The sequence below is a fragment of the Mesorhizobium sp. M0136 genome (genome assembly GCF_040322515.1).
Classification (GTDB): Bacteria; Pseudomonadota; Alphaproteobacteria; order Rhizobiales; family Rhizobiaceae; genus Mesorhizobium.
In genome coordinates this window covers 111,296-168,096 of record NZ_JAMYTP010000001.1, presented here as the reverse complement: position 1 = coordinate 168,096, position 56,801 = coordinate 111,296, and the positions used below count along the sequence as shown (strand labels likewise).

The following is a 56,801-nucleotide window of genomic DNA, read 5'->3' as shown; positions in this document are numbered from 1 at the left end:
ATTGGCTTGCGCGGCAACCGTCGAGGCGACGATCGCGCGGGAAATCTCGTCGAGCCGCTCGTCGATCTGGCTGAATGTGTCGCTGCCGCGATTGTCCTGCTGGCGAGCGAAATGATCGACCGCTCCGGCAAGCGTGCGCACCTTTTCTTCGAGCGAGCGCAGCGACAGCGATTCCGGCAGATTGCTGACGGCATTGCTGATCTGTTCGAGCCGCTCCGTCAGCGCCGACAGGCCGGGCGCGTCGGAGCGCTTGCGCTGATCGGCGTCGACGCGGTCCTCGAAGGCGTTCCAGCGGCGGTCGAATTCGTCCCAGCGGCGGCCGACCGCCTGCACGCTCTCCTCGCGCGCTAGCGTATCGAGCGCGGCCTTGACCTGCTCAAGCTCGAGCCGCAGCATATTGACGCTTCTGTCGTCGCTTTTTTCGGCCAGTGTCTGGATGGCGCCGGAAAGCCGCTCGAACTCGACGGCGAGTTCGGCGCTGCCTTTGCCGCCGCCATTTGACTGGAAGGCTCGCTCAATATTCTTGCGCAGTACGTCGAACTCGCGTTGCAGGCCGGAGGTCATCTGCTGGCGCAGCTCTTCGCGCAGGCCGCGCAATTCCCCGGCGATCTTGCCGGCTAAGGCGACGCTGTCCTCCTGACCGCGCACCCGGTCGATATCGCGGGCGATCGCCTGGTAGTTCTGGTCGAAGGCCGCTGCTGGACCTTTCGGCTGCTGCGCCTCGCGTGGGTCTTCATACCGGCGCTGCTGGCCATAGGGTTGAGCGCTGGGATAGCGCGGTTCTGCCGCTGGTCGGCGCGGATCGGGGTGGTTTGTCGTCTCCTCGCGCGTCCGCTCCAGCCGCTGCTCCAGAGTTTCCAGGGAGCGGTTGAGCTCTTCAAGCGTCGTGTGCGGCCGGCGTTGCCTGCCGGCGTTGAGTGTATCGAGGTAGGACCGCTTGCTGTTCATCAATGCGCCCGTTTCAGAATTGCTGGCTTTCACCAGGTTCCCAAAGTCCTGCCGGGACGAAGGCGACTGCTTGGCTTGTTGCAGTGGAAGACGAGCTTCCCGGGTCTCATCCGCGCTCCGAAAACCGTGAAAAATTCAATACAGGATAGACACGGGTAACCGACATGCGCACATTTCGCCCCAACGTGGTAAACAACGCGTTAACCAAGCTTAAGAAGTTGCAACTTTGTCGGCTGGCTGCGGACGGCGCCGGGTGTCTTCTATTGGACGCACAAAAGACGCCGTGGACGTTTGATCAGCCGCATGATCGCTCCCGAAATCGGCAACGACTTTTTAGGTTATCCGCCGGCGCTGCGGCATAAAGTTCCAAGCCTAGAACGCTCTTGCGTGGTAGGGCGGCTATCGATATAGAATTGACGTAAACGTAAATGAGCGGATTACGCCGTTTGCGATTTGTTTGTTGAAACCACGAGTGGAAGCACGCCCCCGCTTTCACTCAGGCGACGCTAGGTCCGCGACCGCGACGCCATCAGACGGGGAAAGCCAGTGACCATGAAACTTATTTCGCCCGGCCAAGCCGCGGCCAACACCAACGATATGTCGAGCGAAGCCGGTGAAGAGCTTGTCCGCATCGGCGAAATGGCCAAGAAATACGGAGTGACGCTGCGTACGCTGCGTTTCTATGAGGACAAGGGTCTACTCAACCCGCAGCGCGACGGCTCGACCCGCCTCTATACGCGTCGCGACAGGGCCCGGCTGAAGCTGATCCTGCTTGGCCGCAAGGTCGGATTCTCGCTGCGTGACGTCAAGCAGATGATGGACCTCTACGATCCGAACGGCTCCAACACAAAGCAATTGCGGCTGGCGCTCGACAAGTCGGAGAAGCAGCTTGCCCGTCTGCAGAAGCAGCGGGCGCTGATCGACGATGCCATCAGCGAATTGAGTGCTTCGATGTTGACCGTCCGGCAAATGCTGATCGAGCGCTCGACGCCGCAGGCCAGCGCGGCGAGCTAAAACTAAGCTTTCGATTTCCGACGAGTAAGGGTCGCGCAACTTTCGCTGCGCGCTTCTTCGTCGTTTGCCGTCCTTCGCCGTTTGCCGTCTTGGCGCGCGGGAGAAAATTCGTCGCACCGCAGAATTGACGTTTACGCAAACGTCAACATTTGCTATCTCCGACCCCGTCATACTGGCCCGCCTGCTATCCTCATACACTGGTACACTGGGACTGATTTCGGGGCCAAGACCGCATGGTGGAGGAAAACGCATGCCGATCTACAAGGCGCCGATCCGCGACACGCTGTTCGTGCTGAACGAAGTGCTGGGGTATCAGCGCTATTCCAATCTTCCCGGATTTTCCGACGCCACGCCGGATGTGCTCGAGGCCATCCTTGCCGAAGGGGCGAAACTCGCTGAAAACGTGATGCAGCCGCTGAACCGTGTCGGCGACACGGAAGGTTGCGTGCGCCATGACGACGGTTCGGTAACGACGCCGAAAGGCTTCAAGGAGGCCTTCGACCAGTATCGCGAAGGCGGCTGGATGGGGCTCGCCGCACCTGTCGAGTTTGGCGGGCAAGGCTTGCCCTACGCGGTGCACACCGCGGTTGCCGAATACATGGTGTCGGCCAATATGTCGCTGATGATGTATGCCGGCCTGACGCAAGGCGCGATCGCTGCGATCATCACCCATGGCACCAAAGAGCAGAAGGCAACATGGTTGCCGAAGCTGGTCGAGGGCGCCTGGACCGGCACCATGAATCTGACCGAGCCGCACTGCGGAACCGATCTTGGCCTGCTGCGCACCAAGGCTGTCCCAAATGGCGACGGCACCTACAGGATCTCCGGCCAGAAGATCTTCATCTCGGCCGGCGAGCATGACATGTCGGACAATATCGTCCACCTGGTGCTGGCCCGTATCGAGGGCGCGCCGGATGGCGTGAAGGGCATCTCGCTGTTCATCGTGCCGAAGTTCAAGCTCGATGCCTCACGCAATCCGGGCGAGAAGAATACCGTCTCCTGTGGCTCGATCGAGGAGAAGATGGGTATCCATGGCAACTCGACCTGCGTCATGAATTACGACGACGCTGAAGGCACGCTGCTCGGCGAGGCCAATGGCGGGCTGAAAGCAATGTTCACCATGATGAATGAGGCGCGGCTTGGCGTCGGCCTGCAGGGGCTCTCGCTATCGGAGGTCGCCTATCAGAATGCGGTTTCCTACGCCAAGGACCGTCTGCAGGGGCGCTCGCTGTCAGGACCGAAGGCGCCGGACAGGAAGGCCGATCCGATCATCGTTCATCCGGACATCCGCCGCAGCCTGATGACCATGAAGGCGTTCAACGAGGCCGGCCGCGCGCTGGCGCTGTGGACGGCGATCAAGTCCGACATCGCTCACCGCTCCGGTGACGACAAAGATCGCCAGGTCGCAGACGACTATACCGGCCTGATGACGCCGGTGGTCAAGGGCGTGCTCACCGACAAGGGTTTCGATCATGCGGTAATGGCGCAGCAGGTGTTCGGCGGCCACGGCTATATAGAAGAACACGGCATGAGCCAGTTCGTCCGCGATGCCCGCATCGCCATGATCTATGAGGGTGCCAACGGCATCCAGGCGCTCGACCTTGTCGGCCGCAAGCTGGCCTTGAATGGCGGCCGCGCGGTCCAGGTCTTCTTTAGGGAAGTCGGAGAGTTCTGCGAGGAGAACCGCACCGATGAGAAGATGGCGCCCTTCACCAAGGCGCTTAAAAAGGGCCTCGACGATCTGCAGGCGGCGACGATGTGGCTGGTGCAGAACGGCATAGCCAAGCCCGACAATGCGGGTGCCGCCTCGACCGACTACATGCATCTCTTCGGCCTGGTGGCGCTGGGCTATATGTGGGCCCGGATGGCCAAGGTGGCCGCAGCGAAATTGGCTGATGGTCCCGACGGCGCTTCGTCTTTCTACGACAACAAGCTGGTGACGGCGCGCTTCTTCATAGAGCGGATCATGCCGGAGACGTCGGCGCATCTTGCCCGCATCTCCAGCGGTGCCGACACATTGATGGCACTGCCGGCGGAAGCGTTCTAGCTTCGGCGTTCCCCTGCCCCTCGAGGGAGGGTGGCCCGAAGGGCCGGGAGGGGTTCTGCGTGCAGTGCGCCGACCTCCATTCTGGTGCATGCCTCGGAGGAAAATGATCGCAATGCCGTGGCACATGGCGCAGGTTGTAAAAGATAAGGTCGAGCAAGTCATCGGCGACCTCACCCGGCCACTTCGCGGCCACCCTCGTCTCGAGGGGGAGGGGGACGTCGGCGCGAGGGAGAAACCATGACCCACCCCGCCGAAATCCTTGGCCTTCCCAAGCCCGCCTGGGCGACGGACGAGGTCGGCATGCTTTACGACATGGCGCACCGCTTCATGTCGGAAGAGATCGCGCCGCGTTACGACGAGTTCGAGAAGAACGAGATGGTCGACCGCGAAAGCTGGCAGAAGGCGGGTGCTGCCGGACTGCTGTGCGCCTCGATGCCGGAGGAATATGGCGGATCGGGCGGCACCTTCGCGCATGAGAGCGCCATCATCGAGGCGATCGGCCATGTCGGCGTCGACGGGTTCGGCATTGGCCTGCACAATTCGATCGTTGCCCCCTATATCCTCCACTACGGCTCGGAGGAGCAGAAGAAGAAATGGCTGCCGAGGCTGGCGACCGGCGAGCTGATCGGCGCCATCGCCATGACTGAGCCGGGTGCGGGCTCCGACCTGCAGGGCATCAAGATGCGTGCCGAAAAGGACGGCAACCGGTACAAGCTCAGCGGCTCGAAGACTTTTATCACCAACGGCCAGCTCGCCAATTTCATCATCGTCGTTACCAAGACCGATCCTGAGAAGGGCGCCAAGGGCATCTCGCTGATCGTCGTCGAGACTGACGAGGTGGAGGGTTTCGAGCGCGGCCGTAACCTCGACAAGATCGGCCTCAAGGCCAACGACACGTCGGAACTGTTCTTCAACGACGTGCGTGTGCCGACCTCGAACCTGCTCGGCAATGACGAAGGCCAGGGCTTCGTCCAGTTGATGCAACAATTGCCGCAGGAGCGGCTGCAGATCGGCACCACTGCTATTGCCATGGTCGAGCGGGCTCTGGCGCTTACCATCGACTACGTCAAGGAGCGCAAGGCGTTCGGCAAGGCCATCATCGAATTCCAGAACACCCAGTTCAAGCTTGCCGAATTGAAGACCGAGGCGACCATCGGCCGCGTCTTCTATAATGACTGCGTTGCCCGCCATATTAACGGTGGCCTCGACCCGGTGACGGCTTCGATGGCCAAATACTGGCTGTCAGACCTGCAAGGAAAAGTCGTCGACGAATGCCTTCAATTGCATGGCGGCTATGGCTACATGAATGAATATCCGATCGCCCGCATGTTCCGCGATGCCCGCGTCCAGCGCATCTACGGCGGCACCAACGAGATCATGAAATTGCTGATCGGGCGGAGCCTTTAGGAGGTCGCATGTCGAAGCATTTTGCTGGGCTTCGCTGGAAGTCGGGGGCACGGGAGGATTTCCTTTCCGGCCGCTATTCCCGGGTCCATGAACTTCATTTTGATGGTGGCGCGGTTATCTCCGCTTCCGCATCGCCGTCGATTGTGCCGGCACCTTTTAGCGATGCAACGATCGTCGATCCGGAAGAACTGTTCGTCGCTTCGCTTTCTTCTTGCCACATGCTCTGGTTCTTGGATCTGGCAAAACGCGCTAAGCTCAATGTCCGATCTTATCACGACGAAGCCGAAGGCCTGATGGCCAAGAATGCTGAGGGGCGCACAGCCATCACACATGTCACCCTTCGGCCGCTCGTCGAATGCGACGCAGATGCGGCTATGATCGAGAGTATTCATCACAAGGCGCACGACGCCTGTTTCATCGCCAATTCGGTGCGGACCGAAGTGGTGGTCGAGCCCCGATTTTAGATCACAGGAGATCACCAATGGCCGAAGCTTATGTCTATGATGCCGTGCGCACGCCGCGCGGCAGGGGCAAGAAAGATGGCTCGCTGCACGAGGTGCCGGCGGTGCGGCTTGGCGCCAAGGTGCTCGAGGCCATCCGCGACCGCAACGGGCTGGACACTAGCACCGTCGACGACATTATCTTCGGCTGCGTCGATCCGGTTGGCGAGGCGGGTGCGGTCATTCCACGTGCCGCCGCTTTCGAAGCCGGCTACGACACCAGGGCGCCCGGCATGCAGATATCGCGCTTCTGCGCCTCGGGCCTGGACGCGGTCAATTTCGGGGCCGCCAAGATCGCGCAAGGCGCCGACGAGATCGTCATTGCCGGTGGCGTCGAATCGATGTCGCGCGTCGGCATGGGCGCCTCCGGCGGCGCCTGGTTCATGGATCCCTCGGTCGGCCTGCCCGGCTGGTTCGTGCCGCAAGGCATATCGGCCGACCTGATCGCCACCAAATACGGCTTTTCGCGCGATGACGTCGATGCCTACGCGGTCGAAAGCCAGAAGCGTGCCGCCAAGGCGTGGGGCGAGGGCCGCTTCAAGAATTCGGTGATCTCGGTCAAGGACCAGAACGGCGTGACCATCCTCGACCATGACGAGCACATGCGGCCCTCGACCGACATGCAGTCGCTGGCCGCGCTCAATCCGTCCTTCGTCATGCCGGGCGAAATGGGCGGCTTCGACGCCGTCGCCGTGCAGAAGCATCCCGAGGTGGAAGAGGTCAACCACGTCCACCATGCCGGCAATTCGTCCGGCATTGTCGACGGCGCGGCGGCCGTGCTGCTCGGTTCGAAAAAGGCGGGAAAGACGCTCGGCCTCAAGCCGCGCGCGCGCATCCGTGCGTTCGCCAATATCGGCTCCGAACCGGTGCTGATGCTGACCGGCCCGGTCGACGTCACCGAGAAGCTGTTGAAGCGGGCGAAGATGAAGCTGCAGGACATCGACTTGTTCGAGCTCAACGAGGCTTTCGCTTCGGTGGTGCTGCGCTACATGCAGGCTTTCGACATTCCGCATGACCGGATCAACGTCAATGGTGGGGCCATCGCCATGGGCCATCCGCTCGGCGCCACCGGTGCGATGATCTTCGGTACGGTGCTGGACGAATTGGAACGCCGTGACCTCAACACCGCGCTGGTGACGCTTTGCATCGGAGCCGGCATGGGCACTGCAACGATCATCGAACGCGTTTGACGGAGAGAGTTGATGAGCTACACCAATTTCACCCTCGACATCGACGCCGACGGCATTGCGCTGGTCACCTGGAACATGCCGGACCGTTCGATGAACGTCTTCACCGAGGAGGTGATGCGCGAACTGAACGCCATCGTCGACAAAGTGGCAAGCGATGCAGTGATAAAGGGCGCGGTGATCACCTCCGGCAAGGATACGTTCTCGGGCGGCGCCGACATCACCATGCTGCAGAAGATGCTGGCGAGCTTCGCCGCCGACAAGGCGAAGGACCCGGAGAAGGCGACCAAGGCGCTGTTCGACAAGGCGGGCGCTATGAATGGCCTGTTCCGTAAACTGGAAACCTCGGGCAAGCCGTGGGTTTCGGCGATCAACGGCACCTGCATGGGCGGCGCGTTCGAATTGTCGCTCGCCTGCCACGGCCGTGTCGCGGCTGATTCCGACCAGGTGAGGATGGCGCTTCCGGAAGTGAAGATCGGCATTTTTCCAGGCGCCGGCGGCACCCAGCGCGTACCGCGGCTGATCGACCAGCAGCAGGCGCTGCAAATGCTGACGTCCGGCCAGACGCTGTCGCCGCAGAAGGCCAAGTCAATGGGCTTGATCCATGAGATTGCCGAGGCGGACAAGCTGGTCGAAACTGCCAAGGGGATGATCAAGAACGGCTTGAAACCGGTGGCGCCATGGGATGAAAAGGGCTTCAAGCTGCCCGGCGCTCCGATCTATTCGGTGGCAGGTGCCAATCTGTGGCCGCCGGCTATCGCCATTCTGCGCCGCGAGACCTATGGCAATTATCCCGCTGCCGCCGCCATCCTGAAATGCGTCTACGAGGGCCTGCTGGTGCCGTTCGATACCGCCTTGCGGATCGAGCAACGCTACTTCACCGAGGTCATGCAGACCAGGGAAGCGGCGGCGATGATCCGCTCATTGTTCGTCTCGCTGCAGGAACTGAACAAGGGCGCTCGCCGCCCAGCTGGTGTGCCGGAAACGACGTTCAAGAAGATCGGCGTGCTCGGCGCCGGCTTCATGGGCGCCGGGATTGCCTATGTAACGGCCAAGGCCGGCATTCCGGTGGTGCTGCTCGACCGCGACATGGAGTCCGCCACCAAGGGCAAGGCGCATTCCGAGACCCTGATCTCGGATCAGGTGAAGAAGGGCCGTGCCAAGCCGCAGGATAAGGATCGGTTGCTGTCGCTGATCACGCCAACAGCCGATTACGCGGATCTTGCCGGCTGCGATCTTGTGGTCGAGGCGGTGTTCGAGGACTCGGCCGTCAAGAAGGATGCCACCGAACAGGCCGAGGCTGTACTCAAGCCGTCGGCGATCTTCGCCTCGAATACGTCGACCATACCGATTACATCGCTGGCCAGGAATTCGGCGCGGCCGAAGAATTTCATCGGCATCCACTTCTTCTCGCCGGTCGACAAGATGATGCTGGTCGAGATCATCCTCGGCAAGAAAACCGGCGACAAGGCGCTGGCCACCGCGATCGACTTTGTCCGCGCCATCAAGAAGACGCCGATCGTCGTCAACGATACGCGCGGTTTTTACGTCAATCGCTGCGTACTGCGCTACATGTCGGAAGCCTACAAGATGCTGATCGAAGGTGTTCCGGCGCCGATGATCGAGAATGCGGCGAAAGCCGCTGGCATGCCGGTCGGTCCTCTGGCGTTGACCGACGAGACGGCGATCGACCTTGCCCAGAAGATCATGAAGCAGACCATGCGCGACCTCGGCGACAAGGCGGTCGATCCGAAGCAGATGGCGCTGATCAACACGATGGTCGACACGCATGGTCGCTTGGGCCGTAAGAACAGCAAGGGCTTCTATGACTATCCGGCAAAACCGGCAAAGAAGAAGCTGTGGCCAGGCCTCAGGGACCTCTACCCGCAGCTGTCGCCGGAGCAGGTCGACTATGAGGAACTGAAGCAACGGCTGCTGGTCACCATCGCGCTTGAGGCGGTACGGGTGATGGAAGAGGGCATCGTTACCGACCCACGCGAGGCCGATGTCGGCTCGATCCTGGCCTTCGGCTTCGCACCCTATACAGGCGGTGCACTGTCCTACATCGACGGCATCGGCGCGAAGAAATTCGTCAAACTCGCCAAGCGCCTGCAGAAGAAATACGGCGCCGAGTTCAAGGCGCCGAAGCTGCTGCTCGACATGGCCGAGAAGGGCGAGACCTTCTACGAGCGCTTCGATCCCTATACCAGGAACGAGGCCAAGGAGGCGGCCTGACGCCGTCTCCGGCGGTGGACAAGATGGCGGCCAAGGGTTAGAACAGCGAAGGTATTTTTTCCTGTTTCGAAGGAGAGCAAGGTGCTCTCGCACGACCGCGTTTGGGCCGCCATCGACGCTCTTGCCGAGCGTTATTCGCTTTCGGCCTCCGGACTGGCCAGGCGCGCTGGCCTCGACTCGACCGCCTTCAACAAATCGAAGCGGCTGTCCTCAGATGGGCGGCCGCGCTGGCCGTCGACCGAATCGCTGGCCAAGATCATCGAGGCGACCGGCGCCTCGCTGGATGAATTTGCAGGACTGGTCGAAGGCCGGGGTAATTCCGGCGCACTGCCCGTGCAGAAATCGTCGGTGCCGCTGCTTGGCTTCGCCCAGGCGGGCGCCGGTGGTTTCTTCGACGACGCCGGGTTTCCGGCTGGGCAGGGATGGGACCTGATCGAGCTGCCGGCACGGGCAACCGAAACCTCCTATGCGTTGAAGGTCCAGGGCGATTCCATGCTGCCGCTCTACCGCAATGGCGATGTCCTGATCGTCGAGCCGGGAGCTACCATACGAAAGGGCGATCGCGTCGTCGTCAAGACCAATGCCGGCGAGGTGATGGCCAAGGTGCTCGACCGCCAGACACCGAAGTCGATCGCGCTGGTCTCCCTCAATCCCGATCACCCGGACCGCGACATCCCCATGCGCGATGTCGAATGGGTGGCGCGGATTGTCTGGGCAAGCCAGTAGGCGCGGGGCCGGTGCGTCTGCCTCACCTTGCCTTGGCTGTTCTGGCGATCCCGGCGATGGCCACGGCAATTGTCGCCGGCGGCCGCGCCGTCCAGAGCGAAAGCGGCGGCCCCTGGGAACAAATCCAGGTCGGCGCTGAACCGCAGCCCGCCGCGCCGGCTACGTCGGCCATCCCGAAACCAGTGCCGGCCAAGCAGGCGGCGCATTCGAGGGCAATCGATCCAGAAATCGTGGTGCCGCCGCAGCTCGGTTCCAACGAGCTTGAACGGATAGAGCCGCGCGCCCCGTTGAGCGATCTGGCATTGGCCGGACCGCCCAAGCCGCCAAAAACGAAAATGCCCGACGACTGGAAAGGCACGAAACTATTCCAGCCCGTCGCGTCGGCCGCCGGGGTCATCGAAGCAAAGGGCTATTCGATTGCGGTTTCCGGTATCGACATCGTCAAGCAGGAGGAGACTTGCACCGACGGCGGCGAGTCCTGGGATTGCGGCATTCGGGCGCGAACGGCCTTCCGCGCCTTTCTCCGCAGTCGTGCGGTGGTCTGTGCCGTGCCGCCCGAAGGCGGTCGTGATCTGATCGCCGCCGAGTGCCGGATCGGCAATCAGGATATCGGCCAATGGCTGGTCGAAAATGGCTGGGCGCGCGCCGCCAAGGGCGGCCCTTACGTAGAAGCCGGCGAGAAGGCGCGTGCAGCAAAAAAAGGCGTCTTCGGGCCGCCGCCGAGCGTTTCAGGCCTGCCGCCGCTCCCGGCTGCTGCGTCGCGATCCGCGCCTGTAGCGCCTAGCTCGATCCTGGAGGAGCAGGACGGCGCCCTCATGCCGCCAACTGACCAGCCAGCGCCCGCTGAATGAGCTCACGCGTTTCGGCGATGCCGTAGAGCGCGGCGAAGGAGCCGAAGCGCGGCCCGCGTTCCTGACCTATCAGCACCTGATAGATCATCTGGAAGAAGGCGACGGAGACACCGGGTCCGCCCTCCGGGCTCTGCTTGGAATGATCCTGGTAGCGTTCAATCTTGCGCGCAACATTGAGGGCAGCGTTCTGGATCGCCTCGCTGTCGGCATTAGCCGGCAGCGCGGCGAGCGCTTCCGAAAGCTTGGTCAGCGCCTCGCGCTCGACCGCGTCGGCGGCACGATACACTTTCGCCGGCTTCACGAAATCGTCGAAATAGCGGATGGCATATTCGGCCAGCCGGTCGAGCTCGGGATGGGTCGTCGGCGTCACACCCGGCGCGTGGCGCGAAATGAAACCCCACAGCACGCTCCTGTTTTGGGCATTCGAGGCGCTGACCAGGTTGAGCAGCAGCGAGAACGGAACCGGCAGGTCGACTGCCGGGGGATTGCCGTCATGCATGTGCCAGACCGGATTGCCCAGCCGTTCCTTCCAGTCCTGCCTCTGATAGGCAGAGAGGAACGTATAATACTCGTCCACTGCCTTCGGGATAACGTCGAAATAAAGCTTCTTCGCGGTTCGCGGGCGCTGGAACATATAAAGGCTAAGACTCTCGGTCGGCGCGTAAGTCAGCCACTCGTCGATGGTTAGCCCATTGCCCTTCGACTTCGAGATCTTCTGACCGTGCTCATCGAGGAACAGCTCATAATTGAAGCCCTCCGGCGCCGGAGCATCGAGCGCGCGGCAAATCTGCCCGGCGAGCTTGACGGAATCGATCAGATCCTTGCCGGACATCTCGTAATCGACGCCGAGTGCTGCCCAGCGCATCGCCCAATCGGGCTTCCATTGCAGCTTGGCATGACCGCCGGTCACCGGCGTCTCGAAGCGCTCGTCGGTGTCTGGATCGCGCCACACGATGGTGCCGGCGTCGAGCTTGCGCTCGTCGATCGCGACTTGCATGACGATCCCGGTCTTGGGATGGATCGGCAGGAAGGGCGAATAACTCAGCGCCCGCTCCTCGCGCAGCGATGGCAGCATAATTGCCATCACCTTATCAAAGCGCTCGAGCATCTTGAGCAGCGTCGCGTCGAAGCGGCCGGAAGTATAATAGTCGGTCGAGGAAGCGAATTCGTAATCGAAGCCGAAACGGTCGAGGAAAGCGCGCAGCCGTGCGTTATTGGCGGCGCCGAACGACGGATACTCATTGGAGAAAGGGTCCGGTATCCTGGTCAGCGGCTTGCCGAGATAGGCGCGCAGCATGTCCTTGTTAGGCACGTTGTCCGGCACCTTGCGCAATCCGTCCATGTCGTCGGAGAAGCACAGCAGTCGCGTCTTGACCTTGTCTTCGGTCAGCACGCGGAAGGCGTGGCGCACCATAGATGTGCGCGCCACCTCGCCGAATGTGCCGATATGCGGCAGGCCGGACGGGCCGTAGCCGGTCTCAAACAGCACCGTTTCGGGGTAGCCGCCGATCGCGTAGCGAGCGACGATCTTTTTCGCTTCCTCGAATGGCCACGCCTTGCTTTCGGCGGCGGCGGTGAGGACTTCCGGACTGAGATCGATCGGCTGTTGTTCGGCCATGATGCTATTCCTGCAACTTGCCGGCATCCATGCCGGCAGCCGCATGCTCTAGACCATGATCCCGAAAAGTGGAACCTGGTTTCAGGGCAGGACCGCGATCAGGCAAGAAGATTGAGAGCTCCCGTCCCAATTAGTCGGGATGGATCAAATTCCAAAGCGTGACCGGAGCGCCAACGATCGCCGCTCTTTTTCCTTGCCGCGCCGGTCTCTCATTCCTAACTTCGGGACCCATCTCAAGGAGTTCTAAATGCCATTGTCGCCGCACGAAGCCATGATCTACCTGATGGTCATCACTTCGGCGTCGGACCGCGACATGACCGACATCGAACTGGCGCGGATCGGTGACGTCGTTCGATCCTGGCCGGTGTTTGAGGATTTCAATCAGGAGCGGCTGGTCGATGTCGCCCAGGCCTGCCAGGAAATGCTGCAGGAAAAGGACGGGCTGGAGGGCGTCCTGGCGCGTGTCGCCGAGGCGCTGCCCGAACGGCTGCGTGACACCGCCTATGCGGCCGCCTTCGAGGTTGCGGCCGTCGATCTCGAAATGCGCCTGGAGGAGGTGCGCGTGCTGCAGCTCGTCCGCCGGGAACTCGATCTCGATGCGCTGACGGTCGCCGCCATCGCGCGAGCCGCCAAGGCGCGCCTTCGCACGCTGACCTGAGCCGGCAGTCAGAAAAAGCTGACCGGAAAATAGCGAAGATAGAACTCGGCGAACGTACCTTTCACCGAAATTTCCTGCAGCGCGTAGTCGAATGCGGCGGCCAGTGCCGGATCGTCGGCCCTGGTGGCGATCGCCATGCCCGAGCCAAGGTATTCGGGCGCCAGATAGGGGCCGCCGGCAAAGCGGCAGCAGCCAGCCGCATCGGAGCCGCCGAGCCAGAAGGCGAAACGCATGCCGTCGCCGAAGGCGGCGTCGATCTTGCCGGCTTTCAGCTTGCCATAAAGCTCCTCCGGCCTTGCGAAGGGGACGATTTGGACGTCGCCGAAATAAGTGCGCAGCATCCGCTCATGCGCGGAATCGGCTATCACGCCGACACGTTTGCTGCGCAGCCTGTCGAACATTGGTTCGGTCAGCGCCTGTGTCTTCAGCATGATGAAGCGTGCCGGAAATTGCAGGTAGGGGCGTGAGAATGCGTATTTCGACCGCGACTCCGGCGTTGCGGCGATGCCGGCAATGATCGCTTCGCCTTCGCCTTTCCCGAGCGCACCTTCGAGCTCGGCCCAGGGCAGCGCCTGGATCTGGCATTTTTCGGCAATGCCGAGCTCGGCGCAGATGGCGCGCGCCAGGTCGACATGGAAGCCCGACAGCCGGCCTGCCCCATCGAGGAAATTGAACGGCGGGAAATCCGTGGTGGTCAGGAATCGCAGCCGCGGCAGCATCGAAAGGTCCGGCTTAGGCAGCCGCTCCTTGGCGTCCCAAAACACCGGCACCTGCGGCTCCGCGGCGAGCGCATCAGCCGCAAGCGATTGCGCTCCGATCAATATCGAAATCAATGAAATGGATATGCGCCGAAACGCCACGCGACGACTCCGTCCGGTCTTGCCCCGACTTTAGTACGAAATAACACAGTTTTTTGTACGAAAATAACACAGGCACAACGGTTTTTGGTTTCATCGTGACGATTTAGGGATATTGTTTAGTGAGTTTGCAAATGACTGTGTGATGCCAGCTGAAGAGGAGCGGTAGGGCGTACAAAGGGAGCAGCTTTGCAGTCCGGGGTTGATGGCATAGTGCGGGTTGATCACTGCCATTGGTCTCAAGAGCGGAAGGCAACATGGGGTAGATGTTGCGATGGGTCATTTCGATCGTACCCTGGAGTTGATAGATCAGTTGCAGCACGCCGGTACAGCGGCCGCCGTCTGCGAAAAGCTGCTGGGGGTAACAAGCGGGTTCGGGCTGACGGCGCTCATGGCCGGGACGGTTCCGCAACCCGGCACGCCGAGAAATCGGCAAAAGGACCATGTGTTGCTTTGCGACTGGCCGGCCGAATGGCTTGAGCGCTACGTTGCGCGCAACTATGTCGATCACGACCCAGTCGTCAGTCACATGAAGCAGCTTCAAGCGCCATTCCAGTGGCGGGAAGCGTCTCAGGGCATCCGTATCGGCAAGAGCGGCGGCGATGTCATGGGTGACGCCGGTGAATTCAAGCTGCGCGACGGATTGGCCTTCCCGCTGATCACGCTCGATGGCCAGATCGTCATGGTGTCGCTAGGCGGCGAGGCTGTCGAATTGTCGGGCGCCGAATTCGGGCTTGTGTCGCTGGTCTCGACTTATGCGATTGGCCGCGCCATGCAGCTCCACACTATGGCGGGCAAAACCATCGACCATGTCGAATTGACGCCGCGTGAGCGCGAATGCTTGCAATGGGCCGCCGTTGGGAAGTCCGAATGGGAGATTTCACAAATTCTCGGCATTTCTGAACACACGTCAGAGAAACACCTTCTTAACGCCAAAAGCAAACTCGGTGCCGTCAACCGGGTCCAGGCCGTCGCGGAAGCGATAAGGCGCGGCTATATTAACTAGGTCGGCCGCGCCGGCCTAGAAATTCTTGCCTACGCGATCGCGTAATTTTTTCGGGGAAGCACGGCCGTATCTTCCTATTGAAACTAGGAGACGGCAAATGCTTTTTTCCCTCACGACCCAGGAATTGATGGAACGGCCCGACCTCTGGGAGGCAGTTCATCGTTTGCGTTACAGAGTTTTCGTCGAAGAGATGGGATGGACCGATCTGCAGCGCCCCGACGGCCTCGAGATCGATCAATTCGACCACGACGAGGCAGTGCACCAGATCGTCATCCGCAATGGCGAGCTCGCCGGCTACCAGCGGATGTTGCCGACGACTCGGGCACATCTTCTAACCGATGTGCTGGCGGACCTTTATGAGGGAACCCCACCGTCGGGCCCGAATGTCTATGAACTGACCCGCTATGCGGTTGCACCGGGGTTCCGCGACGGCCGGCGCGGCGTGTCGACGGTCGGCACGGAGCTGATCGCCGGCTTCGTCGAGTGGGGTCTGAAGCGCAACGTCAACCAGGTTATCATCGAATTCGAGCCGATGTGGGTGCTTCGCGCGCTGCAGCTGCATTTCCTGGCAACGCCGCTCGGTTACCAGCGTACCTATGGCAACCAGCAGGTGGTTGCCACACTGCTCACCTTCAACGAGCACACGCTCGACGTGGTGCGTTCGCGCCGCAACCACTTTGCGCCGGTGCTGGCCAGAGGGTACCCGGACATGCTCGGACAGAGACGCGCCTCGTGAGATTGGAGAGAGGCCATGAACGTTCATTCAAAAGCAGAATTCCGCAATCACACGCTGATCGTCACGGTATCGTCGGGTGACGGCCGCCCGGTGCTGGACAGGCTGGCCTATGAAAGCCTGGCCAGGACATTCCATGAAGCCGCTGCCGACGACGACGTCCGCGTCGTGGTCCTGCGCGGTCTGGCCGGGTGCTTCTGCCTCGGCGCCGATTTCTCCGAATTTCTCGACGCCACCAAACATCGGCGACTGATCGACGCCGTTACCGATATGTTTCGCACGCTGGCGACATTCCCGAAACCGGTCCTTGCCTGTGTCGACGGCGACGCCGTCGGCGTCGGCTGCACCATCCTGTTCCACTGCGACATGGTGATCGCCTCGAGCAAGAGCACGTTTCGGGTGCCGTTCGTCGATTTCGGCCTGGTGCCGGACGCGGCGACCAGCATCCTGGCGCCGCAGAGGCTCGGCTATGCCGGGGCGTTCCGCTTCTTCTGCCTGGGCGACACGCTCGCCGCCGAAGATGCCAGGGCACTGGGCCTTGTCGGCGAGATCGTGACGGACGCCAGCGTCGAGGAAGCCACGTTGGCAAGAGCCAGGCAACTCGCCAAGAAGCCTGTCGCGGCGCTGCAGCAGACGCGCGACCTGCTTAGGGGCGACACCGGCGCGCTCTGCGACCGCATCGACCAGGAGATCTCGCTTTTCCAGCAGGCGCTGCAGGACGACACTACGCTGAAGCGACTGCAGCGGATTGCCCGGCTGGCGGCATGACAGCCGCGTATCGATGAGGTGAGCTTATTTTTCGAGGAAAGTCGGCCCTTCGCCGATGATCTTCTTGTCCACCTTACCGATGACGTCGAGATCGCGGCCGTCATAGGGAAGCGACAGGAGAATGCGCCGCATGACGGCCAGCCGCGCGCGCCGCTTGTCGTTCGCCCGCACAATGATCCAGGGCGCGAACTCCTTGTGCGTGCGTTCCACCATCAGGTCGCGCGCCTTGGTGTAGTCGTCCCATTTGGTGATGCCGGCGATGTCGATCGGCGAAAACTTCCAGCTCTTCAGCGGGCTCCAGCGACGGTCGTGGAACCGCTCGAGCTGTGTTTCCCGGCCGATGTTCAGCCAGAATTTGAAGAAATGGATGCCTTCGTTGCGGATCATCCGCTCGAAATGCGGAACCTCGTCCAGAAATTGCTCGTGCTGCTCGGGCGTGCAGAATCCCATCACCGGTTCAACACCGGCGCGGTTGTACCAGGAGCGGTCGAAGGTGACGAATTCGCCCGACGTCGGGAAGTGGTCGACGTAACGCTGGAAGTACCATTGTCCAAGCTCGGTGGGTGTTGGCTTGGTCAGCGCCACGTTGCGCGCCGTGCGAGGGTTCAGATACTGGCGCAAAACGAAGATCGTGCCGCCCTTGCCGGCAGCGTCGCGCCCCTCAAACAGCGACATTACCCGCTTGCCTGTCGACTGCAGCCACGCCTGCGCCTTGACCAGCTCGATCTGCAGCTTCTCTAACCTCTCGTCATACTCCTCGCCCTTCATTCTCTTGTCGTAAGGGTAGCCGCCGGCGGTGAGCTTGCGGTCCTCGATCCAGTCGGGAAGCGTCGGAGCCTCGATGTCGAACTCCCGCTCCTTGCCGTAGATCATGATCTTCAGCGGCCCCGATGAAGCTGCAGTGGGGCTTTCCTTGGCGTTTTTCATCGAGACGAACCTTTCCAGCCTCCGGACTCATGCTATTGGAAGCCTTACGGCATCGGCCCGAAAATCGGAATCGATTTTCGGAAAGAACGATGCAGCAGATAATGCGGTAGAGCGTCCTTTGTGCGCCCAATTGGACGCACGGCGCTCTAGCGTCGGTCCAGCAGGAAGTTATTGAGCGTTGGCCGCACACGGAGCGCAGGCGACGGAGCGCAAATGGCCGATATCGGCACAGAGCGGAAAGGCAGGGCGCAAGCCGTCGCCATGCGGCTGTGGAACAGCCGCTGGCTACTAGCGGCCGGCTTCGTTGCGGTTCTGATCGTTTATGGTTTTGCCGGCATGTCTGGCTATGTGGTGCTGCTGGCAGGCGCCGTGCTGGTTGCCGCGGCAATACTGCCGGCCGGCGTCGCCCGTCAATCGACCGAAAATGCCGCGGCCGTCGAGGCGAGCGGCTTGCAACAACTTTCCGGCGAATATCTCGCGGCAGCGGTTGCCGATCCGCTGATCATTTTCGATCGTTCCGCCGCCATCGTCCATGCCAACGCCGCCGCCTTTGCAGCCTTTGGCGGGATTGCCCCCGGCATGTCGCTGTCGCTGAAATTCCGCGCGCCGGAAATGCAGTCCTTGCTGGATAATATCTTGGCAGGCAACGTTGCCTCGGACAGCGTCGACTATGTTGAAAGGCTGCCGGTCGAACGAGCCTATCGGGTGAGCGCGTCTTCTGTCGGTCACGCCACGGATCTCTACGTGCTGGTGTTCAAGGACCAGAGCGAAGCGCGCCGGATCGACAGAATGCGCGCCGACTTCATTGCCAATGCCAGCCACGAGCTACGCACGCCTCTCGCCTCGATTGCCGGCTTCATCGAGACGCTGCGCGGGCCGGCCCGCAACGACCCTGCGGCACGCGAGCAGTTCCTGCAGATCATGCAGAACCAGACCAGCCGCATGGCGCGCCTCATCGACGACCTTCTGTCGCTGTCACGGCTGGAGATGAAGCCCTATCTCAAGCTGGGAACCGAGGTCGATCTGCGCCAGGCCATCGACAGCGTAATCGATTCGCTTGGGCCGCTCGCCAAGGAAAACGGCGTCGTCATCGAGCGTGATTTCGCGGAAGGACCGCTCGCCGTGCCCGGCGATCGGGACGAGCTTTTCCAGGTCTTCGAAAACCTGCTGGAAAACGCCTGCAAATATGGTCAGTCGGGCGGACGCGTCGTGGTGTCGATCACGCGCAGCGACAGCGATACCGAACCGGGGATCGACGTCACTATCAGGGATTTCGGCCCCGGCATTCCCGAAGAACACATCCCGCGCATCACCGAGCGCTTCTACCGCGTCGACGTCGAGAACAGCCGGACCCAGAAGGGCACCGGCCTTGGCCTGTCCATCGTCAAGCATATCCTGACCCGGCACAACGCCAGGCTCTCCATCTGGTCGGAAGTCGGCAAGGGTGCGGCGTTCACCGTCCATTTGCCGGCTCGCTGACGCAGTACTATCTCTAGCCCATGATGGGCCGTTTCTTTTTTCTGTCATCCGGCTAGCGTATCAGCGGGGATTCGAGGGAGCGACTCAACCACAAGATCCCGGGAAGGCATTTGGTCCATGCAGTCCGTGCACATCGTCAGCGCCTATGACGAGGAGCTGAAATATCTGTCGAAGCGCATCGCGGCGATGGGCGGGCATGCCGAGCGCATGGTCGAGCAGGCCGTCGCGGCACTGGTCAATGCGGATCCGGGACTTGCCCAGAAAGTCATTCGAGACGACCTGGTTCTGGATGAGGGGCAGCGCGAGATCGACGATAAGGCGATCATCATCATCGCCAAGCGCCAGCCGATGGCGACGGATCTGCGCGAGATCGTCGGTGCGATCCGCATCTCGGCGGACCTCGAACGGGTAGGCGACCTCGGCAAGAACGTCGCCAAGCGAGTGGTTGCTGTCGCTGATGGGCGGCAGCCGAGCAGCCTGTTCCGCGGCCTCGAGGCTTTGGCTAATCTGGCGCTGACACAGCTCAAGGAAGTACTCGACGTCTACGCATCGCGGTCGGTGGAAAAAATCGGTTTCGTGCGCGACCGCGACGACCAGATCGATGCCATGTACACCTCGCTGTTTCGCGAGTTGCTGACTTACATGATGGAAGACCCACGCAACATCACGCCGTGCACGCATCTCCTGTTTTGCGCCAAGAACATCGAGCGCATCGGCGACCACGCCACCAACATCGCCGAGACGATCTACTATATCGTCACCGGCGACCAGATGCCGGCCGATCGTCCGAAGGGCGACAAGACGGACAAGATTATTCTTCCCGCAACGCAACCAGCGAAATGAGCGTCTCTCGATACTAATGCGAATTTCGGATTCGCCACCTGACCGAAAGTTGCGCTAAGCTTTCGACGCGCCGACTTCTCAGTTCCGCGACGAAGGCCCCGCCTTCAGGAGGCTGCGATGGAATATGTCCGCGAGTTTACTCCTGGGCCGCCGATGTCGGGTATAATCGCTTGCGGCGTCTATACGGCTGGGCGGCGCATCGCCGACATTCCGATCGAGGAAGCCGGCGAATGGGCCGGGAAGCCGGGCCACGTGGTCTGGATCGGACTGCTGGAGCCCGACCGCAATTTGTTACTGCGCGTCCAGGCGCAATTCCATCTGCATGAACTGGCGATCGAGGACGCCGAGCATCCGCACCAACGGCCGAAGATCGAGCAATATGGCGATGCCCTGTTCATCGTTGCCCGCACGGCGCAGTTGATCGACAGCCGTGTCACCTTCGGCGAGACGCATCTGTTCGTCGGCGCCGGCTATATCGTCAGCGTCAGGCATGGCCCGTCGACCTCCTACGCCGCCGTTCGCCAGCACTGGGAAAGCTGTCCGCATTCCCTCGCCAAGGGCGAGGATTTCGTCCTCTACGCCATTCTCGATTTCATCGTCGACAACTACATGCCCGTGCTCGAGCAGATCGAAAACGAGGTCGAGGCGATCGAGGACAAGGTTCTGCTGAAACCGATGACCGGCTCCGATATCGAGCGGCTTTACATGCTGCGCCGCGATCTCCTGCGCCTGCGCAACGCTGCTCTGCCGCTGGTGGAGGTCTGCCGGCGGCTGACCAGCGCCGATCTGCCGCAAATCCACACAGCCATGCATCCGCTGTTTCGCGACGTCACCGACCACATCCGCACTGTCCAGGAAAAGATCGACAGCCTGCGTGAGGTTCTCGCTTTCGCCTTCGAGGCGAGCCTTCTGGTCGGTCAAAGCCAGGAGACGGCGATTTCCAAGAAGCTTGCCTCATGGGCCGCCATCTTGGCCGTGCCCACGGCACTCGCCGGCATTTACGGCATGAATTTCAGCGACATGCCGGAACTGAGGATGGAATATGGCTACCCGGCCGTCCTGGCGGCAATTGCCCTGATCTGCACGTTTCTTTACTGGCGGTTTCGCAAGAATGGGTGGCTGTAAGGGTAAGGGAATAGGCAGTAGCCAGTAGGGAATAGGCAACACGGAAGTGAGTTGTTGGCGAAACGACCCTTGTGAAGCGCTATCTTCCCCTACTGCCCACTGCCTATCTATGCCGCCGCCGCTCCGATGCTGGCTGAAACGCCACGCGGGCGTGGTACTTGCAGTAGGGGCCGGTTTCGGCGGCGTCGTTGCCGCAGAAATGGAAATCTTCCGAAAGCGGATCGCCATTCGGCCATTTGCAGGTGCGCTCGTTCAGCTCGACGAGTTGCAGATGCCGCGAGATCGGCACGACGACGTTCTCGACCGGGCGGATATAGTGGCGCGCCACCGGTTCGGCATCGAACTGCGCCTTGAGCGCGGTCGCACCGATCGACATCGACGTGGTGGCATGGCGCGTGGCGCTTGCTGCCCGGGACACCGATTTCTGGATCGTCGATCCCTGTACCGTCTTCTTCTGGCGTGCCGCTGAGGCGGTCGTGCGTCCGCGACCGGACAGTTTCAGCCGGTGCACTTTGCCGATGACGGCGTTGCGGCTGACCCCGCCAAGCTGTGCGGCGATCTGGCTGGCGCTGAGGCCCTCCGACCACAATTTTCTGAGAAGTTCGACTCGCTCGTCAGTCCAGTTCATGAGACCGCGCTCCTGCTGAAACGTGCGGCAATCGGAATCCATTCCCGACCCGGCTTCTGCCGGGCAGACACCACATATATCGGGTGATTAGGTCCGCCGCACGAAATCTAGTTATTTCTCTACTACAATTACCTTATGCGCTGACTCGGTGACAAGAGTCCCAAGGCCAACACGAATCGGTTTTTTCGGTTTTCCCCAACTTGCCCGGTCGCTTATGAGCCGGCGTTATGCTGGAGGGCTTGCCGCACGTCCTTGCGCGACCTTTTCGTTGACTTCACGGCCGAAAAACACGATAAGCCACAAGGGCCGCCGCTTTGGCGGCTTTTTGATTTTTCCGGTTCCGGAGACGCATATAATGAGCGGTTCGGCGCTTTTCGAGACCTTTGTTCGCGCACCCCTGGCTTTCGACCACGGTGAAGGCACCTGGCTGGTCACCGATAAGGGCGAGCGATATCTCGATTTCGCCGGCGGGATCGCCGTCAATTCATTGGGCTACAGCCATCCGCATTTGGTCGCGGCCCTCACCGAGCAGGCCGCCAAGCTCTGGCACGTCTCCAATCTGTACGAGATTCCGGGACAGAGCCGGCTCGGCGAGCGGCTGGCCGACGCCAGCTTCGCCGACAAGGTGTTCTTCACCAATTCCGGCGCAGAGGCGCTCGAATGCGCCATCAAGACGGCGCGGCGCTACCACTTCGTCAAAGGCCATCCCGAGCGATACCGCACAATCACCTTCGAAGGCGCCTTCCACGGCCGTACCCTGGCGACCATCGCCGCCGGGGGCCAGTACAAATACCTGGAAGGTTTCGGCCCCAAGGTCGACGGCTTCGATCAGGTCGGCTTCGACGATGTGGATGCAGCCGAAAAGGCGATCACGCCTGAAACCGCGGCGATCCTGATCGAGCCGGTGCAAGGCGAGGGCGGCATCAGGCAAGTGCCGACGCAATCGCTGAAGCGGCTCAGGCAGCTCTGCGATCAGCACGGACTGCTTCTGATTTTCGACGAGGTCCAATGCGGCGTCGGCCGCACCGGAAAGCTGTTCGCGCATGAATGGGCGGGCGTCACCCCCGACCTGATGGCGGTGGCCAAGGGCATCGGCGGCGGCTTCCCGATGGGTGCCTGCCTCGCCACCGACGAGGCGGCGGTCGGCATGACCGCCGGCGTGCACGGCACCACCTTCGGCGGCAATCCGCTGGCGATGGCGGTCGGCAACGCCGTGCTCGACGTGGTGCTGGAAGACGGCTTTCTCGAGGACGTCCGGCGCAAGGCGCTGCTGTTGAAGCAGGGGCTTGCCGGTGTCGCCGACGAATTTCCGGATGTTATCGAAAGCATCAGGGGCACCGGCCTGATGCTTGGGCTTAAATGCCCGATGCCCAACACCAAGGTCACGGTGGCACTGCGTGACCAGCATCTCTTGACGGTTCCGGCCGGCGACAACGTTATCCGCCTGCTGCCGCCTCTCACCGTCACCGACGCCGAGATCCACGAGGCGCTCGAGCGCATTCGTGCCGGCGCCAAGAGCCTGGCGGATGCCATCGTCGCTGCCGCTGCGAAGTAATCCTGGAACTCCTGATGTCCCTTCGCCATTTTACCGATCTTTCTGCCGTTTCCGAAGGCGATCTACGCTTCATGCTCGACGACGCAGCTGTGCGAAAGGCAAGGCTCAAGGCCGGAGAACGCAGCAAGCCGCTCGAAGGCAAGGTGCTGGCGATGATCTTCGACAAGCCGTCGACGCGCACGCGCGTATCGTTCGACGTCGGCATGCGGCAGTTGGGTGGCGAGACGATCATGCTGACCGGCACCGAGATGCAGCTTGGCCGCTCGGAGACCATTGCCGACACGGCCAAGGTGCTGTCGCGCTATGTCGATGCCATCATGATCCGCACCACCTCGCATGACCGGCTGCTGGAACTGACGGAAAACGCTACGGTCCCCGTCATCAACGGGCTGACCGACGAGACCCATCCCTGCCAGCTGATGGCCGACATCATGACCTTCGAAGAGCACCGCGGTCCGGTGGCCGGCAAGACGATCGCCTGGACCGGCGACGGCAACAACGTGCTGCATTCGCTCCTGGAGGCATCTGCGCGGTTCCATTTCAAGCTGAACGTCGCCGTGCCCGAGGGCAGCGAACCGGCTCAGAAGCATGTCGACTGGTCGAAAGCCAATGGCGGCAAGCTGAAATTCTCCCGCTCGCCCGAGGAGGCCGTTCACGAGGCCGACTGCATCGTCACCGACTGCTGGGTGTCGATGGGTCAGGAGCACCGTGCCCGCGGCCACAATGTCTTCCTGCCCTATCAGGTCAATGCGGCACTGATGGCGAAAGCCAAGCCGGACGCGCTGTTCATGCACTGTCTGCCGGCGCATCGCGGTGAGGAGGTTACCGACGAGGTCATCGACGGACCGCATTCTGTGGTGTTCGATGAGGCCGAGAACCGGCTCCATGCCCAGAAGGCGGTCTTGGCCTGGTGCCTGGGCGCTTGATACGAGCCGCGATGATCCGGGCCGGCCTGATCTGCGCCGCCTTGATCTGGGTCGCCTTGATCCGGGAGTGGGTGGTGCCTATCTCAGGCGCATCACGCAAATCGAGCGCGTCTCGTCGCATGCGCCCCGGAGGGCGGCATCGCCGCGCCCCGGAGCTTTGTCATGTTGGAAACTCATCAATTGGCTGAACATAAACCCAAGCTCGGCGAATTCGGCTACGCCGGCGACGATCATGTCGTGCCGTTCGAGGTCGGCCCGCTCGACGTGCGCGGCCGCACCGTCCAGCTCGGGCCGATGCTCGACGCTATTCTCAGCCGCCACGACTATCCCGAGCCGGTCGCCCGGCTCCTGGCCGAAGCCTGTGTGCTGACGGTACTGCTCGGAACTTCGCTGAAATTCGAGGGCAAGTTCATTCTGCAGACCCGCACCGACGGGCCGGTCGACATGCTGGTCGCCGATTTCTCCACGCCGCACGCGCTGCGCGCTTATGCCCGCTTCGATGCCGACCGGCTGCAGGCTTTGACTTCTGCCGGCGAGACGTCACCGCAGACGCTGCTCGGCAGCGGCGTCCTGGCGCTGACCATCGACCAGGGCGCTCACACGCAGCGCTACCAGGGCATCGTCCAGCTCGACGGCGTCACACTTGAAGATGCCGCACGCACCTATTTCCGCCAGTCGGAGCAGATTCCGACCGACCTCCGCCTTTCGGTTGCCAAGCTTCTGACGCCCAGCGTCGGCGGTGCCCGCGAGCAATGGCGGGCCGGTGGCCTGCTGGCACAATTCCTGCCGCAGTCGGCGGAGCGTATGCGCGTACCCGACCTTCCCGGTGGCGACGGCGATCCGCGTGAGGAAATCCATGACCCGACCGACAATTCCTGGCAGGAGCTGCTGGCGCTGCTTGGTACTATTGAACCGACCGAGCTGATCGATCCGACGATCGGCGCCGAACGGCTGCTTTACCGGCTTTTCCACGAGCACGGCGTCCGCGTGTTCGGCGGCGTGCCCGTCGCCGACCAGTGCTCATGCTCGAGGGAGAAGATCCGCGGCATTCTCGAAGGCTTTTCCGCCGAGGAGATCAGGGACAGCACCGAGGATGGCAGCATTCACGTCGCCTGCGAATTCTGCTCGAAGCAATATGACTTCGACCCGGCGGAGTTTGCAGCGACTGGATGACGGCCCTCAATTGACGATGCGCCGCGTGCCCGGCAAATCGAGCGAGAACGCGGGGATGGCGACGTCGAACGTCTCGCCCCGCTTGTTGCGCATTGTGTAGTGCCCGACCATGATGCCGGACGGGGTCGAGAGCGGGCATCCGGACGTATACTGATAGCTGTCGCCGGGGTTGAGTCCGGGTTGCTCGCCGACGACCCCGGTGCCGCGCACTTCCTCGACTTTGCCGGTACCGTCGGTAATGTGCCAGTAGCGTGACAGAAGCTGCACGAACTCATCCGACTGATTGTCGATGGTCACCTGGTAGCCCCAGACATAGCGGTTTTGCGGCGGATCGGAGTGATCCTCCAGATAGAACGGCCTGACCTGCACTTCGATGTTGCGGGTGACGGCGCTGTACATAAACTGCTCCAAAGCAATGTAGATGGAACTTTCGATGCTCAGCGCAGTTTGGTCAATGATGCGCAGCATCTTCTTGCCCGATCTCAAGCGCAGGTGCCGAAAAACAATGTCATTTGAGTGACACATGACAATGATGGTGTGCAGGCTTGTGCCGGGCGACTCAGCGTTCTGTCGAATTGTTGAAAACGGCCGTCATGCGGCCGGCATTTCTGGAGTGACCAGATCTCGATGGAACCGACGTTCGCAGCCGCCCTCCTTTCGATAGCCCTCCTTCTTTCAAATCTCGCCAGCATCCTGTTAGCTTCGCTGAAGCTGAAGCGACCAGCCAGTATTGCACCGCCCGCGGCCAACGCGCCGCCGGTATCGATCGTCATCCCGGCGCGCGGCGTCGAGCCGTTTGCTGAAGAGACGCTGGAGCGCGCCTTCTCCCTCGACTGGCCGCGCTATGAACTCATCTTCTGCGTCGCCCATGCCGACGACCCGGTGGTCAAGCCGATCGCCGCCGCAATGGCGCGCTTTCCAGCTATTCGCGCCCGCCTTCTAATCGGTGACGACCGCATCAGCGGCAATCCAAAACTCAACAATTGCGTGAAGGGTTGGGAGGCGGCGCATTATCGCTGGGTCATCCTTGCCGATTCCAACGTGCTTATGCCAAGCGATTACGTCCAGCACCTGATGGCGGCGTGGCGGCACGACACCGGCCTCGTCTGTTCGACGCCGATCGGCTCGCGGCCGGACGGCTTCTGGGGGGAGGTCGAATGCGCCTTTCTCAACACGCTGCAGGCACGCTGGCAGTACGCTGGAGAGGCGCTCGGCCTCGGCTTCGCCCAGGGCAAGAGCATGTTGTGGAACAAGCCGATGCTCGATGCCAATGGGGGCATCCGCGCGCTTGCCGCCGAGATCGCCGAGGACGCCGCCGCGACCAAGCTGGTCAACGGGCTCGGACTGCGAGTCAATCTTGTCGCCTCTCCCTTCGAACAGCCGCTCGGCCGGCGCACGCTTGGCGAGATCTGGTCGCGGCAGGCGCGCTGGACGCGGCTGCGCCGCGTCACCTTTGCACTGTTCTTTGCCCCCGAAATCCTGATCGGCGCGGCACCGCCGCTAGTGCTTGCACTGATCGCCGCGGCTGACGCCGGCGTCAGCCTGCCGGCAACCGCCATCGCCGTGCTGGTCGCGGCCTACCTGCCGGAATGCGCCTTGGCCTCGACCAAGGGATGGCACCTGTCGCCGCGCACGATCCCGGCGATGATGGCACGAGACCTGATGCTTCCCGTCATTTGGGCGCGCGGATGGCTGAGCGGCGCCATCGACTGGCGCGGCAACGTGATGACTATCCAGACGAAGACTGTCGCGGAGCTGGAAGAGACCCCGTCCGGCGCCTGATCGGCACGTCCCCGCTGCCTCTGTTCGGCCAGCCCTTATCCGGCAACTCTCAGTGCCTGCTCGATGTCTTCGAGCAGGTCGTCGGCGTCCTCAAGGCCGACTGACAGCCTGAGCGTTCCCGGTCCGATGCCGAGCTCGGCGCGGGCTTCATCAGTCAAGTTCTTGTGTGTGGTCGTCGCCGGATGGGTGATCAGGCTCTTGGCGTCGCCGAGATTGTTGGAAATCAGCACGACGTCGAGTGTGTTCTGGAAGGCAAAGGCCGCCTGCTTGCCGCCCTTCACATCGAAGCAAATCAGCGTCGAGCCGCCCGACATCTGCTTCTTGACCACGGCCGCTTGCGGGTGGTCGGCGCGGCCGGGATAGATGACGCGGGCGATTTGCGGGCGCTCGGCCAGGAAATCCGCGATGCGGCCGGCACTTTCCGTCTGCTGGCGTACGCGTAGCGGCAGCGTCTCCAGGCCTTTCAGCAGCGTCCAGGCATTGAAGGGCGAGAGGCTTGGGCCGGTGTGGCGGAAATAGTCATGCAGGTTCTCGTCGATCCATTTCTTGTCCGACAGAACGATGCCGCCAAGACAGCGCCCCTGGCCGTCAATATGCTTCGTGGCCGAATAGACGACGATGTGGGCGCCGAGCTGCAGAGGTTTCTGCTGCAAGGGCGTAGCGAAGACATTATCGACGATCAGCCTGGCGCCGATCGAATTGGCAAGTGCCGCGACGGCGGCAATGTCGACTACCTCCAGCGTTGGATTGGTAGGGCTTTCCAGGAAAAACAGTTTGGTGTTTGGCTTGACCGCCTTTTCCCAATTGGCGATGTCGGTGCCGTCGACCAGCGTTGCCTCAATGCCGTATTTCGGCGCCAGCGTCTCGATCACCCAGCGGCAGGAGCCGAACAGCGCGCGCGCCGCCACGATATGGTCGCCCGCCTTGGCGCTACACAGCAGTGCTGCCGTCACCGCCGCCATGCCGGATGCCGTGGCGCGCGCGTCCTCGGCTCCTTCCAGCGCGCACATGCGTTTCTCAAACATGTCGACCGTCGGATTGGCATAGCGCGAATAGATGAAGCCCGGCTCCTCGCCCTTGAAGCGGGCCTCCGCCGCTTGCGCCGTCTCGTAGACATAGCCTTGGGTGAGATACATCGCCTCGGAGGTCTCGCCAAAGCCGGAACGCAGCGTCCCGGCATGCACGAGTGCGGTCTGAGGCTTCCAGTCGCGCTTCTTGGTCATCATTCCATCCAAACACCAAAATTGGTCCAAACAACAAAAAACCGGCCGCGAAAGTCGCAACCGGTCCATATGGCCTTGCGGCCCGACGGTCCTTTAGCGACTTGTTTAACGTGGCTGCAAGCCGACCGGCCAAATCACCACGGGATAACGAGCTTTAGACCCGCGCCACGCTTGCGTCAATTGCCGGCATGATTAAGAGGGTTGTACCAAGCAGGTGCCAAAGGCGTCCACGGTCGGACCTGCGACAGAACAAGACCTCGCCCGGCGTTCGAACGGAGCCAGACCCTTGCGGCAGACAGGCATTCTTCCCGATCAGGATATTTCCGCGCTGTTCCAGACGGGCGCGCTGAAGTCGCCGCGCATGCTCGATGCCGATCAGATCCAGCCGGCCAGCCTTGACCTCAGGCTCGGCGACAAGGCATGGCGAGTGCGTGCTTCCTTCTTGCCCGGCCCGGACCACAGGGTTGTCGACAAGCTCGACCGGCTGAAGCTGCACGAGATCAACCTCGCCGAAGGTGCCGTGCTGGAAACCGGCTGCGTCTACATCGTGCCGCTGCTCGAAAGCCTGGCGCTGCCCGCCCATATTTCCGCCTCCGCCAACCCGAAAAGCTCGACCGGACGGCTCGATATCTTCACCCGGGTAATGACCGACCGTGGCCACGAGTTCGACAAGATCGCTGCCGGCTATGAAGGCCCGCTCTATCTGGAGGTCAGCCCGCGCACTTTCCCGATCGTCGTGCGGACCGGCTCGCGGCTGTCGCAGATCAGGTTCCGCACCGGCAATGCGCTCTTGTCGGAAAGCGAGCTGCACGAGTTGCACCGCGCCGAAATGTTGGTCGCCACCGAACCACCCAACATCTCAGGCGGGGGAATCGCGCTGTCGATCGATCTCGACGGCGACAAGGACGGGCTGGTCGGCTATCGCGGCAAGCACCACACGGGCCTGGTCGACGTCGACAAGCGCGCCGCGCAGGATGTCGTCGATTTCTGGGAGCCGCTCTACAAGAGCGGTGCCGGCGAGCTGGTGCTCGATCCGGACGAATTCTATATTCTGGTGTCGCGCGAGGCGGTGCATGTGCCGCCACTCTACGCCGCCGAAATGACGCCTTTCGACCCGCTGGTCGGCGAGTTCCGCGTCCATTATGCCGGTTTCTTCGACCCGGGTTTCGGCCATTCAGCGTCGGGCGGCACCGGCAGCCGGGCGGTGCTCGAGGTGCGTAGCCACGAAGTGCCGTTCATCCTCGACCACGGCCAGATCGTCGGACGGTTGGTCTACGAGCACATGCTGAAACGGCCGCAGGCGCTCTACGGCACAGATCTCGGCTCGAACTATCAGGCGCAGGGTCTGAAACTGTCCAAGCATTTCCGCGCCGCGCGATGATCTTGTTCGCAAGCCGTCAGCCGCGAAACAGATATTCTTTCGCGGCGCCAAGGCAGCCATGAAACTGACCGACAAAGAGCAGTTCTCGCACTGCCAATCGCTTCTTCCCCCAAAATCCTCTGGTTTGCTTCTCGTCGTCAAGTGAGGCGCTTGAGCTGGACCGCAAGGGGAACAACTGCTTGCCGAGACATCCCAGCACATGGGCTCTGGCGGAGTCGATACCGCAGGCTCTGCCATTGTCGTTCAGTCTGTCAGCGCGGAGTGCGGACGTCATGCGATCCGCGTTGCGCATCAGAAAGCTCACTTGCGATTTCGAATAGCCGGTGGCCAGAAGCCGGTTAGTCATCGACATCCGGGCTTCGCGATAGGATTTTGCGCTGCATTGTCCGGCGCTGTAAGCCGACGGGGAGAAAAAGGCGAGGAACAGGACTAAACTTAGGGACACAGTGCCAATCCGCAGGCCGTTCATTTTCGTTCCTGAATTCTGTCACCAGTTTACAACGCCTTCACCGCCACCTTCACCGGCTGCTCGATTTCAAGCGGGTTGCGCAGCGGCAGGCCGAAATCCTGCGCCTCGATTTCAAATACGTCACCGGCCTCGGTCCTGATGCCGTCGGCGAAGGACAGCGTCGCCGTGCCGAACATGTGTACATGCACATCACCCGGCTGGCGGAAGGCCGAGTATTTGAAGTGGTGATGCTCGAGATTGCCAATGGTGTGCGACATGTTCGCCTCGCCCGACAGGAACGGCTTTTCCCAAAGCAGCTTGCCGTCGCGCAGGATGCGTGAAGCGCCGCGGATATCGGACGGCAGGTCGCCGATCAGGATCTCCGGGCCGAACGAAGCGTTGCGCAGCTTGGAATGGGCGAGGAAGAGATAGTTCACACGCTCGGTGACGTGGTCGGAAAACTCGTTCGACAGGGTGAAGCCGACGCGGAACGGGGCGCCGTCGTCGCCGATCACATAGATCCCGGCGATCTCCGGCTCCTCGCCGGCATCCTGGGCGAAGGCCGGCGACATAAGCGCCGCACCGGGCGCCACCGCCATGGTGCCGTTGCCCTTGTAGAACCATTCCGGCTGCACGCCGATCTGGCCCTTCGCCGGCTTGCCGCCCTCAAGCCCCATGCGGAACATCTTCATGGAATCGGTCAGCTGTTCCTCGCCGTCCGTGCTGAGCTTCTTGTGCATGGAATCGCGGGTCGCGGCGGAGCCGAGATGCGTCAGCCCGGTGCCGGTGAGATGGAGATGCGCCGGATCGGGATGGTTGATCGGCGACAGCAGCCGTCCCTTCTTGTAGGCTGCGTCCAGATCGATGGTTTCGCCGAAGCCCTTGCGCTCGATCAGGGCGACAAGCCCGCTGCCGGTGCGCGCGGCTTCCATCGCCAGCGAATAGACGCTGCGCGCGCCGTTGATGACGCGGGTCTTGCCGCCGTTGCGGGCAACGACGCGGATCGTCTCGGCGTCATCGAGGATCTGTGAGATCAGCATGGTAACCCTCTCTGAATTGCGGGCTTGGCGTGCCTTTCTTGGCAAACCCTGCCCAGCGCGGCTCGGACCGTTGTCCGCGCCTCGGTTGAAATTCTTCGTCCGGATTGCGCTCGCGGATCAGATCCCTCGAGGGACTTCTTTGCGCCGCCCGGCAGCGCCGCGATGTGACCCGTATGCCTCCTGGTTGCCTCTCAAGCCTTGTTCTTGTTGTAGACGTCGAAGACGACGGCGCCGAGCAGCACCAGGCCTTTGACCACCTGCTGCCAGTCGACATTGACGCCCATGATCGACATGCCGTTATTCATGACGCCCATGATGAAGCCGCCGACCACCGCGCCGATGACCTGGCCGACGCCGCCCATCGCCGAAGCGCCACCGATGAACACCGCGGCGATGACGTCGAGCTCGCTGCCAAGGCCGGCCGCCGGCACCGCCTGCCCCAGGCGCGCTGCGATAATCAGGCCGCCGAGTGCCGACAGCACGCCCATATTGATGAACACCATCAACGTCAGCCGTTCGGTCTTGATGCCCGATAGCTGGGCTGCCTTGGCATTGCCGCCCATCGCATAGATGCGGCGGCCGATCGTCATGCGTTTGGTAACGAAGACGAACAACGCGATCAGCACGCCCATCACCATGAGAACGATGGGGAGGCCCCTGTAGGTGGCGAATTGGTAAACGAGAAACAGCGCCAGCGCGCTGATCACCAGGGTCTTGACGACGAACAGCGAGAAGGGCTCGGCTTCGTAGCCATGCTTCTCGCGGGTGCGCCGTGCCCTGAGCCCGAAATAGGCATAGGCGAGCACGGCGACGAGGCCGATCATGATCGTCGTCAGGTGCAGCGTGAGGCCGCTGCCGACAATGGTTTTGCCGGCGGCGTTCACGGTTGGCGGTATCAGCGTCAATGGGCCGATCAGGTCCGGAATGAAGCCGGAACTGAGCGCCTTGAAGCCGACGGGAAGCGGCCCCACGGAGGACCCGCCACCGAGCAGCGCCTGGCAGATGCCGCGGAAGATCAGCATGCCCGCTAGCGTGACGATAAAGCTCGGTATTCGGTGATAGGCAATCCAGTAGCCTTGTGCCGCGCCGATCGCACCACCGACGATCAGGCAGATGATCGACACCACCAGCGGATTGCTCAATGGGCCAAGCGGCCAGATGACCATCATCATCGCCGCCAGCGCGCCGATGAAGCCGGCGACGGAGCCGACGCTGAGATCGATGTGACCCGAAACGATCACCAGAAGCATGCCCAGCGCCATCACGATGATGAAGCTGTTCTGCTGCACGAGATTGCTGAGGTTCACCGGCTTGAACAGCGTTCCGGACGTGGTGAACTGGAAGAACACCATGATTGCGATCAACGCCAGGACCAACCCGTATTCGCGCAGATTGGTGACCAGCGCCGAGACGGCAATGCGAGGTCCCTGTTGTAGATCCTGGGCAACGCCGGTCTGCGGCCCGGGAGCGCTTTCGGTGCTCATGATGCTTTTCCTTCTCCGCGGACGATGGCGCGCATTATCTTTTCCTGGCTGGCGTCGCTAGCCGCCATTTCGCCGACGATGCGTCCTTCGTTCATGACGTAGATGCGGTCGGTGATGCCGAGCAGTTCGGGCATTTCCGACGAGATGACGATGATTGCCTTACCCTCGGAGGCGAGACGCGCGATGATCGTATAGATTTCATATTTGGCGCCGACGTCGATACCACGTGTCGGCTCGTCGAGGATCAGCACTTCCGGATTGGCGAACAGCCATTTCGACAGCACCACCTTCTGCTGATTGCCGCCAGAAAGGTTGCCGGTCATCTGGTAGACGCTCGAGGCGCGGATATTGGTCCTGCCGCGATAATCGTTGGCGACCGAAAGCTCGCGCAAATCGTCGATCACGCCGTGGCGCGACACGCCGGGCAGATTGGCCAGCGTGATGTTGTGCTTGATGTGGTCGATCAGGTTGAGACCGTAGGTCTTGCGGTCCTCGGTAACGTAGGCGATGCCGTGTTCCACCGCCTTGCTCACCGAAGAGACGTCGATCGGCTTGCCGTTGAGGAACACCTCGCCGGTTATGCGGCGGCCGTAAGACCGGCCGAACAGGCTCATGGCAAACTCGGTCCGGCCGGCGCCCATGAGCCCGGCAATGCCGACCACTTCGCCCTTGCGGGCGTTGAGGTTGATGCCCTTGATGACCTGCCGCTCGGCATGGATGGGGTGGTAGACCGACCAGTTTTTCACTTCGAGAACGGTCTCGCCGATGTTCGGCTCGCGCGGCGGATAGCGGTCGTCGAGCGAACGGCCGACCATCGAGGTGATGATGCGGTCCTCCGAGATGTCCTTCTTGGCCAGCGTCTCGATGGTCCGGCCGTCACGGATGATGGTGACTTTGTCGGCGACCCGGTTCACCTCGTTGAGCTTGTGCGAGATCAGGATAGAAGTGATGCCCTGCCGCTTGAATTCGAGCAGCAGATCGAGCAGCGCCTGGCTGTCCTTTTCGGACAGGCTCGCCGTCGGCTCGTCGAGAATGAGCAGCTTCACTTCCTTGCTGAGCGCCTTGGCGATCTCGACCAGCTGCTGCTTGCCGACGCCGATATTGGTGATCAGCGTGTTGGGATCTTCCTTGAGGCCAACCTTCTTGAGCAGGGCGCTGGTGCGCGCCTCGTTGGCGTTCCAGTCGATGACGCCGTATCTGGCGTGCTCGTTGCCGAGAAAGATGTTTTCGGCGATCGACAGCATCGGCACCAGCGCAAGCTCCTGGTGGATGATGACGATGCCCTTGCGCTCGCTGTCGTGGATACCTTTGAAATGGCACTCGTCGCCGCGATAGATGATCTGGCCGTCATAGGTGCCGGACGGATACACGCCCGACAGCACCTTCATCAGCGTCGACTTGCCGGCGCCGTTCTCGCCGACCACGGCATGGATCTCGCCTTCCTCGACCATGAGCTTGACGTTCGACAGCGCCTTGACGCCGGGAAACGTCTTGGTGATGTCGCGCATCTCCAAAATCGTCGATGCCATTGAGAATACCACTCCTGCGAGGTCCGCAAACAATACCGGGCTGGCTCGCTAACGAAAAGGGGCCCTGCCTGCGCAGGACCCCAGGCTTTATAACCGCGATTACTTCAGTTCTTCAGCCTTGATGTAGCCGGAGTCGACCACCAGCGCCTGGTAGTTCGACTTGTCGACGTCATGCGGCGTCAACAGGATCGAGGGAACGACCTTGACGTCGTTGTTGTAGGTCGTGGTGTCGAGGCCTTCCGGCTTGCCGCCAGAGAGCACCTTATCGACGAGTTCGACCGTCGCCTTGGCGAGTTCGCGGGTGTCCTTGAACACGGTCGAATACTGTTCGCCGGCGATGATCGCCTTGACCGAAGCGGTCTCGGCGTCCTGTCCGGTGACGATCGGCCATGGCTGATCGGCGGTGCCGTAGCCTACGGCGCGCAGCGAAGCGATGATGCCGCGCGACAGGCCGTCATAGGGCGAGAGCACGCCATCGACGCGGCTGCCGTCCGAGTAGTTGGCGGAGAGCAGATTGTCCATGCGGGCCTGGGCGGTTGCCGCCAGCCAGCGCAGCGTGCCGACCTTGTCCATGCCCATCTGGCCGGACTTCACGACGAGGGTCTTGTCGTCGATCAGCGGCTGAAGAACCGACATGGCGCCGTTATAGAAGAAGAACGCGTTGTTGTCGTCCGGCGAACCGCCGAACAGCTCGATGTTGAACGGTCCCTTCTTCTCGGGATAACCGAGGCCCTTGAGCAGCGATTTGGCCTGGATGACGCCGACGCCGAAATTGTCGAAGGTGGTGTAGTAGTCGACATTTGGCGTCTTCTTGATCAGGCGGTCGTAAGCGACGACGACAACGCCGGCGTCATTGGCCTTCTGCAGCGCATCGCCCATCGTGGTGCCGTCGATCGAAGCGATGATCAGCGCCTTCGGCCCCTTGGTGATTTCGTTTTCCAGCTGGCTGAGCTGGTTCGGAATGTCGTCCTGCGCATATTGCAGGTCGACAGTGTAGCCCAAAGCCTCGAGCTGGGACTTGACAGCGTCGCCGTCGTTGATCCAGCGCTGCGAGGTCTTGGTGGGCATTAGCACGCCGATCAGGCCTTCGCCCGCCTGCGCCGGCAGCGTCATGGCCGCGATGCCTAGGGCCGCGACGGCGGCCAGTGTCTTGATAATCTTCACATTAACTCTCCCTGGTTGATGGACGCGTACCCTTGGGTTTCGTGGGCCGCGCAATCGTGCAGGAGCGCCAAAGGCGCCGCTGCCGTCATCGATCTCCGGTATCCTCCCAATCGGCCCCGAAACTCTGGGTTCAATCGATACGAGTTTTCTCTCGTCACCGATCGTCAAGTCTCAGGACGCGCGAAGGGTGTGTCGCTTTGCCATAACTGTCAAATGCGATCTTTGATGGTTGCTATATCGAGACTGATATGGCTTAGGCTAGTGACGACGCTGCCGGATTTTGCCGGGGCGGCGGGCGTGCGAGTAGGGAGAAATCATGGCGGCGCTGCGAAATCCTGGCGGAATATCAGCCGGTTACGATGAAATCCCGGGCGATGGCGGAACCTTGCTGCGCAGCGGCTTGAGCCTGCGTCACATGCGCATGATCGCAGCCCTCGACGAGCACGGCAGGGTGAGTGCCGCGGCCCAGGTCATGAACATCTCGCAGCCGGCGGCCTCGCGCATGATCGCCGAGATGGAGGCCGTGCTCGATGTCAAGCTCTGCGAAAGGCTGCCGCGCGGCATCACGCTGACGCCCTATGGCAAGGCGTTGGCACGGCGCGCGCGATCGATCCTGCTCGAGATGCGCGAGGTCGACCGTGAGATTTTCGAGCTCAAGGCGGGCAAGGGCGGCTCGGTGTTCCTGGGGGCGGTAACAGCACCGGCGATCGAGCTGGCGGTACCGGCGATCCGCGAGATCCGGCGCCTCTATCCGCGCATCGAAATCACCATGCAGGTCGAGACCTCGAACGTGTTGGCGCGCGAGCTGATCGCCTCGCGCCACGATTTCATCATCGCCCGCATCCCCGACGACCTCAATCCGCGGCTGTTCGAAGCCCGCGTCATCGGCGTCGAGAAGGCCTGCCTGATCGTGCGCCGCGGCCACCCGCTGACCAAGGGCAAGGTGGTGCGGCTGGAAGACACCGCCGCCTATGACTGGGTTTTCCAGTCGGGCGGCTCGCCGCTGCGCCAGGCGATGGAGAGTAACTTTCTGAACCGAAACATCGCGCTGCCGGACCGCATCCTCAATACCAGCTCGCTGCTATTGACTCTGGTCATGGTCGCGCAATCCGACGCCATCGCACCGGTTTCGATCCAGGTCGCGAAGTTCATCCAGAACCCGGAAGGCCTGGCCGGCGCCATCGATGTTGTCCAGACCGAGTTCGACATCGAGGTCAGACCCTACAGCCTGATCACGGTGAAGAACCGCGCGCTGTCGCCGGCAGCCAAGATGCTGCACGATTTCATTTTGCGAGAGGTGGGCTGAGGCTTGGAGCGAGTAGCGAGGCGCATTCCGTGGCCCCGAGCGGCGCCGGTGCACGTTGGCAATACCGAGGATGCTCAAAAAAGCCCGCCAGCAGAAGCCAGCGGGCAAAGGGTAGACATTCCGGTTGGGGTCATTCGAGGCCCCGCCGACCCTCAATGTGAAATATTCCAGGAACCGGTACATCGGCCAAACAGATGAAAGGCGGCCAGCCGGGTTGCAAAAAACTGGCTGTAAGTCCGCTGGTTTTCAGCTTGGCCAAAACAAGTGCAATGCACTGGGGCAAAAGCTGGAGCGGGTAGCGGGAATCGAACCCGCGCGTTCAGCTTGGGAAGCTGACAAGCTACCATTACATCATACCCGCGCTGGTTCCTCCGATATCATGGCCCGGCGCCGATGCGCAATCCGGTTTGAGGGCTCGGCTTGATGCAGGGCTGTCAACTGCGTATTTCTGGGCATGTGCCCGAATCGCGGCACCCGACTGTGGAGACAGGCCTTGTCCGCACTGAACCGCTTTCTCGGCGATACGCCGCTCCGGGTGATCCTGAAGCTGCTTGTGGTGTCGTTCCTCGTCGGCTTGGTCATGAATGCCTTCGGCTGGTCGCCGATGGACGTGCTTTACGGCATCCGCAAATTCTTCATCGACCTGTGGAATTTGGGCTTCCACGCCATCGACCGTTTCCTCGGCTACATCCTGCTCGGTGCTGCGATCGTCGTGCCGGCCTTTATCCTGCTCAGGATCGCCAATTTCAGGAAGTGAATTTCAGGCGTATTCCGCAGCCACCTCGAACAGGATGGCGTGGCGTGCGGCGAGTGCTGCGACATCCGCCGAATAGCCGCCGCCGATGACCCCGCACACCGGGATATCGAGCGTGCGGAAATGGCGGATCACCATATCGTCACGGGCGCGCAGCCCGTCATCCGTGAGCGACAACCTGCCGAGCCGGTCCTCGACATGGACATCGACGCCGGCATTGTAGAAGACGAGATCCCAGCGCCTTCGCGCCGACAGCTCCGGCAGGATGGCGTTCAGCCGCTCCAGATAGGCTGCATCGCCGGCGCCGTCGGGCAGGGCGATGTCCAGATCGGAGGCGATCTTGCGCGCGGGGTAGTTGCGGTCGCCATGCATGGAGAAGGTGAACACGCGCGGCTCGTCGCCCAGGATGTCGGCCGTGCCGTCGCCCTGATGCACGTCGAGGTCGACGACCAGGATGTTTTGGGCAGCAGCTTCGGCAAGCAGCACCAGCGCGGCAACGGCTACGTCATTGAAGGTGCAGAAGCCGGCGCCTTGCGCGCGCCGCGCATGATGGCTGCCGCCGGCGGTGTTGCAGGCGATGCCGTTCAGCAAGGCCAGCCGCGCTGCCAGCACCGTGCCGGCCGTTGCGAGCTGCGCCCTCAGCGAAACCCGCTGTCCAATGGGGAAACCGATCTCGCGCTCGATCCTCACCGGCACTTCGCAGGCAAGCACCTGGTCGACATAATCTGCCGCGTGGGCAAGCTTCAGCCACGATGGCCGTGCCGCCTCCGGCATGTTGAGCGCTTCGGGCTGCGCCAGGCCGCGCGCCCGCAAGGCATCCATCAGCAGCGGATATTTGCTCATCGGGAAGCGGTGGTTGACGGCGAAGCCGGCGTCGTAGTCGGGATGATGAACGATCTGTAAGGGCATGGGACGGACGGTGCGCCAGAGGCAGGTTTCGGTTGACCATAGCGGGGTGGATGGTTGCGCGAGGTCCGCAAATTGGGGCACATCGGCCAGCCGATCAAGCCGCAACAGGAAGCAACACGCGTTTGGAGCAGGCTTTACCCACCGAAGCCCACGCCACCGAAGCCAGGGCCTTCGTCGTCACCAACCGCTCGGTGCTGGCCATCGCCGTGCCGATGACGCTTGCCTATCTGACGACGCCGTTGCTCGGAATCGTCGACACGGCGGTGGTTGGGCAGTTCGGCGACGCCGCCCTTCTCGGCGGCCTGGCGGCCGGCGCCCTGATCTTCGACGTCGTTTTCACCACCTTCAACTTCCTGCGCTCCGGCACCACCGGCCTCGTCGCCCAGGCCTTCGGGCGCGGCGATGCGCTGGAGGAGCAGGCGGTGTTCTGGCGCGCCGTGCTGATCGCGGTCGTCGCCGGTGTCGTGCTTGCCGCGCTTGCGCCGCTGGTTTCCGCCGCCGGGCAATGGTTCATCGGCGCCGAACCGCGCGTCAGCGCGGCGATGGACGTCTATATCCGCATCAGGATGCTCGCAGCACCGTTCTCGCTGATCAATTACGCCGTCCTTGGCTACGTGCTTGGGCGCGGCGAGGGCGGGCTCGGGCTGATGCTGCAATTGATACTGAACGGCATCAATATCGCTCTCTGCTTCCTGCTTGGGCTGGAGCTCGGCTGGGGCGTTGCCGGCGTTGCCTGGGCAACGGTCACCGGCGAATTCGTCGCCATGCTGCTTGGTCTCGCCATTGTCGGCCGGCGCTTTTGGGCAGCGCCCACGCTGCCGCGCCACCGCGTCCTCGACTTGCCGGCATTCCTGCGCATGATGTCGCTCAATCGCGATATCATGATCCGCTCCTTTTCGCTGCTCGCCGCCTTTGCGCTGTTCACGCGCCAAGGCGCGCAGTTCGGCACGCTGACGCTGGCCGCCAACGCCGTGCTGATGAACCTCTTCTTGGTTGCCGGCTATTTCCTCGACGGTTTCGCCACTGCCGCCGAGCAGCTCGCCGGCCGCGCCATTGGAGCGCGCGCCGCCACCGCCTTTAACCAGGCGGTGCGGCTGACGCTGCTTTGGGGGCTCGGTCTGGCGGGCGCGGCGACGCTCTTCTTCCTGCTGGAGGGCACCGATCTCGTCGCCCTGATCACGACCTCGACGGACGTCCGCGCCATTGCCGACATCTACTTGCCATGGGCGGCGTTCACCGCGCTCAGCGGCGTGCTGGCTTTCGAGATGGACGGTGTCTTCATCGGCGCAACATGGTCGCGCGACATGCGCAACATGATGCTGGTGTCGTTCCTGTCGTTCAGCGCCGCCCTGCTGATTCTGGTGCCGGCCTTCGGCAATCACGGATTGTGGGTGGCGTTGCATGTCTTCCTGCTGGTACGCGGCTTCAGCCTGCTCGCCATATTGCGGCTGCGGGTGCGCACCGCCTTTAACTGATCGCTAAAGCGGTTTCACCGCCCATTGATCGAGGCGGCTGTCGCGAAGCTCGCGCAGCGACTTCAGCCCTTGACTGTCCATGAAACGGGCCATGCCGGAAAGAATGCGCCCCGGCAGCGCGGGCCCAGCATAGATCATGCCGGTATAGAGCTGCACGAGATCGGCGCCGGCGCGGATCTTTTCCAGGGCCGTCTCGGCGGAATCAACGCCGCCGACGCCGATGATAGTGGTATCCGGGCCAAGCAGTTTTCGCATCCTTGCCAGCACGATGGTCGAGCGCTCGAACAAGGGTTTCCCCGAAAGCCCGCCAGCCTCGCCGGCAAGGCCGGCGCTGCGCAGGCCGGATCGCGCGATCGTGGTGTTGGAGACGATGAGGCCGTCAATCTGCTTCTCGGTGAGCTCGGCGGCGATGTCCTCCAACTCGGCCTCGACCAGGTCCGGCGCGATCTTGAGGAAGACGGGTGGTTTCGCGGATGCTGCCGCACGCGCAGCCATGACACGCGACAGAAGTTCGCCAAGTTGTTCGCGTGCCTGCATGTTGCGCAGGCCCGGCGTGTTCGGCGAGGAGATGTTGATTGCCAGATAACTGGCATATCGCGCAAACCGGACCACGCCGCGTTCATAGTCACTGACGCGGTCGGTGCTGTCCTTGTTGGCGCCGATGTTGACGCCGACGATGCCGGCACGGCCCATGCGGGCGGCAAGGCGCTTTTCCGCGGCGTCGTGGCCCTCATTGTTGAAGCCCAGCCGATTGATCACCGCCCCGTCCGAAGGCAGCCGGAAAATGCGCGGCTTCGGATTGCCGCCCTGCGGCAGCGGCGTGATCGTGCCGACCTCGGCGAAGCCGAAGCCGAGGCCGAGCAGCGCGTCCGGCACTTCGGCATTCTTGTCGTAACCCGCCGCCATGCCGAGCGGGTTCGGGAAATCGAGTCCGCAACGGCTGACCTTTAGCCTGTTGTCCTGCGGCGGACGACCGGCGACCGGCAGCCCGCATCTCAGCGCGGCGATCGACAGTCCATGCGCGGTTTCCGGATCGAGCGTGAACAGCAGTTTCTGGCCGATCCGGCCGAGCGCGCTCATTCGGCCTCCAGCGCCGGGAATTCATGCTGTCCGTCGGCGCCGAGCGGCAATGCCTGCACCGAAACGACCGCATCGAGGCCGAGCGCGTCGTAGAGATGCGGGAACAAGGCGCCGCCGCGCGAGACCTCATATTTCAGCGCATCGCCAAGGCGCGCGCCGTCGACGGCGACCAGCAGCAACCCGCCCTGGCCGGCGAAATGTTTGGCCGCCGTTTCCCGAACCTGCCCGGCGGCGGAAAAATGGATGAAACCGTCGGCGACGTCGATCGGCGCGCCGGTGAAGCGGCCTTCCCTTTCGGCCTCGCGCCAAAGCGCCTCGGGAACTATCTTGTAGATGATCTCGGACATGGTTGCGCTATAGTCCGAACCGACCACGCGGGGAAGGGCAGGCCCGTGTTCTTCCCCATTTCAGGTTCGTCCCCATTTCAGGCGCAAACTGTGATAGATTGCGCTGACTGGCTCATGGAGGAAAACATGCGTCTGAAACACGTCTTGATCCCCGCAGCACTGGTCTCGCTTATAGCGGCGTCGGCCTTTTCCGAGGAAGCCGATCGCTACCGGTTGGAAAAATCGGCCAATGGCTATGTCCGTATGGATACGCAAACCGGCGCCATGTCGCTCTGCGAGGAACGCTCCGGTCAGCTTGTCTGCAAGACGGCGGCCGACGAACGTGCCGCCTTCCAGGATGAGGTCGACCGCCTGCAAAATTCGGTGAAGGCGCTCGACGAACGTGTCGCCAAGCTCGAAAATTCGCTTGCCGCGCGTCTCGAATCGACTTTGCCCAGCGAGGAGGATTTCAACAAGACGATGGGTTACATGGAGCGCTTCCTGCGCAGCTTCATGGACATCGTCAAGGACATGGACAAGGACGAAGACGGCGCCAAGCCCAATTCGCAAAAGACCTAGGCAATTCGCAAAAAGACCTGGGGCGGGAATAGCAAGCCGGCCACGCCGAACAGCAGGCTTGGCGTTATGATCGTTCATATCCTGCAAGGCGGAAAATCGCCAACGGGATTCGGGGAGGGATATCACCGTTGGGCTACACATTCGTCATTGCCGACGATCATCCGCTTTTTCGCGGTGCATTGAGGGAGGCACTCGCGGGCATCGGAGACGTTGCCGCCATTCACGAGGCCGGCGATTTCGAAAGCGCCAAGGCGCTGGTCCTGGCCAATGAGGATGTCGATCTGGTGCTGCTCGATCTCTCGATGCCGGGGGCAAGCGGTCTTTCCGGCCTGATTTCGCTGCGCGGCATCCATCCGGCGGTGCCGATGATGGTGGTCTCGGCGCATGACGATCCGGTGACGATCCGGCGCGCGCTCGACCTCGGCGCCTCGGGCTTCATCTCCAAATCGGCCAGCATGGAGGAGATCCGCAATGCGGTGCAGTCGGTGCTCGCAGGTGATATCGCGGCACCCGCCGGGGTCGATCTCGGCGTCGAGCGCGATCCCGAGATTTCCGACCTGATCAAGCGGCTGCAGGCGCTGACCCCACAGCAGACGCGCGTGCTCGGCATGCTGGCCGAGGGACTGCTCAACAAGCAGATCGCCTATGAGCTCGGGGTCTCCGAAGCGACGATCAAAGCGCATGTCTCGGCTATCCTGCAGAAGCTCGGCGTCGACAGCCGCACCCAGGCGGTCATCCTTTTGTCCAAAATAGGCAGCGACCCGCTGCAGACGGCCGGCTGATCCCTATTCGGCCGCCGGTGCCAGCGGCCTGACCCTAGCCATCATCGAGCGCAGCATCGCCGGTTTCAGCGGTTTGCTGATCACCGGCACGTCGAGCCTGCCGGCGGCGGCGCGAACCTCGCTGGAGCGGTCGGCGGTGACCAGCACGGCCGGCAGGTCCTCGCCATGGATCGCACGCAACTGGGCGATCAATTCGAGGCCGGTCCTGTTGTCGAGATGATAGTCGGCAAGCACGATGTCCGGCCGATGCATGCCGGACCTGTCGAGCTCCTCCGCGCCGGAAAGCGTGTCGACGCTGCAGCCCCAGCCCTCGAGCAGCAGCCGCATGCCGTCGAGGATGCGGGCGTCGTTGTCGATGCAGAGCACATTGAGCCCGGCAAGCGAGGCCGCGGCACGGGCAGGCGGCTTCGCCTCCGCCTCGCGTCGCGGCGCCTGCACGGCCGCCACAGGCAGCAGCACGGAAAAGCGTGTGCCCTTGCCGGGGTTGGAAAAGATCCGGATTTCGAGGCGCAGCACGCGGGCGATGCGGTCGACAATGGAGAGCCCAAGGCCAAGGCCTTCCGCCTCGCGTGCGCCTTCGTCCAGCCGGGTGAATTCGCGAAACACGGTGTTCAGCTTGTCGCCGGCAATGCCGATGCCGGTGTCGATCACCTGGATCTCGGCCAGTTCGCCGCGCCGCCGCACGCCGACCAGGATACGGCCACGGCGCGTATACTTGATGGCGTTGGAGACCAGGTTCTGGATCAGGCGGCGCAGCAGATTGCGGTCCGTCATCACGCTGAGCGACGACGGCATGATCGAGAGCTCGAGCTTCTTTTCGGCGGCAAGCGGCCGGAAGTCGTTGCCGATCTGGCGCAGCAGCCCGTCGAGGCCGAAGGTCGTATCGTCCGGCTTCATCGCGCCGGCATCGAGGCGCGAAATGTCGAGCACCGCGCCGAGGATGGTCTCGACCGATTCCAGCGACGATTCGATGTTCATCGCCGCCTTGCCGGCGGGCCCCTTGCCGGTCTTCTCGATCAGCGACGAGCAATAGAGGCGGGCGGCGTTCAGCGGCTGCAAGATGTCATGGCCGGCGGCAGCGAGGAAGCGGGTCTTGCCGAGATTGGCCTCCTCGGCCAGCATCTGCGCCTGCGCCAGCTCCTCGTTGACGCGGGTGAGCTCGGCGGTGCGGCTCTTCACCCGCTGTTCCAGGGATTCGTTGGCGCGCTTGAGCGCCAGATCCTGCTCGACGCGTCCGGAAATGTCAGCGTAGGTGGCGACGATGCCGCCGTCCGGCATCGGGTTGGAGCGCAATTCGAGAATGCGCCCGCTGGTCTTCAGCTCCATCTGCCAGGGGCTGACGAAGCTGGTCAGGCGGTTCAGCATGGTAACGCGTTGATCTGCCGGTATATCGCCGCGCTCGGCAAGGTGGCGCAGGATACGATCGAGTGAGACGCCGACCTGGCCCATCTCGTCGGGCAGGTCGAACAGCGCCCGGTACTGGCGGTTCCAGCAGATCAACCGAAAATCCCGGTCGAAGACAGTGATGCCCTGTTCCATCTGGTCGAGCGCGATCTGCAGCAGGTCGCGATTGTGCTGCAGCGCCTCTGTGGCGTCGTCGAGCAGGCGGAAGGCGTCCTTGGATTCGCGGTCGTTGCGGCGCAGCAGCAACGACAGGATCAGCCGCGCCGAGGACGAGCCGACGGCGCTGGCCAGAAGCTGCTCGGAGAAACGGATGACATCCATGCTGGCCTGCTCGTTGCCGTGCAGTGAAGTGCCGCTGCTCTTTTCGAATGACTGGAATGACCGCTCGGTGCGTTCGACACCGAGATAGCGCGCGATCGTGTCCTTGAGGTCGTTGACGGTGATGGTGGTGCGGAAGCGGCGCAGGCTCGGCAGCGGCCCCGCCTCGCGCGGCACGAAGATCGACGCCTGGATGCGCTCCAGCGGCACCGACGCCCGCGACAGCGAGCCGAACACAAAAAACATCGTGTTGATCGACAGGCTCCACAGCACGCCATGGTTCAGCGGCTCGGCGACGGTGCCGAAAAGAGCTTGCGGCCGCAACGCATCTAAGCCGAACAGGCCGTGGACGAGGATGCCGGTATCGGGCGCGACGAGCGAGGGAAGCAGCAGCGTGTAGCTCCAGACGACGATGCCGGCGACCATGCCGAGTGCGGCACCCCGGCCGTTGGCGCCGCGCCAGACCAGGCCGCCGATCATTGCCGGCGCGAACTGCGCGATCGCGGCGAACGACATCAGGCCGATCGAGGACAGACGCGCGTTGTTGGTGCTCTCGCGGTAGTAGAGGAAGGCGATAAACAGCATGATGAAGATCGCCGCCCGCCGCACATTCAAGATGAGCGTCGACCAGTCCTCGTTCTCGGAGGTCGTGGTCCGCAGCAATCGCCTCACGAACAGAGGAATGACCAGATCGTTGGAGATCATGATCGACAGCGCGACGCTCTCGACGATCACCATTGCGGTCGCCGCCGACAGGCCACCGATGAAGGCGGCCATGGCCAGCACGTCGTGGCCGCTGAACAGCGGCAGTGACAGCACATAGAGGTCGCTGCTGGTTCTCGTGCCGACCAGTTCCAGGCCGGCCAGCGCGATCGGCAGCACGAACAGGTTGATCGCCACCAGATAGAGCGGAAACACCCATGTCGCGGTGCGCAGCTCGGCCTCGCTGCGGTTTTCGACGATGGTGACGTAGAACTGGCGCGGCAACATGAGGATGGCAAAGCCGCTCAGGCATGTCAGCACCAGCCAGGTAGCGAGGGAGGTGTTGTAGCCCATCGCCTGGCGCACCTGCGTGTTTTCGGCGAGCCGGTCGAACATGTCGCCGGGCCCGCCGAAGATCAAGAACGTGACCATCAGGCCGATCGCCAGGAAGGCGGCGAGCTTGACCACCGTTTCGACTGCCACAGCCAGCACCAGCCCGTCCTGGTGTTCGGTGGCGTCGGCATGGCGCGTGCCGAACAGCACCGCGAACAGCGCCAGCAGCATGGCCACGACCAGTGAGATGTCGCTGACGAACGGATCGAAGGAGGGCGGCGCGCCGGTATAGTGTTCGACCATCAGGCTGACCGAGCCGGAGATTGCCTTCAATTGCAGCGCCATATAGGGCACCGCCCCGATGGTCGCGATCAGTGTGGCGATCGCCGCGACAGCAAAACTCTTGCCGTAGCGGGCGCCGAGAAAGTCGGCGATCGAGGTGATCTTCTCGGTCTTGGCCAGCCTGACGATGCGCTGCAGCAGCGGAAAGCCGAACACAAACACCAGCACCGGTCCGATATAGATGCCGAGGAACTCGAGGCCGCGCTCGGAGGACAGCCCGACCGAGCCGAAGAAGGTCCAGGAGGTGCAGTAGATGGCAAGGCTGAGCGCATAGATGAAGGGCCGGGCGCGGCCGGGGCCGGATGAAGTCGAGCGCCGGTCGCCCAGGCTGGCGATGGCAAACAGCAACGTCACATAGGCAATCGCGATGATGACGATGAACCAGCCCTGCACGCCTCGAACTTCCTCCCTGCGCCGGCTTTTCATCCGGCCTTGCTGACGCAATCACAGCTTGGCGATCGAGTCCATCGCGGCTTTCGGCGTATTATAGCGGCTGCGTCAGGCAATCGTGACCGGCTGAAACCAGCTTTTGCTCCTGTTGAAACCGCAGGTTTTTGCTATTCTGCTGGCCGGTCAATGCCGAGGAGCGGACGGCAGAACGGCCGGTCAGGACAAGGAGGAGTCGAATGCTGAAAGAGTTTCAGGAATTCATTTCCAGGGGCAATGTGATGGACCTGGCCGTCGCCGTCATCATTGGCGCTGCCTTCGGCAAGATCGTCACCTCGCTGGTCGACGACATCATCATGCCTATTGTTGGCGCGATCTTCGGAGGACTGGACTTCAACAACTACTTCATACCCCTGTCTTCCGCGGTGAATGCAACCTCACTGGCCGATGCGAAGAAACAGGGCGCTGTCTTCGCCTATGGCAGCTTCATCACCGTGGCGCTGAACTTCCTTATCCTCGCTTTCATCATCTTCCTGATGATCAAAGCGGTGAACAATCTGCGCCAGCGGCTGGAGCGCGAAAAACCGGCTGCCCCGGCCGCTCCGCCGCCAGCCGACGTCGCGCTGCTCACCGAAATTCGCGATCTCCTCGCCAGAAAATAGCACTTGCGAGAACCTCTCTGGACCAAAACCCTGGGTCGCTTGCGGCCGGGGTTTTCTGTTTTCGCCCGCCCTGAAACACGCTAGCAGTCGAGCAAACGAAAACGGACCTATCCATGACCTTGATCGATACCTTGCGCGCCGAGGCTCGGGCGGCGCCTGAAAGCGGCATTGTCGCCGTCATGAACCGTGGCCGCGGCCGCGACGGCATGATCCCGCTCTGGGCCGGCGAGGGTGACCTGCCGACGCCCGCCTTCATCACCGATGCCGCCGCCAAGGCACTCGCCGGCGGCGAAACCTTCTATACCTGGCAGAGAGGCATTCCCGAACTCAGGCAGGCGCTCGCCCGCTACTACACCAGGCATTTCGGCAAGACTTTCGCCAACGAAGAATTCATCGTCACCGGCTCCGGCATGCATGCCATCCAGCTGGCCATCGACGCGGTGGCCGGCAAGGGCGACGAACTCGTCTACCTGTCGCCGGCATGGCCGAACTTCGCCGCCGCCGCCGGGGTAGCCGGCGCCGTGCCAGTCGCGGTGACGCTCGATCAGTCGGGCAATGGCTGGTCCTGCGATGTCGACAAGATCGCAGCGGCGATCACGCCACGGACCAAGGCGCTGTTCGTCAACACGCCGTCCAACCCGACCGGCTGGACTGCCGACAAGGAAACGTTGCAGGCGATCCTCGATCTTGCCCGCCAAAGGGGTCTGTGGATTATCGCCGACGAGATCTACTCGCTGTTTCATTACGGCCACGGCCGCGCGCCGTCGTTCATCGACATCATGGCCGATGAGGACCGCATTCTGTTCGTCAATTCTTTTTCCAAGAACTGGGCGATGACCGGCTGGCGCATCGGCTGGATCAAGATCCATCCCACCTTGCAGCAGGTGTTCGAAAACCTGGTCCAGTATTCGACTTCCGGCGTTGCCCAGTTCATGCAGCGCGGGGCCGTCGTTGCGCTGGATGAGGGCGATGCCTTCATCGTCGAGCAGGTGGAGCGGGCGAGGGCGGCGCGCGACCTGGTCTGCGGTATTCTTGCCGAAACCGGCCGGGCGCGCTTCACCGTGCCGCAGGGCGCATTCTATCTGTTCTTCGCGGTCGACGGCGTCACCGATTCCCGCGCCGCCGCCTTCGACATGGTCGACCGCGCCAATGTCGGCCTGGCCCCCGGCACCGCCTTCGGCCCCGGCGGCGAAGCCTTCCTCAGGCTGTGCTTCCACCGCCGCCTCGACCAGCTCGAAGAAGCCGCGCACCGGCTGGCGAAATGGATGACGAGTGTGTGAGCTGCCTCAAAGCCTGAGTAGAGTTTCAAACGGGCTTCACCCGCCCGACTTCGGCACCAGCAACGGAATGACGCGGTCGCTCTTGGCTACTGAAGGCCGGCCGGCCGAACCGTAGGGAATTCCCAACGCGTCCCATGTCTCGACCAGCGCGTCCTGCAGGGAGGCAATCAGCGCGTCCGAATGGAACGGTGTAGGCGTGATGCGCAGCCGCTCGGTGCCGCGCGGCACTGTCGGGTAGTTGATCGGCTGGATATAGATGCCGTGCACACCGAGCAAGCGGTCGCTGGCCATCTTGCAGAGCTCGGGATCGCCGACCAGAAGCGGCACGATGTGGGTAGGCGATTCCATCACCGGCAGGCCGGCTGCGGCCAGCACTTGCTTGGTCCGTGTCGCCTGACGCAGCTGCGCGTCGCGCTCGGCCTGCGAACGCTTGAGATGGCGGATCGAGGTGGTTGCCGCTGCAGCGATCGCTGGCGGCAACGCCGTGGTGAAGATGAAGCCCGGCGCATAGGAACGCACCGCGTCGATCACCGCAGTGTTGCCGGCGATGTAGCCGCCAAGCGTGCCGAACGCCTTGGCCAGCGTGCCCTCGATGATGTCGATGCGGTCGGCCAGCCCTTCGCGCTCGGTGATGCCGCCGCCGCGCGGCCCGTACATGCCGACGGCGTGGACCTCGTCGATGTAGGTCATGGCGTTGTAACGCTCGGCGAGTTCGACGATCTGCTTGATCGGCGCGATGTCGCCGTCCATCGAATAGACGCTCTCGAAGACGATCAGCTTGGCGCGCTCGCGGCCAGCCGTCTGCAGCAGGCTTTCGAGATGTGCCACGTCATTATGGCGGAAGATCTTCTTCTCGGCGCCCGAGCGCCGCACGCCCTCGATCATCGAAGCGTGGTTGAGTTCGTCCGAGATGATCAGGCAATTGGGAAGCAGCTTTGCAATGGTCGAGATCGACGCCTCGTTTGAAACGAAGCCGGAGGTAAAAACCAGTGCCGCTTCCTTGTCGTGCAGGTCGGCAAGCTCCAGTTCGAGCTCGACCAGCGGGTTGCTGGTGCCGGAGATGTTGCGGGTGCCGCCGGCACCCGACCCCATCTTGCCTGCCGCCTTCTGGAACGCGGCAATGACGTCGGGATGCTGGCCCATGCCGAGATAATCGTTGGAGCACCAGACGGTGATTTCCTCGGCGCGGCCATTGGCGCGCCAGATGGCGCGCGGGAATTTCCCGACGATACGCTCAAGGTCGGCGAAGACGCGGTAGCGACGCTCCGCATGGAGCTGGTCGATCGCTTCCTCGAAAAACCGCTGGTAGTTCATGTCGCCTTCCCAATTTTGCGCGCGATCATAGTCATTGGCCCATTCGTCGTCCACTTGGCCTTTTTGGTCAAAATGCCACGCCCCGAGCCTGTTCCTAACGACCACGGAACGTGGCCTATTCCCTTGATGTGGATCAATCTTGTTTCAGGACAATGCCACGCGCCGATGAGACCGGTTACCGCAGGTTCTAATGGCTCGGCGGCAGGTTTTCCAGTAAGGCGACGATTGAGACAGTTCCGACAAATCATGAATAGCGAGGATGCGGATGACGGTTTTGGTGACAGGCGGGGCCGGCTATATCGGTAGCCATATGGTCTGGGAATTGCTGGACACGGGTGACAGCGTCGTCGTCCTCGACCGGCTTTCCACCGGCTTTGAATGGGCAGTGGCTCCGGAAGCAAAGCTCGTCGTCGGGGACGTCGCCGACAGGGAACTGGTTGCCTCGATCATCCGCGACAATAAGGTCGACGCGATCATCCATTTCGCCGGCTCGATCGTGGTTCCCGAATCGGTCGCCGACCCGCTTGCCTATTACGAGAACAACACCTGCAAGACGCGCACCTTGATCGAGACCGCGGTGCGCGAAGGCGTGCCCAATTTCATCTTTTCCTCGACCGCCGCCGTCTATGGCGGCGCCGGCCTGGAGCCGGTACGCGAGGATGCCCGGCTTGCGCCGGAATCGCCCTATGGCCTGTCCAAGCTGATGAGCGAATGGATGCTGCGCGACGCGGCGATTGCCCATGGGTTGCGCTATACGGCGCTGCGCTATTTCAACGTCGCCGGCGCCGATCCGAAGGGCCGCACCGGCCAGTCGACGCCCGGTGCCACGCATCTGATCAAGGTCGCCTGCGAGACGGCGCTCGGCAAGCGCTCCTTCATGCAGGTGTTCGGCACCGACTATCCGACGCCGGACGGCACCTGCATGCGCGACTATATCCACGTCAGCGACCTGGCGGCGGCGCATCGGCTGGCGCTTCAGCGGCTGCGTGCCGGCGGATCGAACCTGGTCGCCAATTGTGGCTACAGCCACGGCTATTCGGTGCTCGAGGTCATCGACAGCGTCCGCCGCGTCTTCGGCCATGATTTCGACGTGCGGATGGGCGATCGCCGCGCCGGTGACGCCGCCGCGGTGGTCGCCAATTCGGAGCTGGCGCGTGGCGAGCTCGGCTGGACCCCGCAGCGCGACAACCTCGACCAGATCGTTGCCGATGCGCTTGCCTGGGAGCGCATCCTGACCAGCAAGAATTCGGCTCTGGGGTGAAGCGGGCTCTCCGCAAAGGTTGGTTCGGCGCGCTGGGGGCGGAATGAAAATCCTGGTACTTGGGGCCGGTGTCGTCGGTACGGCCGCGGCCTATTATCTGGCCAGCGACGGCCATGAGGTGACAGTGATCGAGCGCCATCCGGCGGCGGCACGCGGCACCAGCCGGTCGAATGCCGGCCTGGTGTCGCCCGGAGACGCCACCGCCTGGGCCTCGCCAGCCGCGCTGAAGACGTTCCTGCGTGGCCTCTACAACCACGATCTCGGCATCAAGGTGCGGCTGCGCTTCGATCCGTATTTCTTCGCCTGGAGCCTGCGCTTTCTGCGCCAGTGCACGCATAAGCGCATGCGCGCCAACACCGACGTCAAGCTGCGTCTGGCGCTCTATTCGCGCGACTGCATCAACGCCGCCTCCGCCGAAACCGGCATCCACTATGACGAGCGCAAGAAAGGCATTCTCTATTTCTTCCGCTCGCAGCAGAGCTTTGATACCGGCACCGACAATTATCGTTATCTCGGCGAACACGGCCTGCCGATCGAGATCGTCGGCCGCGACCGGCTGGTCGAGCTCGAGCCCGGCCTTGCCGCCGCCAAGGACAAGATAGCCGGCGGCGTCTATTCGCCGATCGACCAGACCGGCGACTCCAGCCAATTCACGCAGCGCCTCGCTGCCTATGCCGCCGAAAAACTCGGCGTCCAGTTCCTCTACGGCACGACAGTCGAAGGCCTCGACATCGACGGCGGCCGCGTGCGCGCGGTGATGACCTCGGCCGGCCCGGTGGCCGGCGATGCGGTGGTCATCTCGATGGGGCCGGAGAGCGGTCTGCTCGGCCGCCGCTACGGCATCGATCTGCCCGTCTATCCGGTGAAGGGCTATACCGTGACTGTTCCGCTGGAAGATGAAAGCAAGGGGCCGATCATGGGCGGCGCCGACGAGGACCGGCTAATCGGCTATTCCAGGCTGGGAAACCGGCTGCGGATGTCCTCGACGGCGGAGTTCACCGGTTTCGACCGCACGTTCAAGCCACGCGATTTCAACTCGATCCTGAACACCGGCAAAGACCTGTTCCCCGGGGCTTTCGACGAGAGCAAGGCCGAGCTCTGGGCTGGACTTCGCCCGATGATGCCGAACTCCGTGCCGGTCATCGGCCGGGCGCGGTACGACAATCTCTACCTCGACACCGGCCACGGCCATCTCGGCTGGACCATGGCCTGCGGTTCGGGAAAGTTCCTCGCCGACCTCGTTGCCGGCCGCAAGCCGGAGATCGATCCACAAGGATTGCTCTACGTGGGCTAGGCATCTCCGAACATCAGGACGCCATGAGCTCGGCGGTCAGGCTCGTTCGTCGAACGCCGAACGCCAGGAGCGCACGTAACTTGTCCAGACCGGATCGGCCGAGGGTTCGGTCCTTTCGCCTCTGCCTTGCGGTGTCCCCCGGTCCGACGCCAGCAGCGCGGCGCCGATGCTGGTGCCTGTCGCAGCCTCGGAGGCAATGGCGGCGCGCGCAGTCGCCGCAGCCAGCATGCGGGTGAACAGCCGGTTGCGGGCGAAGGGTCCTTCGACTACGGTGGGACCGTCCGCGCCGATCAGATCGAGGCAGGTCGCGGTCATCAGCGCCAGGTAGAACGAGATGGCGACAAAGCGCTGGCCGGCGCTCATACCGTCCGCGTTAAACCATGATGCGGTACGATGCGGAAACGGCCCCGAACCTTGTTGCGTGGAAGGCAATAGGGACGTCTTGCGCGCCAGCACGGTAGCAACATCGTCTTCCGTCCAGTTCTCCGATTGGCCCTCGGTCAGCACGGAAAACTCGCGGCCGCCCATGAAGCGCGCCGACGGCACGGGATCGCCGAGTGCGTTGACATTGACCAGCGTGTCGCGTGCCGGATCGAGCGTGACCTTGCTGCCGCCGACCGCCATCGACACCACCCAGGTGCCGGTCGAGACGACGGAGAAAGGCGGCTTGCTGGATAGGAGATGCGGCAGCAGCGAGGCGTTGGAATCGTGCAGGCCGCAAAACACCGGCGTTTGCGGGTCGAGGCCGGTTTGCCGCGCCAGAGCGGGCAGGATCGGGCCCAGGCGGTCCTTGGCCTGCCGCACCGGCGCCATTAGCCGTCGCCATTGCAGCCGGTCGACCAGCGAGGAAAAATCCGCTTTCCACGGGTTCCATAGATCAGTGTGGCAGCCGAGCGACGTCACTTCGCTGGCGGCGACGCCGGTCAGGCGCAAGGCCCAGTATTGCGGGTACATCAGCATCGCGGCGGTTTTGGCGAAATCCGCCGGAAAGCGCTTCTGCTGCCAGAACAGCTGCGCACCGAGATTGAGGCCGGCCGGCAGGCGCGGCGTGCCGGTCTCGGAGAACGCGGGACGGATCGTGTCATAGTCCCTGGCCAGGGCATCCGGCCCGTCGAATTCGTAGTCGAGCACCGGCAGCGCCAGTTCGCCTGATGCGTCGACCAGCACGCCCGTTGCGCCATGGGTGGTGATCGATATCGCATCGATGCGCTGCTCGCGATCGATCTCGGCCAGGCTGCCGAGGATAAACGCCCATAACCGCTCGACGTCATGGTGGGGGTACTGGCCTTGCCGAACAGGCTCGTTCGCCACCGTGCGCAGGGCCACTTCGCTCGATGTGGCGAGATCGACCAGCGCCACCTTGGCGTTGGTCTTGCCGATATCGATGGCGGCGACGTTGCTGGTCATTCCATATGGAACATTGTTTCCAGCGGCACCGCCACCGGCTCGTTGTTCGGCCTGGTCTCCATGATGTCCGCCATCTCGGCCCACCAACGCTGCATCACCGGATGCTTCGGCAATTCGTCCATCCCGTGGTCATCGCGTCGCCACAGCACGCCGAACAGTATGTTGGTCTCCTCGTCGAGATGGATCGAATAATCGGAGATACCGGCCTGTTTCAGCAACGCTACGAGTGACGGCCAGATGTCGTCGTGGCGCCTCTTGTATTCGGCCTTCATGCCCGGATTGAGCTTCATCTTGAACGCATATTTTTCGGGCATCAGGCAAAGCGCTCCCGCCGTACGCGCCGCCACAGGATCGGCAGTGCGATGACGATGATCAGCAGCAGGCCGATGAAGATCGACATGACGATCCCCGGCACGTTGAGCAGGCCGAGGCCGAAGGTCACCAGTCCCATGATGAACGCCGCCAGCACCACACCCAGAATGCTGCCGGCGCCGCCCAGGATGCTGACGCCGCCGAGCACCACCATGGTGATGACTTCCAGCTCGTAGCCCTGCGCGATGGACGGCCGGGTCGAGCCGAGCCGCGATGTGATCAGCACCGAGGCGATGCCCGCCATCAGGCCGGTCAGGCAAAACAGGATGAATTTGATGCGGCCGACACGTACGCCGGAAAACTGCGCCGCGACCGGGTTGTTGCCGATGGCAAAGATCCGGCGGCCGAAGCTCGTCCGGTGCAGAAGGAACCAGTAGACGACTGCCGCGATCAGGAACAGCGTCAGTTCGAACGACACCACCCACCAGACATAGCCCTGGCCGAAGAAGGCGAAGCTCGCGGGATAGCCCTTGTAGGCCTGGTCGCCCAGGATGATGAAGGCAATGCCGCGAAACAGGCTCATCGTGCCGATGGTGACGACGATCGACGGCAAGCCGAGCCTGGTGACGAGCACGCCGTTGAAGGCGCCGCAGCCGAGCCCGACGACGAGGCCGATTGCCACCAGCGCCGGAGTGCCGGCGCCGGCCTGCACTGCCATGCCCATCATCGTTGACGCCAGCGCAATGATGGCGGCGACCGACAGGTCGATTTCGCCGGAGATGATCAGCAGCGCCATGGCCAGCGCGATCAGCGCCTTTTCCGTGAAGTTGAAGGTCAGGTCCGAGAGCGACCAAGCGTCGAGGAAATAGGGCGAGGCAAAACTGTTGACGGCAAAGATGGCCACCGCGACGGCGACCAGCAGCGCTTCCCATGAAAAAATCGCCGCAGTGGAAGGCTTGTCGAGCCGGTCGGGAATATGGCGTGGAGCAGGGGCGTTGGCGATATCGGTCATGTGGCAACACCATCCGAAACTTGGCGCTGCCCCTTGTATCTGCACGGGGAGAGGGCAAGGGTGAGGGGCAGCGTCCACTTTGACAACAGGACTGTTGCTGACGGCAACATTTCAATCGTCCCAGAGAAATGAAGCGAGGCGTCCATCATGCTGCTTCCGCCTTTTTGAGAATGATGCGGCCTTGCCGGCGTTCGCCGCGTGCGTTGAGCACCACGGCCAGGATGATGGCGCTGCCCGAAATCGCCATTTGCCAGAAGGGCGAGATGTTGATCACCGGCAGCGCGTTGGAGATGATGCCGAGGAACAGCGCACCGAGCACCGCGCCGCCGACCGAGCCGATGCCACCGGCAATCGAAATGCCGCCGATGACGCAGGCGGCGATGATGTTGAGCTCATAGCCATTGGCGACCTCGACCGAGGCGATGACGTAGCGCGAAATCCAGAGATAGCCGCAGAGGCCGCCGATCATCCCCGAGATGCAGAAGACGATGAATTTCGTCCGGCCGACATCGATGCCGGCATAGACCGATGCGGTCGGGTTGACGCCGATGGCATAGATCGAGCGGCCGAGCGCGGTGCGCGTCATCACGAGGAAGAACAGGGCGATAACCAGTATCGCAATCCAGGACAGCACCGGAATGCCGAGGAAAGCCGCGCGCTGCAGGCCGATGAAATCAGCGCTCATCTGGTCGGCATTGACCCAGGCGCCGCCTGATATGACAAAGGTGGCGCCGCGGTAGATGGTGAGGGTGCCGAGCGTAACCACGATCGAGGGAATGTTCAGCCGCCATACCAGCAAGCCGTTGATGGCGCCGAGCACGAGGCCGACCAGAAGTGCGATGACGATCAGCAGCGGGATCGGGATCGCCGGATGCGCGGCGTTCAGCATCGCCACCACCATGCCGGTGAAGCAGAGGTTGGAAGCCATCGACAGGTCGATCGAGCGGGTCAGGATGACGACCATCTGGCCGAGCGCCAGGATCATCAGGATCGACGTGTCGTTGAACACCTGGCGCAGATTGGCCGGATCGGCAAAACCTGGAAACCGCGTTGAGATCAGCCCGATCAGCACGACGATTGCCGCCAGCAGCCAGACCTCGCGATATCTGAGAAAAGCCTTCATGACGCGATCCCCGCTGCCGTCCTGACCAAGGTTTCGGCGTCGAGCCCCTTATTGTCGTAGACCGCGGCAATACGGCCCTCGCGCATGACAACGACGCGGTCGGACATGCCGAGGATTTCCGGCAGTTCGGACGACACCATGATCACCGACAGGCCTTGCGCGACGAGCTCGGCCATGAAGCCGTGCACGGCCGCCTTGGAGCCGATGTCGATGCCCTTCGTCGGCTCGTCCAGGATGATCACCTTGGGCGCGGTCGCCAGCCATTTGGCGATGACGATCTTCTGCTGGTTGCCGCCCGACAGCGTGCCGACGTCCTGGCTGAGCGAAGAGGCGCGCAGATCGAGCCGCTCTGTGTAGGAACGGGCCAGCGCGAACTCTTCGGCCAGCCGCAATATGCCGGATTTGGATGTCCGTTTGAGCGAAGGCAGCGAAACGTTCTGGAAGATCGGCAGGCCGATCACCACTCCTTGTTTGCCGCGTTCCTCCGGCACATAGACGATGCCGGCATCGATCGAATCCGCCGCCGATTTCGGCGCGATTGCCTTGCCTTCCAGCGTGATCGTGCCGCGGCTGGTGCGGGTGATGCCCGATATCGCCTGCATCACCTCGCTGCGCCCGGCGCCGACAAGGCCGTAGAAGCCAAGGATTTCGCCCCTGTGCAGCTCGAAGCCTATGTCGTCGAACTCGGTCGGGTGCGACAGGCCGGAGACGGCCAGCACCGGCACGCCGATCTCGGCCTTGCGCTGCGGAAAGATGTGATCGACCGAGCGGCCGACCATCATGCGCACGATCTGGCTCTGGCCGGCGTCCTTGATCAGGCCTTCGCCGACCATCTCGCCATCGCGGAACACGGTATAGCGGTCGGCGATGCGGTAGATCTCATCGAATTTGTGGCTGATGAACAGGATCGCCTTGCCGTCGCTCTTGAGGAATTCGATCAGCAGGAAAAGCTCTTCGATCTCCTTCATCGAAAGCGCTGCCGTCGGCTCGTCCATGATGACGATCCGGGCGTCGATCGACATGGCGCGGGCAACCGCCACGAGGTGCTTGTTGGCGATGCCGAGATCCTTCAGCCTGGCGTCGGCTTCGATATGGCCGGCGCCCATCGTGTCGAGCACCTCGCGGGCATTCTTGCGCATGGTGCGCCAGTCGATGGTTTTGAAACGCGTGCGCGGGG

The 56,801-nt window shown here is 62.5% G+C and carries 51 protein-coding genes, 1 tRNA gene and 1 riboswitch (2 of these 53 running past the window's edge); of the genes, 29 read left to right on the top strand and 23 right to left on the bottom strand.

All coding sequences use genetic code 11. The features are described 5' to 3' along the window. Positions 1-948: the 5' end (the start) of a peptidoglycan-binding protein gene (locus tag NKJ35_RS00825; RefSeq protein ID WP_352644348.1), read on the bottom strand. 2,907 nt of this gene lie to the left of the window's left edge; 948 of the gene's 3,855 nt are visible here — the first part of the coding sequence; the start codon lies at positions 946-948; the stop codon falls past the left edge of the window. 552 nt (positions 949-1,500) lie between these two features. Between NKJ35_RS00825 and NKJ35_RS00820 the strand changes: the two genes are divergently transcribed. From NKJ35_RS00820 to NKJ35_RS00785, 8 genes are all read left to right on the top strand, one after another. Next, entirely contained in the window at positions 1,501-1,962 is a 462-nt protein-coding gene (locus NKJ35_RS00820; protein ID WP_352644569.1) for a MerR family transcriptional regulator, read from the top strand. A 250-nt stretch (positions 1,963-2,212) separates the two neighbouring features. Then, positions 2,213-4,009 (top strand): acyl-CoA dehydrogenase, encoded by a 1,797-nt coding sequence (locus tag NKJ35_RS00815; RefSeq protein WP_352644346.1) that lies wholly within the window; start codon positions 2,213-2,215, stop codon positions 4,007-4,009. Positions 4,010-4,246: 237 nt separating this feature from the next. After that, on the top strand, positions 4,247-5,416 hold the full coding sequence (locus NKJ35_RS00810) for an acyl-CoA dehydrogenase family protein (RefSeq protein WP_352644345.1): 1,170 nt from the start codon (positions 4,247-4,249) through the stop codon (positions 5,414-5,416). A gap of 8 nt (positions 5,417-5,424) precedes the next feature. Continuing rightward, on the top strand, positions 5,425-5,880 hold the full coding sequence (locus tag NKJ35_RS00805; protein ID WP_254816313.1) for an OsmC family protein: 456 nt from the start codon (positions 5,425-5,427) through the stop codon (positions 5,878-5,880). A gap of 17 nt (positions 5,881-5,897) precedes the next feature. Continuing rightward, positions 5,898-7,106 carry an acetyl-CoA C-acetyltransferase gene (locus NKJ35_RS00800; protein ID WP_352644343.1) on the top strand — a complete coding sequence of 403 codons (1,209 nt, stop codon included), beginning with the start codon at positions 5,898-5,900 and terminating at the stop codon, positions 7,104-7,106. 12 nt (positions 7,107-7,118) lie between these two features. Further along, positions 7,119-9,338, top strand: coding sequence for a 3-hydroxyacyl-CoA dehydrogenase NAD-binding domain-containing protein (locus NKJ35_RS00795; RefSeq protein ID WP_352644341.1), 2,220 nt, complete (start codon positions 7,119-7,121; stop codon positions 9,336-9,338). Positions 9,339-9,419: 81 nt separating this feature from the next. After that, positions 9,420-10,064: a S24 family peptidase gene (locus NKJ35_RS00790; RefSeq protein WP_352644339.1), complete on the top strand. Its 645-nt coding sequence runs from the start codon at positions 9,420-9,422 to the stop codon at positions 10,062-10,064. A gap of 11 nt (positions 10,065-10,075) precedes the next feature. Then, on the top strand, positions 10,076-10,915 hold the full coding sequence (locus NKJ35_RS00785) for a thermonuclease family protein (protein WP_352644337.1): 840 nt from the start codon (positions 10,076-10,078) through the stop codon (positions 10,913-10,915). Here the strand turns inward: NKJ35_RS00785 and NKJ35_RS00780 are convergent. Beyond that, complete coding sequence (locus tag NKJ35_RS00780) at positions 10,878-12,533, bottom strand: lysine--tRNA ligase (RefSeq protein WP_352644335.1); 1,656 nt, start codon at positions 12,531-12,533, stop codon at positions 10,878-10,880. The genes NKJ35_RS00785 and NKJ35_RS00780 overlap by 38 nt on opposite strands. A gap of 247 nt (positions 12,534-12,780) precedes the next feature. Here NKJ35_RS00780 and NKJ35_RS00775 point away from each other — a divergent pair, with 247 nt between their 5' ends. Next, on the top strand, positions 12,781-13,191 hold the full coding sequence (locus tag NKJ35_RS00775; protein ID WP_352506179.1) for a tellurite resistance TerB family protein: 411 nt from the start codon (positions 12,781-12,783) through the stop codon (positions 13,189-13,191). 8 nt (positions 13,192-13,199) lie between these two features. On the opposite strand, the gene NKJ35_RS00770 is transcribed toward NKJ35_RS00775, so the two are convergent. Then, positions 13,200-14,051: an ABC transporter substrate-binding protein gene (locus tag NKJ35_RS00770; protein ID WP_352644333.1), complete on the bottom strand. Its 852-nt coding sequence runs from the start codon at positions 14,049-14,051 to the stop codon at positions 13,200-13,202. A gap of 271 nt (positions 14,052-14,322) precedes the next feature. Between NKJ35_RS00770 and NKJ35_RS00765 the strand changes: the two genes are divergently transcribed. The 3 genes from NKJ35_RS00765 (at position 14,323) to NKJ35_RS00755 (ending at position 16,555) form a co-directional block, all read left to right on the top strand. Further along, complete coding sequence (locus NKJ35_RS00765; RefSeq protein WP_254816321.1) at positions 14,323-15,054, top strand: helix-turn-helix transcriptional regulator; 732 nt, start codon at positions 14,323-14,325, stop codon at positions 15,052-15,054. 97 nt (positions 15,055-15,151) lie between these two features. Then, positions 15,152-15,790, top strand: coding sequence for an acyl-homoserine-lactone synthase (locus NKJ35_RS00760; RefSeq protein ID WP_023677342.1), 639 nt, complete (start codon positions 15,152-15,154; stop codon positions 15,788-15,790). A 15-nt stretch (positions 15,791-15,805) separates the two neighbouring features. Continuing rightward, entirely contained in the window at positions 15,806-16,555 is a 750-nt protein-coding gene (locus NKJ35_RS00755) for an enoyl-CoA hydratase-related protein (protein ID WP_352644331.1), read from the top strand. Positions 16,556-16,579: 24 nt separating this feature from the next. Here NKJ35_RS00755 and ppk2 read toward each other — a convergent pair whose 3' ends face one another. Then, positions 16,580-17,482: a polyphosphate kinase 2 gene (gene ppk2, locus NKJ35_RS00750; RefSeq protein WP_352644329.1), complete on the bottom strand. Its 903-nt coding sequence runs from the start codon at positions 17,480-17,482 to the stop codon at positions 16,580-16,582. Positions 17,483-17,695: 213 nt separating this feature from the next. Here ppk2 and NKJ35_RS00745 point away from each other — a divergent pair, with 213 nt between their 5' ends. The 3 genes from NKJ35_RS00745 to NKJ35_RS00735 all read left to right on the top strand — a co-directional run bounded on the left by NKJ35_RS00745 (position 17,696) and on the right by NKJ35_RS00735 (position 20,929). Then, positions 17,696-18,961 carry a sensor histidine kinase gene (locus tag NKJ35_RS00745; RefSeq protein WP_352644327.1) on the top strand — a complete coding sequence of 422 codons (1,266 nt, stop codon included), beginning with the start codon at positions 17,696-17,698 and terminating at the stop codon, positions 18,959-18,961. 117 nt (positions 18,962-19,078) lie between these two features. Beyond that, a complete protein-coding gene (phoU, locus tag NKJ35_RS00740) occupies positions 19,079-19,804 on the top strand; it encodes a phosphate signaling complex protein PhoU (RefSeq protein WP_254816325.1) in 726 nt (241 codons plus the stop codon). Between the two features lie 117 nt (positions 19,805-19,921). Next, a complete protein-coding gene (locus NKJ35_RS00735) occupies positions 19,922-20,929 on the top strand; it encodes a magnesium and cobalt transport protein CorA (RefSeq protein WP_254816326.1) in 1,008 nt (335 codons plus the stop codon). A 103-nt stretch (positions 20,930-21,032) separates the two neighbouring features. On the opposite strand, the gene NKJ35_RS00730 is transcribed toward NKJ35_RS00735, so the two are convergent. After that, positions 21,033-21,557, bottom strand: a complete 525-nt coding sequence (locus NKJ35_RS00730) for a GcrA family cell cycle regulator (RefSeq protein WP_352644324.1) — start codon at positions 21,555-21,557, stop codon at positions 21,033-21,035. 355 nt (positions 21,558-21,912) lie between these two features. Here NKJ35_RS00730 and NKJ35_RS00725 point away from each other — a divergent pair, with 355 nt between their 5' ends. From NKJ35_RS00725 to NKJ35_RS00715, 3 genes are all read left to right on the top strand, one after another. Then, the gene (locus NKJ35_RS00725) at positions 21,913-23,112 is read left to right on the top strand and encodes an aspartate aminotransferase family protein (RefSeq protein WP_352644322.1); all 1,200 of its coding nucleotides are present in this window, start codon (positions 21,913-21,915) and stop codon (positions 23,110-23,112) included. Between the two features lie 14 nt (positions 23,113-23,126). Then, positions 23,127-24,038, top strand: a complete 912-nt coding sequence (gene argF, locus NKJ35_RS00720; RefSeq protein WP_031211966.1) for an ornithine carbamoyltransferase — start codon at positions 23,127-23,129, stop codon at positions 24,036-24,038. A gap of 162 nt (positions 24,039-24,200) precedes the next feature. After that, positions 24,201-25,211 carry an Hsp33 family molecular chaperone gene (locus tag NKJ35_RS00715; protein WP_352644320.1) on the top strand — a complete coding sequence of 337 codons (1,011 nt, stop codon included), beginning with the start codon at positions 24,201-24,203 and terminating at the stop codon, positions 25,209-25,211. Positions 25,212-25,217: 6 nt separating this feature from the next. Here the strand turns inward: NKJ35_RS00715 and apaG are convergent, their stop codons facing one another. Next, a complete protein-coding gene (gene apaG / locus NKJ35_RS00710) occupies positions 25,218-25,610 on the bottom strand; it encodes a Co2+/Mg2+ efflux facilitator ApaG/CorD (protein ID WP_352644318.1) in 393 nt (130 codons plus the stop codon). 228 nt (positions 25,611-25,838) lie between these two features. Between apaG and NKJ35_RS00705 the strand changes: the two genes are divergently transcribed. Next, positions 25,839-26,993, top strand: a complete 1,155-nt coding sequence (locus NKJ35_RS00705) for a glycosyltransferase (RefSeq protein ID WP_352644316.1) — start codon at positions 25,839-25,841, stop codon at positions 26,991-26,993. A 35-nt stretch (positions 26,994-27,028) separates the two neighbouring features. Here NKJ35_RS00705 and NKJ35_RS00700 read toward each other — a convergent pair whose 3' ends face one another. Continuing rightward, positions 27,029-28,219, bottom strand: a complete 1,191-nt coding sequence (locus tag NKJ35_RS00700) for an O-succinylhomoserine sulfhydrylase (RefSeq protein WP_254816333.1) — start codon at positions 28,217-28,219, stop codon at positions 27,029-27,031. Positions 28,220-28,289: 70 nt separating this feature from the next. Beyond that, positions 28,290-28,367, bottom strand: a riboswitch (SAM riboswitch). Positions 28,368-28,502: 135 nt separating this feature from the next. Between NKJ35_RS00700 and NKJ35_RS00695 the strand changes: the two genes are divergently transcribed. Then, positions 28,503-29,597: a 2'-deoxycytidine 5'-triphosphate deaminase gene (locus NKJ35_RS00695; protein ID WP_352644314.1), complete on the top strand. Its 1,095-nt coding sequence runs from the start codon at positions 28,503-28,505 to the stop codon at positions 29,595-29,597. 16 nt (positions 29,598-29,613) lie between these two features. Here NKJ35_RS00695 and NKJ35_RS00690 read toward each other — a convergent pair whose 3' ends face one another. From NKJ35_RS00690 to chvE, 5 genes are all read right to left on the bottom strand, one after another. Then, a complete protein-coding gene (locus NKJ35_RS00690; RefSeq protein ID WP_352475921.1) occupies positions 29,614-30,066 on the bottom strand; it encodes a hypothetical protein in 453 nt (150 codons plus the stop codon). A 26-nt stretch (positions 30,067-30,092) separates the two neighbouring features. After that, positions 30,093-31,085 carry an AraD1 family protein gene (araD1, locus tag NKJ35_RS00685; protein ID WP_254816336.1) on the bottom strand — a complete coding sequence of 331 codons (993 nt, stop codon included), beginning with the start codon at positions 31,083-31,085 and terminating at the stop codon, positions 30,093-30,095. A 191-nt stretch (positions 31,086-31,276) separates the two neighbouring features. Beyond that, positions 31,277-32,569 carry a multiple monosaccharide ABC transporter permease gene (gene mmsB, locus NKJ35_RS00680; RefSeq protein ID WP_352644311.1) on the bottom strand — a complete coding sequence of 431 codons (1,293 nt, stop codon included), beginning with the start codon at positions 32,567-32,569 and terminating at the stop codon, positions 31,277-31,279. Next, a complete protein-coding gene (mmsA, locus tag NKJ35_RS00675) occupies positions 32,566-34,098 on the bottom strand; it encodes a multiple monosaccharide ABC transporter ATP-binding protein (RefSeq protein ID WP_254816338.1) in 1,533 nt (510 codons plus the stop codon). The genes mmsB and mmsA overlap by 4 nt, the downstream gene beginning before the upstream one ends. A gap of 99 nt (positions 34,099-34,197) precedes the next feature. Continuing rightward, entirely contained in the window at positions 34,198-35,262 is a 1,065-nt protein-coding gene (gene chvE / locus NKJ35_RS00670) for a multiple monosaccharide ABC transporter substrate-binding protein (protein WP_254816339.1), read from the bottom strand. Between the two features lie 316 nt (positions 35,263-35,578). Here chvE and NKJ35_RS00665 point away from each other — a divergent pair, with 316 nt between their 5' ends. Then, complete coding sequence (locus NKJ35_RS00665; protein WP_352475919.1) at positions 35,579-36,568, top strand: LysR family transcriptional regulator; 990 nt, start codon at positions 35,579-35,581, stop codon at positions 36,566-36,568. Between the two features lie 287 nt (positions 36,569-36,855). On the opposite strand, the gene NKJ35_RS00660 is transcribed toward NKJ35_RS00665, so the two are convergent. After that, positions 36,856-36,929: transfer RNA gene (locus NKJ35_RS00660), tRNA-Gly, on the bottom strand. A gap of 132 nt (positions 36,930-37,061) precedes the next feature. Here NKJ35_RS00660 and NKJ35_RS00655 point away from each other — a divergent pair. Beyond that, positions 37,062-37,325: a DUF6460 domain-containing protein gene (locus NKJ35_RS00655; protein ID WP_352475918.1), complete on the top strand. Its 264-nt coding sequence runs from the start codon at positions 37,062-37,064 to the stop codon at positions 37,323-37,325. Between the two features lie 3 nt (positions 37,326-37,328). Here the strand turns inward: NKJ35_RS00655 and NKJ35_RS00650 are convergent, their stop codons facing one another. Further along, the gene (locus NKJ35_RS00650; RefSeq protein ID WP_352644308.1) at positions 37,329-38,231 is read right to left on the bottom strand and encodes a histone deacetylase family protein; all 903 of its coding nucleotides are present in this window, start codon (positions 38,229-38,231) and stop codon (positions 37,329-37,331) included. 50 nt (positions 38,232-38,281) lie between these two features. Here NKJ35_RS00650 and NKJ35_RS00645 point away from each other — a divergent pair, with 50 nt between their 5' ends. Then, the gene (locus tag NKJ35_RS00645) at positions 38,282-39,706 is read left to right on the top strand and encodes an MATE family efflux transporter (protein WP_352644567.1); all 1,425 of its coding nucleotides are present in this window, start codon (positions 38,282-38,284) and stop codon (positions 39,704-39,706) included. A gap of 3 nt (positions 39,707-39,709) precedes the next feature. On the opposite strand, the gene NKJ35_RS00640 is transcribed toward NKJ35_RS00645, so the two are convergent. Beyond that, positions 39,710-40,786, bottom strand: coding sequence for a quinone-dependent dihydroorotate dehydrogenase (locus tag NKJ35_RS00640; RefSeq protein WP_352644306.1), 1,077 nt, complete (start codon positions 40,784-40,786; stop codon positions 39,710-39,712). Next, positions 40,783-41,133: a DUF952 domain-containing protein gene (locus NKJ35_RS00635; protein WP_254816344.1), complete on the bottom strand. Its 351-nt coding sequence runs from the start codon at positions 41,131-41,133 to the stop codon at positions 40,783-40,785. The genes NKJ35_RS00640 and NKJ35_RS00635 overlap by 4 nt, the downstream gene beginning before the upstream one ends. Positions 41,134-41,259: 126 nt before the next feature. Between NKJ35_RS00635 and NKJ35_RS00630 the strand changes: the two genes are divergently transcribed. After that, a complete protein-coding gene (locus tag NKJ35_RS00630; protein ID WP_352644304.1) occupies positions 41,260-41,691 on the top strand; it encodes a hypothetical protein in 432 nt (143 codons plus the stop codon). Positions 41,692-41,810: 119 nt separating this feature from the next. Beyond that, the gene (locus NKJ35_RS00625; protein ID WP_473556440.1) at positions 41,811-42,473 is read left to right on the top strand and encodes a response regulator; all 663 of its coding nucleotides are present in this window, start codon (positions 41,811-41,813) and stop codon (positions 42,471-42,473) included. Positions 42,474-42,476: 3 nt separating this feature from the next. Here NKJ35_RS00625 and NKJ35_RS00620 read toward each other — a convergent pair whose 3' ends face one another. Next, on the bottom strand, positions 42,477-45,965 hold the full coding sequence (locus NKJ35_RS00620; RefSeq protein ID WP_352644565.1) for a PAS domain-containing hybrid sensor histidine kinase/response regulator: 3,489 nt from the start codon (positions 45,963-45,965) through the stop codon (positions 42,477-42,479). 233 nt (positions 45,966-46,198) lie between these two features. On the opposite strand from NKJ35_RS00620, the gene mscL reads away from it, so the two are divergent. Next, positions 46,199-46,621, top strand: a complete 423-nt coding sequence (gene mscL / locus NKJ35_RS00615; RefSeq protein WP_352506200.1) for a large conductance mechanosensitive channel protein MscL — start codon at positions 46,199-46,201, stop codon at positions 46,619-46,621. Positions 46,622-46,734: 113 nt separating this feature from the next. Continuing rightward, the gene (locus tag NKJ35_RS00610; RefSeq protein WP_352506201.1) at positions 46,735-47,901 is read left to right on the top strand and encodes a pyridoxal phosphate-dependent aminotransferase; all 1,167 of its coding nucleotides are present in this window, start codon (positions 46,735-46,737) and stop codon (positions 47,899-47,901) included. A 36-nt stretch (positions 47,902-47,937) separates the two neighbouring features. Here NKJ35_RS00610 and hemA read toward each other — a convergent pair whose 3' ends face one another. Then, positions 47,938-49,215 (bottom strand): 5-aminolevulinate synthase, encoded by a 1,278-nt coding sequence (gene hemA, locus NKJ35_RS00605; protein ID WP_254816350.1) that lies wholly within the window; start codon positions 49,213-49,215, stop codon positions 47,938-47,940. Between the two features lie 265 nt (positions 49,216-49,480). Here hemA and galE point away from each other — a divergent pair, with 265 nt between their 5' ends. Both galE and NKJ35_RS00595 read left to right on the top strand, forming a co-directional pair. Further along, a complete protein-coding gene (gene galE / locus NKJ35_RS00600; protein WP_352644302.1) occupies positions 49,481-50,476 on the top strand; it encodes a UDP-glucose 4-epimerase GalE in 996 nt (331 codons plus the stop codon). Between the two features lie 43 nt (positions 50,477-50,519). Then, the gene (locus NKJ35_RS00595; RefSeq protein WP_352644300.1) at positions 50,520-51,770 is read left to right on the top strand and encodes a D-amino acid dehydrogenase; all 1,251 of its coding nucleotides are present in this window, start codon (positions 50,520-50,522) and stop codon (positions 51,768-51,770) included. Between the two features lie 36 nt (positions 51,771-51,806). Here NKJ35_RS00595 and NKJ35_RS00590 read toward each other — a convergent pair whose 3' ends face one another. From NKJ35_RS00590 to NKJ35_RS00570, 5 genes are all read right to left on the bottom strand, one after another. Beyond that, on the bottom strand, positions 51,807-53,177 hold the full coding sequence (locus tag NKJ35_RS00590) for an FGGY-family carbohydrate kinase (RefSeq protein ID WP_352644298.1): 1,371 nt from the start codon (positions 53,175-53,177) through the stop codon (positions 51,807-51,809). Beyond that, positions 53,174-53,491 (bottom strand): L-rhamnose mutarotase, encoded by a 318-nt coding sequence (gene rhaM / locus NKJ35_RS00585; RefSeq protein WP_352506206.1) that lies wholly within the window; start codon positions 53,489-53,491, stop codon positions 53,174-53,176. The genes NKJ35_RS00590 and rhaM overlap by 4 nt, the downstream gene beginning before the upstream one ends. Further along, on the bottom strand, positions 53,491-54,492 hold the full coding sequence (locus tag NKJ35_RS00580) for an ABC transporter permease (RefSeq protein WP_502904604.1): 1,002 nt from the start codon (positions 54,490-54,492) through the stop codon (positions 53,491-53,493). The genes rhaM and NKJ35_RS00580 overlap by 1 nt, the downstream gene beginning before the upstream one ends. A gap of 154 nt (positions 54,493-54,646) precedes the next feature. Then, complete coding sequence (locus tag NKJ35_RS00575; protein ID WP_352644294.1) at positions 54,647-55,624, bottom strand: ABC transporter permease; 978 nt, start codon at positions 55,622-55,624, stop codon at positions 54,647-54,649. Further along, a protein-coding gene (locus tag NKJ35_RS00570; protein ID WP_352644292.1) for a sugar ABC transporter ATP-binding protein crosses the window boundary here: on the bottom strand, positions 55,621-56,801 show its 3' portion. It continues 361 nt past the right edge of the window; the window shows 1,181 of its 1,542 coding nt (coding positions 362-1,542); the start codon falls outside the window, past its right edge; it ends in the stop codon at positions 55,621-55,623. The genes NKJ35_RS00575 and NKJ35_RS00570 overlap by 4 nt, the downstream gene beginning before the upstream one ends.

Excerpts from the sequence above, each read along its gene's own strand:
- NKJ35_RS00820 (WP_352644569.1), top strand. The coding sequence starts at position 1,501 with ATGAAACTTATTTCGCCCGGCCAAGCCGCGGCCAACACCAACGATATG.
- NKJ35_RS00815 (WP_352644346.1), top strand. The coding sequence starts at position 2,213 with ATGCCGATCTACAAGGCGCCGATCCGCGACACGCTGTTCGTGCTGAAC.
- NKJ35_RS00810 (WP_352644345.1), top strand. The coding sequence starts at position 4,247 with ATGACCCACCCCGCCGAAATCCTTGGCCTTCCCAAGCCCGCCTGGGCG.
- NKJ35_RS00805 (WP_254816313.1), top strand. The coding sequence starts at position 5,425 with ATGTCGAAGCATTTTGCTGGGCTTCGCTGGAAGTCGGGGGCACGGGAG.
- NKJ35_RS00800 (WP_352644343.1), top strand. The coding sequence starts at position 5,898 with ATGGCCGAAGCTTATGTCTATGATGCCGTGCGCACGCCGCGCGGCAGG.
- NKJ35_RS00795 (WP_352644341.1), top strand. The coding sequence starts at position 7,119 with ATGAGCTACACCAATTTCACCCTCGACATCGACGCCGACGGCATTGCG.
- NKJ35_RS00780 (WP_352644335.1), bottom strand. The coding sequence starts at position 12,533 with ATGGCCGAACAACAGCCGATCGATCTCAGTCCGGAAGTCCTCACCGCC.
- NKJ35_RS00775 (WP_352506179.1), top strand. The coding sequence starts at position 12,781 with ATGCCATTGTCGCCGCACGAAGCCATGATCTACCTGATGGTCATCACT.
- NKJ35_RS00765 (WP_254816321.1), top strand. The coding sequence starts at position 14,323 with ATGGGTCATTTCGATCGTACCCTGGAGTTGATAGATCAGTTGCAGCAC.
- NKJ35_RS00760 (WP_023677342.1), top strand. The coding sequence starts at position 15,152 with ATGCTTTTTTCCCTCACGACCCAGGAATTGATGGAACGGCCCGACCTC.
- NKJ35_RS00755 (WP_352644331.1), top strand. The coding sequence starts at position 15,806 with ATGAACGTTCATTCAAAAGCAGAATTCCGCAATCACACGCTGATCGTC.
- ppk2 (WP_352644329.1), bottom strand. The coding sequence starts at position 17,482 with ATGAAAAACGCCAAGGAAAGCCCCACTGCAGCTTCATCGGGGCCGCTG.
- NKJ35_RS00745 (WP_352644327.1), top strand. The coding sequence starts at position 17,696 with ATGGCCGATATCGGCACAGAGCGGAAAGGCAGGGCGCAAGCCGTCGCC.
- phoU (WP_254816325.1), top strand. The coding sequence starts at position 19,079 with ATGCAGTCCGTGCACATCGTCAGCGCCTATGACGAGGAGCTGAAATAT.
- NKJ35_RS00735 (WP_254816326.1), top strand. The coding sequence starts at position 19,922 with ATGGAATATGTCCGCGAGTTTACTCCTGGGCCGCCGATGTCGGGTATA.
- NKJ35_RS00730 (WP_352644324.1), bottom strand. The coding sequence starts at position 21,557 with ATGAACTGGACTGACGAGCGAGTCGAACTTCTCAGAAAATTGTGGTCG.
- NKJ35_RS00725 (WP_352644322.1), top strand. The coding sequence starts at position 21,913 with ATGAGCGGTTCGGCGCTTTTCGAGACCTTTGTTCGCGCACCCCTGGCT.
- argF (WP_031211966.1), top strand. The coding sequence starts at position 23,127 with ATGTCCCTTCGCCATTTTACCGATCTTTCTGCCGTTTCCGAAGGCGAT.
- NKJ35_RS00715 (WP_352644320.1), top strand. The coding sequence starts at position 24,201 with ATGTTGGAAACTCATCAATTGGCTGAACATAAACCCAAGCTCGGCGAA.
- apaG (WP_352644318.1), bottom strand. The coding sequence starts at position 25,610 with ATGTACAGCGCCGTCACCCGCAACATCGAAGTGCAGGTCAGGCCGTTC.
- NKJ35_RS00705 (WP_352644316.1), top strand. The coding sequence starts at position 25,839 with ATGGAACCGACGTTCGCAGCCGCCCTCCTTTCGATAGCCCTCCTTCTT.
- NKJ35_RS00700 (WP_254816333.1), bottom strand. The coding sequence starts at position 28,219 with ATGATGACCAAGAAGCGCGACTGGAAGCCTCAGACCGCACTCGTGCAT.
- NKJ35_RS00690 (WP_352475921.1), bottom strand. The coding sequence starts at position 30,066 with ATGAACGGCCTGCGGATTGGCACTGTGTCCCTAAGTTTAGTCCTGTTC.
- araD1 (WP_254816336.1), bottom strand. The coding sequence starts at position 31,085 with ATGCTGATCTCACAGATCCTCGATGACGCCGAGACGATCCGCGTCGTT.
- mmsB (WP_352644311.1), bottom strand. The coding sequence starts at position 32,569 with ATGAGCACCGAAAGCGCTCCCGGGCCGCAGACCGGCGTTGCCCAGGAT.
- mmsA (WP_254816338.1), bottom strand. The coding sequence starts at position 34,098 with ATGGCATCGACGATTTTGGAGATGCGCGACATCACCAAGACGTTTCCC.
- NKJ35_RS00665 (WP_352475919.1), top strand. The coding sequence starts at position 35,579 with ATGGCGGCGCTGCGAAATCCTGGCGGAATATCAGCCGGTTACGATGAA.
- NKJ35_RS00650 (WP_352644308.1), bottom strand. The coding sequence starts at position 38,231 with ATGCCCTTACAGATCGTTCATCATCCCGACTACGACGCCGGCTTCGCC.
- NKJ35_RS00645 (WP_352644567.1), top strand. The coding sequence starts at position 38,282 with ATGGTTGCGCGAGGTCCGCAAATTGGGGCACATCGGCCAGCCGATCAA.
- NKJ35_RS00640 (WP_352644306.1), bottom strand. The coding sequence starts at position 40,786 with ATGAGCGCGCTCGGCCGGATCGGCCAGAAACTGCTGTTCACGCTCGAT.
- NKJ35_RS00635 (WP_254816344.1), bottom strand. The coding sequence starts at position 41,133 with ATGTCCGAGATCATCTACAAGATAGTTCCCGAGGCGCTTTGGCGCGAG.
- NKJ35_RS00630 (WP_352644304.1), top strand. The coding sequence starts at position 41,260 with ATGCGTCTGAAACACGTCTTGATCCCCGCAGCACTGGTCTCGCTTATA.
- mscL (WP_352506200.1), top strand. The coding sequence starts at position 46,199 with ATGCTGAAAGAGTTTCAGGAATTCATTTCCAGGGGCAATGTGATGGAC.
- NKJ35_RS00610 (WP_352506201.1), top strand. The coding sequence starts at position 46,735 with ATGACCTTGATCGATACCTTGCGCGCCGAGGCTCGGGCGGCGCCTGAA.
- hemA (WP_254816350.1), bottom strand. The coding sequence starts at position 49,215 with ATGAACTACCAGCGGTTTTTCGAGGAAGCGATCGACCAGCTCCATGCG.
- galE (WP_352644302.1), top strand. The coding sequence starts at position 49,481 with ATGACGGTTTTGGTGACAGGCGGGGCCGGCTATATCGGTAGCCATATG.
- NKJ35_RS00595 (WP_352644300.1), top strand. The coding sequence starts at position 50,520 with ATGAAAATCCTGGTACTTGGGGCCGGTGTCGTCGGTACGGCCGCGGCC.
- NKJ35_RS00590 (WP_352644298.1), bottom strand. The coding sequence starts at position 53,177 with ATGACCAGCAACGTCGCCGCCATCGATATCGGCAAGACCAACGCCAAG.
- rhaM (WP_352506206.1), bottom strand. The coding sequence starts at position 53,491 with ATGCCCGAAAAATATGCGTTCAAGATGAAGCTCAATCCGGGCATGAAG.
- NKJ35_RS00575 (WP_352644294.1), bottom strand. The coding sequence starts at position 55,624 with ATGAAGGCTTTTCTCAGATATCGCGAGGTCTGGCTGCTGGCGGCAATC.